Below are 51,335 nucleotides of genomic sequence, written 5' to 3'. Positions count from 1 at the left end.
AACTCGAGCAAATCTCCAAACTCGAGCAAATCTCCAAACTCGAGCAAATCTCCAAACTCGAGCAAATCTCCAAACTCGAGCAAATCTCCAAATTACAGCACAGATAGCGTTATATTTGTCTAATCTGCCAGATTGGCAGAGAGGTTTTGTTGAGTGACTCCTGTTTGCCCTGATCGGAGACGGTTCCGTTCAACGGCGTGACTGATGTGCCTATTGACTGACCGGACATCGTCGATGTCCCCCATCACAAAGACTGTCCACAGATGGGTGTCATAATCGCCGTAGACATTGACTTGAATCTCCTTCTGCTCGAAATACTCCTCAATGCCGTTTGGATCAACCTGCTCAGGGTCGTCGATCGAAACGGTGAGAATGGGATGGTCATCCGACCAGCTAATGACACTGCCGGAATACTTGATTTTCGCCCAGCGTTTCAGCGTACCAAGCGCCGACGAGGTGCAATCTGACTCGAGGAGTTGGTGAGTATATGCACATGCGCTGTCCTCAAGCCACCGAGGGGGATTTGAAAGCGACCGACCAAGATGGGTCCAAGCAAGACTAGCGCAGCTCTTTAGTACGTCGTAAATGACGTTCTGTACCATCGCCATCATGATCCCCGTTGTGGGTGTCATGCGTGTGTTTCATCGGACACTGTACCTAAATCTCATTTGACAAAACAATCTTCGAGTCCACATTAGGGGCTTTAGACCGAGATTCCGCAAGTTGCGTCATCAACAACACCCACACCGCTGCCGGTAACGATGGTGGTGATCAGGGTAAAAAGCCTAAGCCGCCCGAAAACGGGGGATACGGGTTTTTATCCAATGATATATATGTGTAGCTATGCCGGGGAGTTATTCTCCCGTCTCTCACGCTCGACAGTCACAACTCAGTCACTCAGTCCTCGAGGTCGTCAAACGCATCCAACGTCGCTTGGTCCGTGCTCATGCAATCGCCTCTGTTGGTTCAGTGATCGCTGTCTGTTCAATCTCCGGCCCCATCGTCACCGTCTCCACAAGCTCCGAAATCTCCGTGCCCGTGAGTGCCGCTGCGAGTTTCGTCCACTCACATAGACGGTCATTGTTCAGCAACATCCACGTTTCTGGAGGCCAGAACAGGACGCCACCTATCGGATCATCCGGGTCGCCGTAACGTCCTGGTGGGAGTGTTCCCTCCAGGAGTGCGTCGATCGCGACCATGAACTCCATGTCAACGAACTCCGGCGTGACTGGACTCTGTCGCTCTTCGCGAGTCCGGAACGACAGGAGTAGCCTGTAGCCGTCCTCGCCAGCGTGGAGTAGTCCAAGCGCCTCGAGTTTGTCCCGGTGGTTCCGAATCGTCTGTGCGGATACATCAGCGCGTTCTGCTAACTCCTTCTGCGGGAGACGCTTCTCCGCACATAGCAGCGTGTAGACGATCGACGAGACGGACGGAGCCATATCCGGGAGGATTCGCACAGGCCCAAGCGTCGCCAAGCCGTATCGGAGTTCATCGGGACGAATCTCTCGAGTGGCGTCCTCGTTGCCGAGTTTGGAGAGTGCTTGAGCAGCGTCGTAGGGACTTCCCACAAGTCCGTGGAGTAGCGAGACGACCGATTGAGTTGGATGCATCCCTTTCTGCCAGAGGATCCGTGCAGTGACGTCCTCGAAGGCCTCACGTCCACACTCTTCCCGAACAGGAATCTCGATGTTGAACTCAGGTGCGTCTTCGTGGAGTTCAACAGGCCTCTCGAGACGCTGCTTAAGGACTGGCGCGAACCGGTGGACGTCCTTCCCTCGGATGACAAATGAACCGATGAGCGAGCCAACGGGAGTACTTGCATCGATCTCTGGCATGATAGCACGCTGGCGCTTCTCGTCACGATCCTCGTACAGCTGGCGGTAGCCGACGTAATGATCCGCGTACGTCGACTGGATTGCCGCCGAACGCGCAATGGATTCAGCAAGTGGTTCGTAGTGACGGCCAGCGTCGAGTTTTTCTGGCAGATGGATCTCACGGACTAAGTCAACGCCGGCGAGATCCAGGAGATGGACTACTGCACTGGCAAGACCGTGCGACCAGCGCATGATCTTCCCACGGATCGCCGAACGCTGCTCGCTGTTCTCTGCTTTCGTCGTGAGGTCCTCGATCTCCTCACCACGTGCGACAATAGCGTCCCGGAATTCACTCGGATTATCGAGTGCCTCATCAGAGATACCAAGGTTACGAGCGTCCCGAAGGATACCGTCAGGAACTTCCTCAACGATCTCCTCGAGACGGTTAACCGTGAGTGCCTTGTTCAACAACTTCGGGTGGCTCAACGCTAATGCGGTCCCCACCAGGTACTCGTACTCTCCGGTGGCTCGTACAGCAACCACTGCTTCGTCCTTGTCTTCGTCGTAGCTAACCCATCTAATTCGGTCGTTCTTGCCCCAGTCCGCCGGCTCCTTCACCAAGCTAATGCCGTTCTCTGTTGCGCTGGCTGCCGCAGCGGCGTGTTTGGCCCGGCTGTAGTACTCAGTTCGATAAGGTGCCGCCTTCTCACCACAATCTTGAGGCGGCTGGGTGCACACGCCCTGTAGACTACTATTTGGGGTTGATTCAACGCACTCCGTAAGTCGACTCTGTCGGGTGATTACGTCCAGATACTCCTCTCCAACGTGGGTTAGCGTGATCGCTGCCTCTCCATACCACTCAGTCCGGTCAACGAGTCCAAGAGGGACGAGCTTCTGTGACACGTGGTAGCGAACGGTCTCACGTGATACTCGAGTCTCACGGACGAAATCGTCGTATGTGAGGGTCTGGGACGCCTCATCGTTGAGCATCCGGAGGTACTTCACCGGCTTACTGTCTTCGCCGAGTTCGTCCACCGCGGCGGTCACCTTCTCATCTATCTCGGCAGACGATAGCCTATCCCGACGGGAGGGATTGTATTGAGATTCAACGCTGGCCGGGAGTTGGTCGCGGTGGTACTTCCACAAGAACGTCCGGACGATCTGGCTCTCTGCAACCAGCGTCACATCACACGCACTCGCGAGGTCGACGATGAACGAGATAACCTCGTTCCGATAACTCGCCTTCGTCTCATCGGGATCGGTGAAGTCCCCGTCGATCACGACGGCCACAGTCAGCGTCTCATCGGCCTCGCGAAGAATCGGGAGTGCTCCACCACGGATATCTTCTTCTTCAGACGAGAAGCCCGGTCCAAGCGGGGAGTGTCCCGTACCGAGTTGGCGAGTATATTCTGGAAGGTGGAGTTCTGCATTTACGCTGCCGTCTGCTACTTCGATACAGAACGATCGGTAGGCACCTCGAAGTGCCGTGACTCCAATCTCCTTGAGGTAGTCGTTGAACTCCCGTGGCGTCAGTCCCATTGCTACCTCTCGGATCGCCTTGAGAAGTGACGCGTTCACATTGGCTGATTCGAATAGCTCGGTGTGAATACTCGAGACAGTCCACGTGTCTGGCCGAACGATTACGTTGGCATCGACCGGTGGTTGTTCGGATAGCTCAAGGCCGCTGCTATCCGCGCTATGCTTGCTGCCTATCGTGCCCGTGCCGTCCATTTATGGCGTTCATGGCCCATAACGTGGGCAAACCGAAGCGAACACACAGGGAGTAAGAGTCTTCAACCCGGACGTTCTATGTCCAGATAGAAGGCCTATCCCGCGCCTTCGCTTAACCCGCCTTTCGACGCCGAACGGAGCGAGGTCCTGGCAGACTTTCGCGCTCCCGGCGTCGTTCGATTCAACTATCTGCATAGTCTTGGATGCGGGAACTTAATCGTGCCGACGAGGTTGATACTAATCGATCATCTTCTGAAGAAGATCCTCGTATCGCTCACCGCCTCGTTTGAGTGACTTGAGTTCCCGTCGCGTGTCCCGACTGCAGGGAATCCGACTCTTGGTAGCCGTGCTCATCTCTCACTTCGATACATAGATAGCAAGCTACTTAACCATTCTGGTGTTGTATTTAACCACGATGGTTAAAGATCGGCCACGGGGAATCCTTTCAACCGCAGATCGTGACTACCTCGAAAATCCAGATGATCGTTCAGCGCCTGCGCAGCATAAGCGAAAAGAAGCGATTATAGAGCGAACTCGGAACGCAGTAGTTGACCTATCTGTACTAAAGTCACAGTTGCCTCAGGAACTCCGCCAAGAGGTATTTAGTGATGATTATCCTGAGGATGTCCCTCTTGAGGAGCGATATTCGGTATACAATAATCTCACTGATGCACTCACATTCCTATTTCTTGGACTAACAGACAAGAATAGAGGCCCATCAGATGAAGAGGTTGTTGAGCACTTTGTTGAGAGTGCTGTGCGATCAATGTATACTGAGCGAGGGATGATGGTCTCCGATGCCACTGTTACAGTTGATGTTGAGCTGGCAGGCGAACTTCCAACCTACGACGAGCTTGACGACCTAACCCTTAGTGAGGCAGTCAACCAACTCGAGTCTGGTGAATTGGCTCCTGAGGTTCTTATGAAGTATCTCCTGGAAGCGCGTGATGGTGGTCTCGAAGAATTGGATGCAGAATTGTCCGATGATGAACCCGGTATAGAAGTACACCTCTCACAGTTTAGCTCGCTGGAGCAAGAGAGTGATGAAGAATAACAGATATCGCTGTTAGTCCTGACCGCTGACGGGACAACCCTCGAGTGGGATCGGCATCTCGTACTCGTCGATCGCCACGTCAAACTCCTCCGCTGACTTCGTCCAATGGTGGAAGCAAAGGGGGTAGTAGCCATCCCCGACATGGCGTTCGAGCAGCCCCTGAGACTACCATTCCCTACTCTCGTCGTACTTGTCGTTGCCAGGCTTTCCCCGAAAACCCGGTGACAGGCCTCCTCATCCTCCTCGCAAACACAACGAGACAGGTTGTGGTTGTGCGATTCAATGGGCGTTTGTGGCGATCTGGAGGAACGTCACCCCAGATCGCTGGCAATCCGGTAATTGAGTATGGTGATAAAACCATCCCCGGCAGGTTTATATCAGCCTGGTGTGATTACCCGTGTGACTAAATGCAGGGATTCGGTGATGTTTCTGGCCATTTTCGCAGTATGATCCAAGGTCATTGTGATGTTGTCGTTGTAGGAGTCGTGTTCGGTGATCTCATACAAGCCGGACGGTGTGCCAAGAAGACGGTCCGGAAGATATCTAACGTGGATGAAGCGAAGTGGAGCGATCTCACAGATACCCAAAAGCGACGGTTCATAGACTGTATTGCTGGAAACGACGATGTCGAGTTTGGATATGCCAAATTCACCCGGGAACAGATGCAGACGCTCGAGAATCAGTATTTGCTCTATCAAGATGTTTGCTTCCCGCCTGATTGGGATCTTGCACTTACGGGATACGCGTACGGAGAGATATTGTTTGAAAACGGAGCTCACGATGAACACCGAATATCATTTGAATTCGATCACGTCGCTTCACAGAAGCAGTCAGACGATATTGTCAGCCATATCGAAGAGTTCGTTCCGGGATCAAAACCGAAATACAACAGTTCTCACAACAGTCTGGGGATTCAAGCGGCTGATTGCTTTGCTGGGGCCGTCGCAGAAGATCACAAAAGCGATACAAACTGGCTTGATACGATCGACAGAGATCGCGTTGTTGCGTGTAGCGAGACATCACTGGTTCAATTAGAGAACGATCTCTACAACTACGATCGATGATGCCTCTCAGGAGTAAAAATGCCGAACCGTGATTGGCCTCCCACCCGCTTGCCCACTGGATCGCCGGACTTACTATCGAAATTCGAGGACCCAGTAGACGAGATGCTTTTCACATCTCTGCGAGGTCATTGACCTCTCACGGCTTTATCGGTATCAGTATTTACTCTCCCCACCACGATAAATATGACGGTATGACTGAAAGTCTACCAGAATATTATTGAAAATCATGCACACCGATAACTTCCGAGGATATATAATAGTATTAATATTTACTTGAGCCCTCCGGTGTCGCAATCGTTGTCGGTCACTCGGTCCTCGAGGTTGCCTCACCGTCCCCTAATTCTCGATTGGTCATACAGTAGGGACAGCCGTGTACCTCGCCGCCAATGCCGAACACTCGAATAAAGTCTTGAGTGACGAACCCTCCGCACTCTTCACATTCGGGCATAGTTACTCCGCCTCCTTGGCTGGCATCCCAGTCAAGAACCACTTTGCGCGTGTGATGATCCCAGCCTGGGCCTTCTGCTTCGAGAGACTCCGTTCTTCTTGGACGTATTCGACGAGTTCAGTCCGTTCTTCGCGGTCGTTGATGAGCGTGCGCTTTTCGTTGCGCAATCGTTCGACTTCAGTCTCGAGTTCTGCGATACGGTCCTCGTACTCGTTGCACAGTTCTTCCATCTCTTACTCATGGGTTGCCTGAACGTTGCGTAACTCTCGCTCAAGTTCGTCCACTCGTTGCGCAGTGTCGAAGATACGTCGGACGGCTTCGGCGTCTGAGATATCGCTGTCTGCCGATTCTTTGACTTGCTCGAGTTGCGCAAGATGTTCGTCACGTACGGTAGCGTTGACGCGGCCCATGCGCAGCGATTGCGTGCTCATTACCCATGAGTGTGGGTCAGACGCGCGTCAGACGGTTACAGACCGTCTTCGCCCGAACGGATACGTGCTTGTATATCGTGAACCATATCGATCGCTTCATCTCTTCCAGATATTCGGCCCCAGTCGTCTGGTAGGTTGTATTGATAGAAAGCAGCTGCCAGCGTCAAGAGCGCAGCCGTTTGATCATCGGTTTCAATATCGCACTCGGCGTTCCCCGAACTCGAGCCTTGATTTTTGAAGTCTTTGCGGCACCACGGACAGGCACTTCCGTTTACGAGCCGATCGTCAGGGAACCCACCACCACATGCGGGACAAATCCAGTCGCTCATTCGTCGTCACCTTCGCAGACGGCTTCGCGAAGATCCTCGAGTAGCTCGGGAGCGTGTTCCTCGAGGACGTCGACATCTTTCTCTACTTCCTCAAGCCGATTCCGCAAGTACGCACGAGTCTTGTAGCGGTACGAATCAGACCGCTCGCCGGCGATCGCTTCGCGTTCTGCTTCGGTAAGCAGTCCTCGACCTTCGGTCATGGACGCCGCTTTACTGTCCACACTCATACTTTATATGGTAACGTCCAGTGGCTTATGTCTTACTGTATTGAGTATGACTTACTTCTTACGGTAAGTTTAAGTGATTAGGTCTTATTGTATTGAGTAAGGACAGACCGGCCGCTCAGGATGATTATCATGGCTGAGAATCGCCCCGGTGCTTGTGACACCGCGGCGGTCGGCTGTCTTGGACAGAACAACCATGTCGACCTACACGACTGACGTTAAAGACGATTTCGAAGAACAGAGCGAGATTACCGTCAAAGAAGCCGCTGGTGACTGTGAGGTTATCGAAACGAGCGATAAGTGGGAAGGCCCGTTCCCTGAGTACGACAAGTACGGAACCCTCACGGGCTCCTCTTACGTCCGCTGCCAAGACTGCGGCCGAGAGATCCTCTCTGGTCGTAAGGACTTCGCGAGCCACCGAGGCGGATGCGCGTACGGTGACGAATAATGTCCGGGCGAACAGACGAATGGCCAGAAGAGCGGATTCAGGCCCAACTCGAAGAGGTCGCTCGAGCGCGTGCAACGTGCATTTCCGAGGGGGAGTGCGGTGAGCAGTAGGAGGGTCTGACCCTGTAAGCGGGCACTTGTCTGCTTATAGGGCAAAAGCCGAAGGATGGGCTTCTGACCTCGCTCATCCTACCTTTATTATTCAGGATCCGTCATCGAATATCCCGACTCTGAGGAGAAGCGGCAGCTCCAGCGCGACCAGTTTGAAACGCTCGCATCCGAATTAGCGATGTAGCCGGCACGTTCAAACTCAGGCGATTACCTTCGACACCTATCTTTATCCTGCAGTATTGAGCGTTTATCTTGATTTAAGATCGAAGAGCGCGAAGGATTGGTCGGTGAGAGTAGAAAACTGGGCCCATCTCAGCTCGTTCTGGCTCCAGAAACCGGAAGGACGTACCTACTAGGTAATCAATCTGACTTCACTTGCTTCGATGGCTCGACCATCATCTCACGGTTACGGAGTGACTCTGCAAGTGCAAGGTAGACATCACTACAATCATTATCCGCGTTTTTGTAGTGCGGGGTTTTTCCAAGGGTCTCAAAATCACCTACTAGCGTGAGGTGTTTCTTCGCACGGGTCAACGCTACGTTCAATCGACGAGGCCCCTCTTCAGGAAACGTTAGGAATCCGCTTTCTCCCGTATCATTTGACCGGACAAATGATACAATGATAGCTTCTCTCTCACTTCCTTGGAACGAGTCTATAGTATCGATGGTTACGAAGCGAGTGGACTCCTCAATATACTCGTCAAGGATATCTTGAATAGTGTCAATTTGACCTCGGTAAGTTGTGATGATTCCAATACATCCCATTGGAACTCCCTTTTCACGGAGATCTTTCACACGCTTTGCTACAACCTTAGCTTCCCGAGAGTTCTTTTTGCTTACTCCTGCATCTTCTTCTTCTCCGTTCACGTTGATGCCCATCAGAGGTGGTTCATCAGGTACTGTCCACATTCTATTTATTTCATCAGTCTGCAATTCCCCACCGTAGAAAGTCGTAGAGGGGAACTCAGCGATTTCTTCATTCATCCGGTATTGACGCCGGAGCATTGTTCGAACGCCCGAATCGTAGATAGCGAGGAAATGCTCGAACAGCGATACCCGGATCGGGCGTTCTTCAGCCTCGGTACTTTTGTATGGGGGAAGTTGCTTGTGATCGCCTGCGAGGACTATCTTCTCTGAACAGACGTATGGGATCAATGACGATGGAATATTTGCCTGAGTTGCTTCGTCAATGATCGCGATATCGAACTCGTCTTTATCGAAGTCTGCAGCGGCGCTTGCAGTTGTGGCAACGATATTCGCATTCCCTGGCTTTTCCCCCACATAGTGCTTGTCCACAACTTTGTTCTCACATCCAGACCCGGCCCGGGCGATTGAAACATCAAGGTTCCATGTTGGATCTTGTGCCAGTTCGTGAAGGCTCCCAGTTTCTATGCTCTCGAGAGTGGAATCCCCAACGAGAAGATTATCGACGGCTGAATTACTGTGAGCGCAGACGAGAACTCTTCCACCTTCGGCGACGACTTGTCGCGTAATCGCATTCAGTGTACGAGTTTTCCCTGTCCCCGGTGGACCGTGGATACAGTAGACGTGCTTTGCTCGGAGAGCACGTTCAGCAGCTTCAGCTTGGAATTCATTGAGTTTCACACCACCAACAACAGGATCATCACTTCCTGGGTCATAGAATCGCTCACGAGTCGTCTCACCGTCGCTGTCCTCGTCACAGACTGTCAGGTTTTGGACTTTGAGGGAATACTTGGAAGTGAAGTCCAGAGTAGTTTTCCCTAGCAGAATGTTGTTTCGTCTAGAATCCTGTTGACTGGTCTTGATAGCTTCTCTCTCACGGTTAAATGGGACTCGATTGAGTAGGCCTACGATCTGAAAGACTTCTGAATCATCGGTTAGAACATAGTCTGTACTCTTAGAGCCAGTATCAAATGTCGAGAATGCAATCATTCGGTCATCTGTGTCCCAGTATTCGAATTTGGCTCGTATCGCCGAGGCCAATTCACTACCCTGCTGGGATTCACCCAGTGGATCAATCAACACCTCCATCTCAGGATATAGGTCGAACTCATCAACAGGGTCAATAGGCTCAGGATCGTCTTCGTCTTCAGCTGGGATGACGAACTCGTAGACTTCACCGATATCTGGGTGGTCGTGACGGCCTAGCGAGACGGCTTCTGGTATTCCGCCGTGTTTATCTGCGTATTGATAGAACTGCTGTCTCCGGTATGCCTCCTTATTCTCTTCACGGCTTTGACTTTCAAGTGTGTTCACGAAGTCTTCCAGTTCTCTAAACCACTTGTTTTCCTTCTCTTTGGAGTGAGGACTTACTGGGGTCGCTTGAGGAGGACTATCTTCGTCAATGATCGTGGAAGGTTCGATGGCATAACTCGGCGTGGATGGCGGTTCGTAGTTGTCTGACCAGAAGCGAAGACGTTGTCCAATCCGTGTCTTGTAGATGGTTCGTACCGATTCGCGGGCTTTTCCTTGCGACGTTCCCTTTCCTCGCGACGGGTTCCTGTAAACGAGGAAGTCACCCATCAGAGCTTCCTCCAACTCGACGTGCTCCCCAGATAATTCCGCGCTATTGGGTTCATGGAGGGGGATTTTGAGAGGACCTGACGTTTCCTCAGTGAGTTCTTTTATCTTTTCTATGATTTCACTCCCATCGATGTCGTACGATTCGGTGCTGTCTGGTAGCAGGAACTCCAGACGGTTGTAGGCGGTAAGTTGGGAATGTTTGGGTTCGTGTGCCTTGATAGCGTGGTACAGAAGGTCTGTCATTATGGATTATTGTTGTATCTGGTTATAAGACGGTAAATGGGATTGAACCCCTAAAGGTGAGTGGATATCAATCTCGTGGAGGGGAAGGGGTACTGAAGGATGAATAGTTCGTGGTCGCTTAGAGTTTGAGTTGGAATTTCTGGCCGGTCAGTTGGCCGTTCTGTTCTTTGACGGTGACCATGACAGTATTACCAACTGTGCTGTTTGGAACTAGGATCTGGTGATCGTTGCAAACTGCGTACGGTGTTCCATTCTGTTTACCCTCGATTTTGACGCTGAGACATTCACCAAGGAGGTCCGAAGGTGATTCCGTTTCCTCCGCTTTCACTTTGTGCTTAGCTTTGCCACCAGGGACGCTCACCTTCTCAACTTTGTTGAGGTCAATAGCAGGCTGGTCACCTTGCCGGTCATGAACGGTTCCTTTTGAATCTCCGACGGTCCCTGGCATTGACTCGCCAACTTGGAACGCTGAGTCGCTTCGGTGCTCGTAGTTATAGCGATCCCTGCTTGGATTCCAATTCATCTGCAAATATGTGGTGAGAGAGATATTATAACTTTTCCGGCACGGTAGTGTCTAGCCATCCGTTTATCACTTCCTTGGCGGGAGTGCGGTTATCGAGCGCCTGATTCGGTCGCTGTGTATTGTAATAGTAGACGAAGGCGGTGAGCCAGCGCTGAGCGCTGGCTCGCCCCATCCACATCTGATGGAACCGGTCGATTCGCATCACCAGTGTCTGGAACTATTTCTCGATCAAATTTCGTTCGACGTAATCCAGGTGACCGCGTAGATCACGCCGCGCGAGCGCGGTCAGATAACCCATTCCGCCGACAAGGTCGCCCCCGAGAGGTCGTGTTTCTCGGCCAGTCGGCCGAGAAACTCGGCCGCTGGATCCGTTCCTCGTCGAGGGAAAATCCAGATATCCAGCAGGAGTTTCGTTTCGACGTCGATCGCGGCGTACAGCCATGTCGCTCGGTTCCGATTGTTACTGTCGTTTCGTCGACGGCGACCCGCGACGGCTTCGCCGTCGGCGGGTTCGGGGTCTCCTCTGCAACCCGATGCACCCACTGAAACACCGCTTGATGTGACCGAGTGACGCCAAACGTTTCGAGAGCAGCAACCGTCTCACGAAGCGAAAGTCCTGACGCATGAAGCCGTACCGCGAGCGCCCTCAGAGCGCTCGCGGTGCTTTCCTCAGCCCAATAGTCAAGCGGATCGGGTTCGAGCGTAACGGTGAGCGGTTCTTGGTGTGCATGACAGCCAACTCCAAGAACTGCTCGCTCGTTGACTAGACACTACCGGTTACGTGGAGAAGCAGTTGAGCGGAACTACTACGTACACGCTTGCTGAGGATCCGCCGAGTAACGACAACACGGGACTGGACCTTCTAATCCAGCAGCGCGATAGAGTTGATTCTCGAATCGGAGGCTACTCGCTAGCCTCGAATCCCCACCGCTCAAGTTCCTCGACAACGATCTCCGGCCGACGCATCGCTGCGACGTACGCGGCCTCGCGGACGTCCGTCTTCGAGACATCGGCCCTGAGGTGATCGCTAGCCACGTCGACGAGATCGCCCTCAGCGTTTTGGACGGCCTCCCGAAGATAGAACTGAACCATGTCGCGGCTGTCCTTGACGTTCGACCGCGTGTAGACCCACGGAACACCGGAGTCGTCGCGACCGTTCTGCGGCAACGTGGGGGCAACACTGTCCGAGTCGCTGATCGCCTCCAGTTCGTTGCTCGAGCTCACACCGACTGTCTCGAGATCTTCGACGTCATCCTCCTGGTCTTCGTCGTAATCGTCGACCTCTTCATCCGCCTCATTTGGCTCGGGCGCTGCGTCCGCAAAGGGATCGTCGCCAGCGCCTTCCTTCATGCCCCAGCCACCTCGGTTATCGACTCGGCCAGCTGAGAGAGTTTCTCGAGCGTTTCCATCTCGTGATCGCGCTTCCGGTCACGGTGGTGAGCAACGTAGTAGCGAGGCGTGCACTGCTCCTTCCAGCAGCCCTCGAACAGCGACGCCCGGCGCCGGAGCGCGACCGGCGCGGGATAACCACGGTCGCGGATCTCCTCGAGGTACTCCTGCTGGTCTGACGTCCGACCGACGCCGTTCGGGACCGCTGCCAGGACGCCGACCTCGGCCTCGATCTGCTCCTCGAGGCCGTCAACGAGTTCCTCAAGGCCGAGGACGCTTTGCATCCCTTTCCCTGTCGGCTCGATCGGGATGACCAGCGACCGCGTCGCGTTCACCGCGTTGTAGAGATGTGGGCCCGCAGTCGCCGGCGGATCGACGACTAGCGTGTCATACTGCTTCGGGATCCCCGCCTCAAGGAGAACCTGACGCAGCTGGTCGTTTGGGTCGAACTCCTCGTCGAGATCCTGCGCCATCTGCTCCGCACGAGCGAGCAGGTCACCTAGCCGTTCCATCATGTTGTGGCTCGGAACGAGATCGAAGTCATACCGGGTCTCGAGGATGAGTTCCTCAAAGTCTCCCTTCGGCCGGTCGATCAAGTGCCGAGTGAGGTTGTCGGCGCTACCGTCGTTTCGCGGTGCATCGACGCCGAGAAGGTGGGTGAGCGATCCGTATTGCGGGTCGAGGTCAACCATCAGGACGTCCTGGCCGGCGCGTGCGTGCTCGTCGGCTAAGCTCGCGGCGATCGTCGTCTTTCCGACGCCGCCGGCTTCAGAGTACGTTGTGTACGTAAGCATGATTGTTCAGATGGACTAATCAGTTATAGTACCCCGTCAGACGTATCGACTAACCTAATTGGTTAGCCTAATCGACCGATCTAATCAGTTGTCTATCTATCCTGCCTCGCGCCATACCGGAGTTATCTCCCATGGCCTAACCGGATAGCCTAATTAGGTAGCCTAAGCAAGCAGGCTGTAGAGAAATCCATCTAGATAGACTAATTCTTCGTACTCTCGTAGGTAGCGAGCCTTCTCTTGTGCGCTGACGAATTCTGGTTCAAAGCCGGCAGCTTCGAGGGGCCGAGGATACGACCCGAATCGGTCTCGATAAACGCCGAGCGAGATCTTGCTATGTCCTTTGAGATCAGTACTTGTGGGGACGCGACCGAGTTGGTCCTCGAAGAGATGGAGTTCAGCAAGGAGGACAAGATTGCTATACCGATATTGGCCCGCTCGCCAGTCAATGGGTCGATATACCGGCCAACGCGTTCTTTGACGTCTTCTAGGAGGACTGAGATAGCCCTCGAGTTGCTCGAACGGATCCTCAGGTGGTTATTCGCGACTCTCGGCGTTGTTACTCATCGAGACCGTTACCGTTCTCATCCTCTGCCGTATCTTCGCCTTCTGCCGCCCTCGAGGCCCGGCCGGCGGCAGTTGGGCAACCTCGTCGATATCCCAGGCGGTCTCGACGCCGCACCGATCGGCGAGGCGGACACGACGCACCCAAAGTGCTATCGAGCGGGCGTTCTCGCACTGGGTCTCCCACTGATCGCACGCGATCGCCAATTGTTCGCTCGAGTGCGCCTCAAGGTCGCGGTAGTACGCGACGACGCCGACGTCATCGGGATCCACGAACTTGTGCGGGATGTTCGGATTGTCCGCGTAGTGCTGTGCAGCTGTCTCGATCCTGACGTCGATCTTCCCCAGCGCTCGAGTTCCTCGACAATCGACTCGAACGCCTGTCTGTGGCTGACCGAGAGGACACCAGGGTCCGGTTCGCGGTCGTCCGGGTCGGTGCGATCGTAGCCATCGGGTCACGGTAGCTCGTGTGTTTGTGTGTTCATGCAAAATCACCCAGCGTTGTCGTGCTGCCGTCACCCCCGATCGATGATTCTCCTAACAGTTCCCGAAACGTAGCCTCGGCCTCTTCCGCTGGTCGAAATGCTTCCGGAGCCGGGTTGCGACGGTCCTGGGAGTTCCGTGCCAGTCGTCGCCGAGATCGGCGAGGAGACGCTGCGCGTCACGATACTTCAGCGGCCAGTCCTCGAGGACATAGTCGTCGTTCCGCCCGCCGATTACCCAGAAACATGTCGCGCACGTGTTCTTCGAGCCAGGTCGAAACATCAACTCGCCATTGTTGCTGCAGTTGGGACACGTCCAGTAGCGGTCGAAGATACGGATACCTCGGTCGTCGACATAGTCCATGTCGTCGTAGTCCGCGCTCGAGTGCGGGACATGTTCGATCTCGTCACTCCCTATGGAGGGTCGCTATGAGCGTTCTGTCAGACGGGACTGCCGGTTTTAAGTACCATCCGCGTCTACCGGTTAGGCAACACGATAGGAGAAACACACCCACCGCTCATCGGTGTGGTTCGCAGGAAGAATGGGGCGAACCGATGCCCCATGGTTGGACACCTATTCCTGCGACCCGGATCGATATAAAAGTTCGCCTCTCGAGGAGCCGCGGCTCTGTCCTGCGCGGCCTTCTACTACCCCTCGAGAGGTGACTCTGTATTTCGGAGAGGTATTGCGAGGGAACTGATCACAGGAATTCGAAAACAGGATGTCAATTCAACCGGATACAACGACCGCACCGACGAACGAACAACTTGCCGCCGAACTGCAGCAGCTCCGCGAGCGCGTCGATGACCTCGAGGCGACTGTCGAGGAACAACAGAACGTCATCGAGCAGAAGGACGACCGGATCTCCGAGCTCGAGGAGCAGCTGGACGAGGTTGCCGATGAACAGGATCGGAAGCACGCCCGTTTCGACGCTGCGACCGACCTCAACGACGATCGACTGAACGAATTGATGGCTCGCGAACTCGAGAAGGGCGCGCACCTGCCCGCGGGGATCGTTGTCGAGTTCGACCTCCCGATCAAGGAGGGTCGCCTCGAGAAGATTCAGAAGGACAGTGGCGAGTACTACCGCCTACCCGAAAGCGAGGATCCGCTTGCTCGAGGCGGCTCGACGAACCTGGCGCACGCTGATCTCCTCCCGATCCAGCAGCTGGCCCAGATGGACGACGAGATGCTCGATCGGACGGCCAAGACGAAGGGCGACTACCTCGCAGCGAAACTCTGGCAGGCACGCGATAGCGAGATCGACAATCCCTGGAAGAACGGCTGCAAGGGTGTCCGAGCGTACATCGACGCCAGTGAGATGAAACACTGGATCCGCCGTGAACTTGGTCGGGGTGCCGTCGACGATGCCTACGCGAAGAAACTCGTCTCCCGAACGATCGGCGCCATGAAGGATCTTACGAAGGATCGAATCAAGGTTGACAAGACCAAGAGTGGCCGGAGCGGCGTGACTAGCAAGGAACGCCGAGTCAAGATTATGGAAGGAACCGAGATCCCCGGCGAAACCAGCCACGATAGGAATGAGGAAGAGACAGTTGGTGTCCACGAGTGACCCTGTCCCCGATCTAGCAGACTGGGCGTAAGCCCTCAGCCATCAACCGAACCTAACACAATGCACACAGCACGCGGTTGTAAGCAACGTACCGCTACTAGCTCGTATACCGCTCGATCGGTCCGTCGACGGTCTACTCCACGGACCGACTCGGAGGTAATCCCGTGGCCGCCATCTGTCCACGGTCTTCCCGCCGTGTGCTCTCTCGTCGAGGATCGTTCGTTCACTGACTCAACAACCCATCAAACACGCACATGAGCAAATCAACTAGATTGTCACTCTCAGAGGCACGGAACCTCGTGTAGGTTCCTGTTCGCCAACGGGACGATTAAACGATTCCGTGACCGTAAGTAGGGCTGGGCTGGTTCCGCCTGGGACTACGAAGCGACCCGCCGAAAACGCGAGCGTCAACTCGAGGATCAGGCTGGTGTTGATGACCGTGATATCGATCCTGAAGAGATCGATTTCGACGAGGCGTGGGAACAGTTTGCCGATCGCGACGAGCGAGTTAACTACTCGACGCTTCGGATGATCGTCTCAACGGTCGCGAACAACATTGATCGGGCTCTCGAGGTGCTCGATGAATGGGTTCTAGATAAAGGTAACCGCAAGACGGCGGCACACTACAGTTGCGGTAGCGTCGGTAAAACCACCATAGAAACCCTGATACAACGAGATACGCGTCTGTGAGCAGCACACAGTCAGCCGCGTCAGTGCGTACCTCACAAAGCGTGAGTATCTACTATTCCATCTGTAGTGCCACAATAGTTGCTGAAACGCTGTCTCCGACAGAAGCGCATAACTAGACAGTGATCTTACATTCCACTGGTCAAGAGCTAAGACTACATCGTCGGCGTATTCGCCGTCATCGTGGCCGACGTATTCCCGGTCGAATGCGTCGTCCTCTTCGAGTGGTTCGTACGCCCGAAAGCCGTCGGTATAGTCCGTGAACGACTCCTCTTTGCGGTCGGTCAGCAGGAGTCGAATTGTCGATTCGTCGGCGGCTTTCGCCGGGATTACGTACCGCTGTCCGGTTCCTCGATCAGTGATGATGAAGATGGGTGGCTTGTCGCCGCTATACGAACCACGCCCACGCCTAGACAGGCCACGCGAGCGCGACTCTTGGTCGCGCTCGCAGCCTTTCTTCTCGGAAAAGACGTACACTTCGTCAATTTCGACTGGGCCAACGAGATCGAGAGAAGGCGAATCGAGTGCTCTGGCGAAGCGCTCGATGCGCCGCTGAACCGTTTTGTGAGTGACTTCAATTTCGCACTGTAACTGCTGGAGACTCGTGTTAAACCGGAGAAACACGTAGATCGAGAACAATCACCGCCGGAGTGCAATCTTCGAATGAGCGAAGATCGTGCCAGTCTTGTCGTTGAACGTGCGGTCACAATGCTTATAGAGATAGTGTTGAAACTCTCTGTAGCTGCCGTTTCTGACCGTCCGGTCAGAACGACAACGAGGATAAGTCACACCGTCGCGCTAGTGGACCTGCACTAACAGGTCCGCTGCGACCGATTCCGACCCAAACACATCCAGCGGAATCATCCGTGTCGGGCACCGCTGATGCGGTGCCCTTGTCCTCTTCGACTTCACAGTTCCCGCTCAGCAGTATCAACAATCTCCTACGGATGAGCGTAGTACTTAAACTACATCTTCTGGCTTCCCCCTCTGATAGTACTATCTGCTAAGCTCTTGGCTTTTAACTCATCTTTAGTGGCCCGCTGACCCATCAAAAGCTATAAGTAAATACGATGATCTAGCAGCAGCTCGAAATATAAAATGGCTCGACACGACACGGACCTACCTTTTGGGGATGCCTTTTCTCCAGAACAACTTTACACGGATGAAGGGGAACCTCCTGAACTCGCATATATTCTCGAGAAAGCGAAGGAGTACGAAGGTCAGGAAGACGAATTTGACGAGGTAATGCGGAAGAAGTTCTTCCCAGACCATGCTGATACCACGAGGTCGAAGAACGTCCGTCTCGGACTAAAGGAACGAGGATATGGAATCACAGACAACGACTTCTACTTTACTGATCTAGGGGATGAGTTGTATAAACTTCGTGATGATCCTGATGCTCTCTATGATAGGTTCACGCAGCATATCCTCCGTAATCTACATGGTCTCAAAGGTATCGAGATCGTCGAGGATTTGGAAGCACAGGGGAAAAGAACGGTCAACGCGAACGTCAAGGAGGAATTCCGTCGTCAGTATGATTTCCACGTCGATGAGACTTCAAACCACTGGTCTCAGATGAGAGCTTGGATGTCCAAATCTGGTGTTGTAAACAGAGGAACCCATCACTACGATATCGACCGTGTTCGGATTGAGGAACTTATCGGTGTAGACTCTGAGGATATCGTTGAACTGGATGGTTTGGAAGAACATCAGCAGGCCTTCCTGAGAGCACTCACATTGATTGCTCCCAGTGGACAGGTGAAGAGTCGCACAGTGAAACAAATTGCTGAAGAGGCGTATGGCGTCGATATTAAGCAAAGTGGGATTAGTCGGCGGACGCTCGACCCAATTCAAGAAGCGGACTATATTGAGTGGGAACACGTCTCTGGGAAACCAAACCTCATAGAAACAACTGATAAGTTCGATTCTGAAATCCTCAAACCAGTCCTCGACGACCTCTCCGAGAGGACAGGGGTCCCACGCCACGTGATTCGACTATCATTCGAAGAGGTCATGGAAGATCTCGACGCGGATGGGACATATGAGAAAGGTGTGGCCCTGGAAACCTTATCGGTCAAGATAGGGAGGCTGCTTGGTCTGGACTTTGTGGGCTGGCGTGTCCGTGGTCGCAAGACGGGCGGGAGTGAAGTAGACGTGGTGATGGACGAAACCAGAACGACGTTCAATCGTTGGCAAATCCAGTGCAAGAACATCAAGAAGCAGTTGGAATCGAAGTACGTCGCTCGTGAAGTAGGGATTGCTCGGATTCTCCAAACTAACACTATATTAATGATTGCACGAGGTGGTGTGTCCTCTGATGCTCGGCAGTACGCAAACCGTGTCATGCGCCAAGAGAACATCTCCATTATGTTCCTGACTGGTGAGGATATCGAACGGCTGGACGAGGAAGCAGACCACCTTCTAACGGTCCTCAGAAGCGAAGCCCGTCGAATCCACAATATCAAAAAACTCAGCCAGCAAGAAGTCGAATCGGATGAGGAAGGTGAGCTAGTCGAACGAGAGGAACAGGCACTTGAGAAGTTTGAGGATGAACTTGCCGAACTTGAGGAAGAAGACGACGAATCACAAGGCTCGCTCGATGATTTCAACAACGACGATGACGACGAGGAATAGCAGTTAGCTCAGTTCTCTTTAATTGTCAAGAGCAGCTTTCCATCTCGGACGCCCTTGAATAGGATTTCAGCCTCTTTGTTATAGAGGAGATCTCTGTGACCGTCTCTTAGTGCTTCCTCGACTAGAAGCTCGCCAGAGAAGGGAACTGATGCTTCGTATCCGTTACCTTCTTTCTCAGCGGTGATTTCCCCATCTACAGCGAGGTCCCAGGTCTCGAAGCACTTCTCCACTGCCCCTTCGAGCTCTGATGGTAGTTGTTTAGTCATTCTTACTAATTGCGGGGAAGTCACCAAGGTCGCTTTGGTCTTCGCTCATGCTCTTACGGATTTCCTCCTCCGTCAAGAAGCGGAATTGAGACGAGTCAATGTATTTTTGCTCGCGCTCAAATGCGAGCCAGTGACGGCCCTTCTTTTCGGCAGTGAGTCCTGTGAGGTTGCTCCCGCCGAAGATGTCTAGGACGATTGGCTTATCCAGATAACTTCGGTCCCAATCATCGTATGGCGGATTGGGAGTAAGGAAGTCAATGAAGAACTCTGGAATTTGCCGAGGGAATCGGGCAGGATGAGAGTCCACGTCAAACTCTCGGCACATCTGGAGGTAATGGGTATTGCTGGCTGTGTTGGATGCCTCGATTACGTTATCAGGTGTAGTGTCTCCCATCCCAAGAATCCTGCATAGCTCCCCTGCGGACAGATCTTCGATGCTCTCTCCATCAGTAATCCACGAAATGAATTCCTCTGCACTCACTTCATCCAGACGATCAAGGATCGGTCCAGCCTCGTGACCCTCGATGAAGTTATCTGGGATGGAGCCATCGTTATCGTTCGCAAAGGACTCTGAATCAATATTCCAGCCAGAGCCTCGCTCTCCGTCGTTGAACTCCCCTGTCTCGATTAATTCTTTTTGTGAATCAGAGTACTCCTGGAGAACCCTTTGGTTGCTCACTTCGGGGTGAGGATGCTCTCCTTCCTCGACAGCCGAGTCTTTGTTGATTTCGGGAGTAAGCCACCAGATATGAGTAACGGCATCTGTCACACGGATTTTACGAACATTGACCCACTCGATAGGACTCGGTAATTTTGCAGGGTTATACCAATAGAAGTCCTGAGCAAGGCGCATCTGTCCCTCGTCTTCATCCACGAGCCGATTCAAAAGCTCGAACTGATACGTGGAACGCTCAGGGTACCCTCGTTTGAAAGCACCCCCGATCTCAACCACGAAGCTTCCATGTGGTTGAAGCACTCGACGGATTTCAGGGATGAAGGACATGAACCAGTCATTATATCCTTGCTGGTCCTCGTTCCCGTACTCTTTCTGGTGCTGAAGCGCAAACGGAGGAGAAGTAACAATTAGATCAATACTATTATCGGGCAGTTCCTCCAGAAGCTCTCGACTATCTCCTTGATAGGCTGCTCCGAGTTCTGTATTGTATTCCGCCTCAGAACTCAACAGTTTGGTAACGGCAGTATCCTCGCTCATCAGTCTATCACGGTCTGGCTCGCTTGTTGTAAGTGACATGGCTTAGTTCTTGGTTCTTCGTTTTTCCAGCGTCAGTACACCAACAATATTCCCGTATCTGCTACCATCCTACGCAACGTAGTATGGGTACAAAATGTTTGGGTTTTGAGCTGATCTGTCAAGGGATTTAACGCCCCGTGGAGAGTACGCTCAGGTAATAGTGCCACGCAGACGAGACGAGAATACTGGACAGTATGATGAGGTTTACTCTGACGACGAGATTATTGACCTACTCAGAGGTACGCGCATGGCGACAATCGAAGTGGCTGACGAGTTAGATTGCCACAGGACGACAGCTCACTCTAAACTTTCAGAACTAGAAAAGGATGGTAAAATAACTTGTTCCCCCGTTGGAAATACATTCTTATGGGAAGTAGATTCTGAAAAGTAATTTATCATGGGTGTTATATACTGTCGGTGAAAATAGCAGTTATGGCGCAATCTAGGGAAGAGCGAGTGGGCTCTGCACAGGAAGCCGCGATCGAGTTGAAAGATGCGCAATCCCCCGAAGAAGTAGAAGAGATTCTGGAATCTGATTTTTTTAGTGAAGAGGATTGGAAGGCGTTAGGCCGAATGGAGAATAATTATGGAGTGGTAGAGAATCAAGCTGGTGCACCTGTTCCCGCATTAGTAGAAGTAATAATAAACTCGTACGATGCAGTTCTAATGAAAAGGTTCCATGAACATGTAGGAACAACAGATCCAGACCCACATTCGCAAGACCTGCCTAACTTTGATAATCAAAAAGATGCTCGGGGAGACCTCTTAAAGCCAGATGAGGAACATGTGGAACTACGGGCAGATGGATTCAAACCAAATAATAAGGATTTAGTCAATTTTACGGTAGTAGATAATGGATGTGGACAGCCACCATCCCGATTTGAGGACACTTTCTTAGGACTGCTAGAACCTGGGAAATACAAGCAAGATTATCCGTTTCTGCAGGGGCAATATGGTATGGGATCAACTGGTGTGTTGCAATTTTGTGGAGGGAAGAGCTTCAAATTTATCTGTTCTGCTGCTGCTTCAGAGACCGGCAAGTGGAGCTGGTCGCTAATTAAGCAGAACCGTAAGAAAGGGCGGTACGAGTACTTGACTATCGATGGGGACATCCCGACGTTTGAGGGAACTATCGATAGTAGATCACATGGTACATTAGTGAAGGTCTATGATTATCAACTCAATGTAGGTAAGACAACGATTGCTGGTGATAAGCGATTCCAAAAGCGGCTTGAGCGATATTTAGTTGATCCACCAGTACCACTTAAACTGCATGACACTCGATACAGTGATGGATTTTCAGAGAGAGAGACTGGTGGTCTCCGAAGCCGAATAGAGAAGTATGATGACTTACTAGAAGAAGAATATTCTATCCAGTATAATTTTGAGAATGAAAGATTAGATGTGCGGAGTATCGAGGTATTCACATTCAAGGATGATGATGAGATAGATCAGTTATTAGAAGAAAACGAAATCACAGTTCGAAACAAGAATCGATTCGTCGGTGGACCTGACCATAGAGATATGGCAGTCCTCTACACGGTGAATGGCCAAACTCATGGGAATGAAGGAGCGACGTTTATTACGAATCGCTGTAATAAGCCACGAGTTGGAAAGGATACACTCATTATTATTGACTTTTCTGACCTTGCAGGGACCGATATGGTTGATTTGTTCCAACCAACTAGAGATAGAATAAAGAACTCTGCTATTGGCAATACCCTCCGTAAAGGTGTAAAAGATGCTCTTGAGAATGATGACTGGTTAATTGCTGAGGAAGACCGTCGGCGACAGAAGCTAGCGAATGAGGAGTCTGATGAAATTCTTGATGAGTCCCTTCAAAGTATCCTTGAGGAAGACCCCGATCTTCAACGCTTCTTCGAAAGCGGTGATAAGTCAACGACTGATGTGCCATCTGATGATCTCTCATCGTATAGCCCCCCGAAAATCCCAGATACTTTCAATATTATTGAAACATATGATCCTGACGGAGCCCATGAATTCTATAACTCCGATGAAGATGGGACATATGAATTAGAATTACCAGTAAACAGAACGCGACAGGTTAGATTCTATCTGAATGCACCAAATGATTATCTAACAGAGGACGGAAAGGGAGAATTGAGAGTCAATCCGACGACAGATGTTGTGCAATGGTCAAATTTGAATAAAGGGATATTGACTATCGGGTTGACTGCTCCAGAAGGAAATGTACCTGGTGATGTCCTAACAGGAATTTTTAATGTAACAAGACCTGGTGATTCTCCTTTATCTCAGCGCGTCCAGATAGAGTTTGCAGACGAAGCGGAAACAACCTCAACTAACAATAAAAAGAAGACTGAACCTCAAGGATCTGCAGGGCTAAGTCTCCCAAATATCAATAGGGTAGAAGAAAATGACTGGGATAAACATGGATTCGATGAACATGATGTGGTTGAGTTAGCCATCGCAGGGGACAGTGTGAGTGATATGGATATTTACGTTAATATGCATTCTGCGCCTGTACGACGTTTCTTACAAAACCGCAATTTACGAGAATCTGGGAAAGAATTCGTTCAAGAACGATATGTTATTGCTGTAGCATTATATAGTGTTTCTATGTATATCGAATTCAATGAACAATACGATGAAGAGAGTCTCTTAGAGTTTGCCTCGCCAGAAGAACTGGTTGCGTCCTCAATGAGAGGGATGGGGCAGGTATTACTCCACTCGATTGCGCCTAAGCAACTCCTCTCTGAATATTAGGACGCTCATCCGTAGCAGATTGTTGATTTCAGAGTGTAGCTTGGACAGCGTGTTTGAGTGCGTCTCGTCCCGGTTTTCGATACAACTCTCGGCGTAGTTGGAACGCTCTGAGAGACTGCGTCAACTCGTCCTTAGAGATTCCTTGATGGGGCGAGAGCCAGCGTCACACCTGCGACGCGTGGCTCTCGCAGGTGTTGACGTGGACCTTGTCATCGGCGTATTCGCCGTCACCGTGAACGACGTATTCCCGGTCGAATTCGTTGTCTTCTTCGAGCGGTTCGTACGCTCGAAAGCCGTCAGTATAGACGGTTCGACTCCTGCTGGCAGACCGCCAGCAGGAGTCGAATCGTCGATTCGTCTGCGGCTTTCGCTGGGATCACGTACCGCTGTCCGGTGCCACGATCGGCGATGATGAAGACGGGTGGCTTGTCACCGCTATACGAACCACGCCCGTGCGTGGACAGACCACGTGAGCGCGACTCCCAGTCGCGTTCGCGGCCTTTCTTCCCGGCAGAGACGTACACTTGGTCGATTTCGACTGGCCCAACGAGTTCGAGTGAAGGCGCATCAAGCTCTCTGACGAAGCGCTCGATGCGCCGGTTGATCGACTTGTGTGTTACCCGATTTCTCACTGGAGTTAGCGCAGACTCGTGTTAAACCGGAGAAACGCGTAGATTGAGAACAACCACCGACGGAGTGCAATCTTCGAATGAGCGAAGATCGTGCCAGTCTTGTCGTTGAACGTGTGGTCGCAATTCTTACAGAGATATCGCTGAAATTCTCTGTAGCTGCCGTTTCTGACCGTTCAGTCAGAACGGTAACGGGGACAGGAAACACCGTCACGTCAGCGAACCTGCTGCAACAGGCCCGCTGCAACCGATTCCGATCCAAACACATCGATCGGAATCATTCGTGTCGGGCACCGCTAACGCGGTGCCCTTGTCCTCTTCGACTCCACAGCTTTCGCTCAGCAGTATCAACAATCTCCTACGCAAGAGCGTCCCATATAACTCATCTCGCCGTCAGAGAACCCTTTGCGCTGAGATTCGACACAGAAACAGTATAGCATAGTTGTAAAGAGACTCTTCCCACGGTTCACAGTAACTAGGGAACAGGAATGACTACTGAATGCCCGTTTACAGAAAGTCACCCTTTGATCCGGGGGAGCTCCAGACCTTCGCAGTTTGGATTGCTACAAATCAGACGTTCGATGACATATCGAACTCCACCACCGCCATCACCTTCAGTGGAGTCGCCAACCCATTTCCGACTGGTTCCCGTAGACGACGACATGGCTGACGACCCCGACGACGGCGTTCGCGTCTGGCTGGTTGAGCGGACGTACTCCGACGACGAGCAAAACCTCATCATCCTCACCTACGCGACCCCCGACGGCGAACAGTACTTCCGCAAAGAACGGGCACTCACCTCCTTCACCGACGTTCGGGACACCACCGCCGCCGTCGACGCCAACCCGGACAATCTCGGCACAGTCGACGACGCCGACCTCCAAGAACAGTACGCCGCAGAGGCACAGCGAATGCAGGACATCCACGACCCCGACGACGTGATCTGACCACCCGCCCGAGGCAGCAGCATCGGGCAGACGTGTTATGTCCGCACGCCGCCTATCGACGGGTATGCGCGAACTCGTCTTCGCCCTCGAGTACGAGCCCGGGTGCAACAGGGTGGCGGACGCCCTCGCCGACCATCCGGACGCCCGGATCCGCTCGCTGTCGCTGCACGCCACCGCCGAGCACCTTTGGCGGGTCGACCACGCCACCGGCACCCCGGACGCGCTCGACGCCATCGAGGACGCGTTCCTCACCAGCGACTACTACGCCGACTGTCTCGCGACCGAGGACTGCGGTGCTACCCAGACCACGCGCATCCTCGACCGCGCAGACGACACGCTCGTCCTCTACTCCGACTGGACGCGCACCCCGGACTGTGCGTCCGTCCCCCACATCGCCCGCGACCACCTCGGCGACGGCGTGCTGTTCGAGACCCGCCACGAGGGCCGTCACTACACGTGGCGCATCATCCACTCCGGCGAGGGCGACGTGGGTGCGTTCTTCGACGACCTCGAGGCGGCCGTCGGGGAGTGCGCCCAGACAGAGATGCTCCGAACCGCAGACACCGTGACGACGGCAAACAACGGCAGTGAGAACACGGGTGGGCTGTCGCCCGAGCAGGAGGCCGCCCTCCGAGCCGCCGTCGAACACGGCTACTACGAGTCACCGCGCAAGGTTGACGTCGGTGACCTCGCCGACCACCTCGACGTGCCCCGCTCGACGCTCACCTATCGACTCCGGCGGGCCGAGGAACACTTGGCGAAGCAGCACGTCGCCGGCGAAACAGTGCCAGACGAGCCGTCGGCATCGCTCTGACACCTCCGACTTGGAATATTCCAACTAAGGCTTATCGAACTGAGGCCCCTACGTCAGGGTGATGACTGATGAATCAAACGCGGCCGGGCGGGCGAGCGGGGACGGTCAGCGACAAGAGCTGACTGCCCGCCTCGCCGTCCCCGAGATGGACTGCCCATCCTGTGCCCAGAAGGTCGACAAGAGCCTTCAGCGCGTCGACGGCGTTCTCGACGCCACGCTCCAGCCGACCACCGGCACGGCCAACGTCACGTACGACCCCGACCGTATCAGCGAAGCCGGCGTAGTTGAGGCGATCGAGGCCGCCGGCTACGAGGTCGTCGGTGGCTCGGACACCGACGGTGACGATGAGCGACCCGAGGCGGATGACGGCGTGGACATCGCGCCGCCGTCGGAGGTCTGGACGAGTCCTCGCGCGAAGAAGACGTGGCTTGGCGCGGCGTTCGTCACCCTCGGACTCCTCTTCGAATTCCTCCTCACGAGTCAGAACGTCGCGGTGGCGAGCGTCCTCGACTACCCGCTCCACGTAGCGGATGTGCTGTTCCTCGGCGCAGTCGCCGCCAGCGGCATCCCCGTCGTCCGCGGCGGCTACTACTCCGCGAAGAACCGGAGTCTGGACATCGACCTGCTGATGGGGACGGCGATCATCGCCGCGACCGGCATCGGCTACTTCGTCGAGGCCGCGACGCTGGCCGTCCTGTTCAGCATCGCCGAATTACTGGAAGACTACGCGATGGACAGAGCGCGGGACTCTCTGCGCGAGTTGATGGAGCTGTCGCCCGACGAGGCCATCGTCAAGCGCGACGGTGAGGAAGTGACGGTGCCCGCTGACGAGGTGGAGGTGGGCGAGACCGTGGTTGTTCGCCCCGGTGACAAGATCCCGCTCGACGGCACGGTCGTTGAGGGCGAGAGTGCGGTCGACCAGTCGCCGATCACCGGCGAGAGCGTCCCCGTCGACAAGACCGCTGGCGACGAGGTGTACGCCGGTGCCATCAACGAGGAGGGCTACCTCGAGGTGGAGGTCACGTCGACGGCGGGCGACTCGACGCTCTCGCGGATCATCGAGATGGTGCAGGGGGCACAGGCGAACAAGACCGAGACCGAGCAGTTCGTCGACCGGTTCTCGGGGTACTACACGCCGCTCGTGGTCGTGCTGGCGATCCTGACCGCCGCCATCCCGCCGCTGCTCATTGCCGATCCCGTGTCGGTGGACGTGGCCGGGTACGGGGTCAGCTTCGCTGGCGACTGGCAGACGTGGTTCATCCGCGGACTCACCCTACTGGTGATCGCCTGCCCCTGCGCGTTCGTCATCTCGACGCCCGTCTCGGTAGTGTCAGGCATCACCAGCGCCGCAAAGAACGGCGTCCTCATCAAGGGCGGCAACTACCTCGAGGCGATGGGCGAGGTCGACGCCGTCGCCATCGACAAGACGGGCACGCTCACGAAGGGCGAACTCGCCGTCACCGACGTCGTCCCGGTCGGCGACGCCGACGAGGCGACGCTGCTCCGTCACGCCGCCGGACTGGAGCGACGCAGCGAGCATCCCATCGCCGCGGCGATTCTCGCCCACGCCGACGAAACAGGCGTCGGCGATGTGCCCGAACCCGAGGGCTTCGAGAGCCTGACGGGCAAGGGCATCCGCGGGGAGATCGACGGCGAGACGTACTACGCGGGCAAGCCCGCGCTCTTCGAGGAGATGGGCTTCGACCTCTCGCGGGCACGCCGCGAGACAGACGGTGGCGTCGTGGCAGAGGAGACGGACGAGTCCGACGACGAGGCGTTCGCCGATGACGCGCTCGCCGCGCTGGAGCAGGAAGGCAAGACGGTCGTGATCGTCGGAACGGAATCGAAACTGCTGGGTGCCATCGCCATCGCCGACGAGGTGCGTCCCGCCTCGAAGCGGGCCGTCGAGCGCCTGCACGAGTTGGGCGTCGAACGCGTCGTGATGCTGACTGGCGACAACGAGGGTACCGCGCGGGCCATCGCCGAGGAAGTCGGCGTCGACGAGTACCGCGCCGAACTCCTGCCCGACGAGAAGGTCGATGCGGTTGAGGAACTACAGGCCGAGTACGGCGAGGTGGCGATGGTAGGCGACGGCATCAACGACGCGCCCGCACTCGCCACCGCGGAGGTCGGCATCGCGATGGGCGCGGCCGGCACGGACACCGCGCTCGAAACCGCGGACATCGCGCTGATGGGCGACGACGTCGGGAAGCTGCCGTACCTCTACGAACTGTCGCACACGGCCAACGGCGTCATCCGGCAGAATATCTGGGCGAGCCTCGGCGTGAAGTTCCTACTTGCGCTGGGCGTGCCGCTGGGGCTGGTAAGCGTCGCGCTCGCAGTCGTGGTCGGCGACATGGGGATGAGTCTCGGCGTCACGGGCAACGCGATGCGGCTGTCGCGGATCGAGCCTGACCGACTCGACTGAACCGCATTCTCCCGATTCTCGGCTTTGGCGCAGTTTTCGCCCGTACATCCGCGCCCTCTACTGTTCGTGGACGGCAGCAGTCTCATTTCCGGCAGAGAGGAGGGCGAGAATGTCAACATCTCGTCGTTTACACCGGAAGAGCAAGCGAAGGAACTCCGAGATCAACTGAACGAGGCACTAAACGACTGACGAGGACAGTCTCAACAAGGAGTTCAGAGCTTCTTCTCGGTAACGTCCTTTGAGGAGACGAAGCGGCGGACGAGTTCGCCCAACTCCCACGTGCGGTGGACGTCGGCGAGGTTGTGCTCCAAGACCGGCAAGAGGTCACCCTCACGGTAGTGGGCCGCCGCGCTGCCCGAGTCTTCGAAGGGGTCGTACGGCCTGTCGCGGTACCACGCGTGTCCCTCAGCGTCCGCCAGCACGTCGCCGAGGCTCTCGTTCCGGTCGCACAGGAGGTCGTACGCACCCGTCAGCGAGTTCGCGTCGGCGGAAGCACCGTACGCCGTGGTGGTCGTGTTCAGCCGCTTCTTGACCGGATCCCAGAGATCGGCGAACAGGAGGCCGTCGAACGGCCAGTCCACCCCCTGCCGAATGCAGCGGGTGCGGACGAAGGGAAGGTCGAACCCGCCCTTCCACGACTCGGCGTTGTACGCGACGAGACGGTCGTAGTCGCGCTCGAACCGCTCGAATACCACCCGTCGCATTCCCTTGAGGAGAGCAGCCTCGTCGTCGGCGACGGTCACGGATACCGGAGCACCGCAGGCCTCCGCCAACCGCCTCTCGAACGCTTCCGCATCAGCGGTGTGCGGGCCGGCGTTGACGAGGAGCGTCGCGTGCCCGCCCGGGAACCAGAATCCACTGACGGTGATCTCCTCCGACCAGCCGAAGCCGGTCGTCTCGATGTCCCACGCAACGTGGCCGCGGTCTGACTTCTCGTGCATCTCTGCATAGAACGCGGTCGCCGAGAAGGATAGGCAACGGAGGGCTGTTTCCGGATTCCGCGTTCGGTCAGGAGACGAGTTGGTACGTCCGGGCTCGCCCCTCGCCTTCGGCAGTGACGAGGTTGTAGCGGCGCATCTTCCGGAGGTAGTTACGCACCATCCGCCGCGACTTCGCTTCGGCGACCTCCTCTCGATAGGCCTCGTACAGTGCGTCCGGCGCAATCTCCTCCTGTTCCTCGATGATGTCGTAGAGGGTGCGCTGATCGTCGGTGAGCTTCTCGAGGTTCTTCCGCCGAATTTCCGCCTTTGCCTTCGGGGCCGCCGCCTCGATCGCGTCGGTGGTCAGTCGGTCGAGACCTCGGCGGTCGGCCTCTTGCGCGGCGGCACGGAGAGTGGCGATGGCGATACGTGCGTCCCCGCCGGCTGCGTCGGCAATCCATCGGAGCTGGTCGTCAGTAATGGCGTCCTCGTGGAGACCCCACCGGACGCGATCCTCGAGGATGCCGACCAGCTCGCGGGTGCCGTAGCGGTCGAAGTGGATGCGGGTCGCGGTCTTGAACCGACTAGCGACCCGTCCCTCCAGCACCGAGAACAGTTCCTCCTCTGCGTTGGCGATGAGGACGACGGAGAGGCCCCTCACACGGTGGAGGTCGTACAGCACCTCCTTCTCGGTCAACTGGTCGACCTCGTCGAGGATGGCGACGTAGGGGTCGTCGAGCCCGTCGCGCAGCCGATCGACCAGCTCATCGCGTGGCGTCGACTGGCGGTGGACATCGATGGCGCGGTCGATTCCCTCCAGTAGGCGGTAGAGCGTCTTGAAGCGGGTATAGTCCTGCCAGCAGTTGACGTACTGGGTGTGGAGGTCGACGACCTCGCTGCGGAGGCGGTCGACGGCGTGGCGGGCAATGCAGGTCTTCCCGGTGCCGCTGGGGCCGTGGAGGAGAATCGGTTCGGCGTGTTGGCCGTCGAGTACGGGGCGGAGGGTACTGGTGAGCGCGTCGATTTCGCCGTCCCTGTGTCTCACGTCGCCGGGCACGAACTCGGGCTGGAGCGGGCGTGCGTCCGCGATCATTTGCCGGCACGCGTCTCGGCGCGGGCACTTAGTTGGAAGGGTGGTGTTTCCGGGTTTTATCGCAGGCGTGCGTCATCTGTCCCCTCATTTGCTCTCCTCCGAGTCGCCGGCACCGCCGAAGTCCCGCTTCAGATACTCGTAGGAGTCGCGGTTGCGCTTCCGGTCGTGCAGGTCGCCTTCCTCTTCTCGCTCGCGCACCCACTCCTTGAGTTCCTCCTCGTACTCGGGGACGCGTCGCCGATACATCTGGAGGAGATTGAAGTCGTCCACCGCACCCATCTGCTTCAACTTGCGATGAAGGCGAGCGCCAAGCGGCGTCAGCACGTACTTGTGCGTCACGCCCCGCTCGCCGCGGACGCTCTCGGGCTCGATCAAGTCCAACTCCTCAGCCTGCGCCAAGTACTTCGACACGGTGTCGTGGCTGATGCCAAGCGACTCCTCGAGGTAGCCGTAGCGCACGCCGTCCATATTGACCGTCCCAAGCAATTCAACCGCCCCACGCTTGTTGAGGAAGGCGAGAAGGTCGCTGTGCTCCCTATCGTCGACCCCACCGGCATCGCCGGCGTCGTCCTCGTCCGTCATCTGACCTAACACAGATACTGAGTTCCCATATAGGATTGAGCTGGCTCTGTATCTGAGCTAGCTCAATACCAGAGTAAGCTCAGATGCACGGGCACGCTCGGTTACTGTGCCAATTCCCATACCGAGATCGCCAAGAACGGGAGCCAACTCAACACCTCTCACTCTACCACTCTGGAATTCCAACCTCGGAAACGCGGCAACAGCCCTCCGACATTTACGCAGTAACTGAGCAAACGACTACTCGACGATGAACGGGGACGAGGTGGACACGCGGGCGGATGCGGTGGAGTGCCTCGCCGAGCAGGCCACCGACCTGTGCCACCTCCACGAACACGTCACCCGCGTCATCGCCAACCTCGACATCCCGACCGAGGCCTTCTCGGACTACGACAACCCCGACGACGCCCGCTTCCCGCTCGAGGGCATCGTCAAACTGTTCCTCTACAAGGAGGCTCGCGGATTCGGCCAACAGGAGACCGCCCGTCGGCTCTCCGGTGCCGCCTACGTCTTCGTCAGGTTCGACCTCCCGCGGGCACCCACGCAAGGTGGCATCAGCTGGATGTGGAGGAACCGATTCGACCACTGCGAGCGGGGACTGATCAAGGAGGCCGCCGACCGCATCCGCGAGGTCTGCGAAGAACACGACGTCGTCGACCGGCACGAACCAGCCCTCGAACCCGAGGACATCCAAGACACGGGCATCGAGGAGGAGCAGATCATGCAGGCCGTCCAGCGGGCGACCGACCTCGGCTTTGAGGAGTTCAAAGACCCCCGTGCCGCGAACGCGAAGTACGCACTGCAGGCGTACTTCGAGCGACAGGGCTACCTCAACATGGTGAAGGCGGGAGCGACCACGAAGCGCCGCCGGTTCGCCCGCCTCAGCGACCGCAGCGAAGTCCCGCACGGCTCCAGCCACAACCGGACAATGAAGAAAGTCGCCGACCCCGACCCGCAGACCGACCTGTGGGACTTCGCCGACGGCACCCGCCGCGACGAGTGGAGGGAGATCCGAGATGCGGTGCTGCCCGCCTTCCACGCCGGCGTCGAGAACATCCTCGATGAGATCGCGGGCCGCGACCGCACCGGGATCCGCGAGCCGGTGAACGCCGCGTTCGACATCACGACGTGGCCGTACTGGCCGTCGCCGTTCCGCGACGAGGAGAACGTCGAGTGGTGGGAGGAACCCGTCGAGATCACGTACAGCGGCGGCTCGACGCGGGAGGTCTACCCGCGAGAGGACTACCCGGAAATGGTCAGCGGCGTCAAGGAGAGTCACGAGCGGGCGTTCAAGTTCGCCACGCTCACCATCGTCGCCGAGGGCACGCCGATCGTCCTCGCCATCGAGCCGGTTCGTGACCGGCGCGGCTGGGAGTCGGATGACCTCGACACGCGGACGCGCGGCGAGCTGGTCGACCGCCTGTTGGAGCAGGCCGAACAGCACGTGGACATCAACAAGGTGTTCGCCGACCGCGAGTTCGACAGCTACGAGGTCAGGCACCGCATCGACCAGCACGACGCGTTCTACGTGATCGGGAAGCGGAAGCAGGCGGAGGCGGACAGGGTGGCCATCGAGAAGACCGTCAAGCACGAGGCGGCGGACGCGAGTGTCGAGCAGGGGTGGCTGACGTACGAGGGCGAGCGACAGCCGGTGACGTTCATCTATGTGCCGAAGGACACGGCGAAGGACGAGGAGGAGTACATCGAGGGTGACTACGCAATCTTCACGGTGAACGCCCATGTCGGGCCAGACAGGGGCATCGGGCTGGCCGAGCAGTATCGGAAGCGGTGGACGATTGAGAACGAGTACAAGACGATCAAGAAGCACTTCCTGCCGACGTCGGCGTCGTCGGACTACCGGAATCGGTTCCTGTACTTCGTGATCGGCGTCACCCTGTACAACGTGTGGCGGTTGGCGAACTTCCTGCTGCGGGACGAGGTGGACGTGGACTTAGGAGAGGATCCGCCGATATTGGCGGGGGAGATCGTGGAGCTGGTGGGGTTCTGCCTGTTCGATCCGGGCGGGTAGGCTTCCGCCGTTCTTCCGGGTTCGCTTCCAAGTTGGTGAGCGGCAGCACTCTCCTTCTCGTCGTGTTTTCGCCCTGATTCGACGGTCGTTGGCGGGCTGGCCGGCGTCGAATCGGTAAGCCAGCGGGCTCGCGGAATGGGTAGCGGCTGATGCTCGCCGCCGGGATTCTTTTCGTGGGTGTTGATTTGTATATCAATTCAAACGGTCAGGGTCTGGAGCTCAGGATGCATAGAAAATATAGCACTGTGAGGTTTATTAGATGATTTTCTGCGGGTACAGCGCTCGAGACCTCCGAAAATGGAGAGTATAGCAGCTTCGGAACTCACTTGTCTAAAGACCAGTTTAACCAAGGGACTTTACTCGGGTCGATACTGTACCCCACATACGAATGTCTACTCCCAGCGAGAGGCGGGCTCACTCCCAGGGGAAGACCATCCAAGACGCAATCGAACGCTACCTCACCTACAAAATCCAAGCGGAAGGGTCACGGACGACGATGCGCTCGCCGCTGATGGGGTTCGCCGAGTTCTGTCGGGATGAACTCGGCCTCAAGGACATTAGAGATCTCGAGCCGGCAGACGTCCGTCGATACAGCGAGGATCTATACGACCGAACCAAGATCGACGAGGAGATCTCGGCGTCGACGGCACAGACGTACTTCGCGTACGTCCGTGCTTTCCTGTCTTGGTGTGTTCGAGACCAACTCCTCGAGACGAATCCAGCGGACACGACCGAGGCGATGGATCCACTCCCCGAAGACGATGGGAAACGGAAAACGCAGTACTGGTCAGATGATGATCGCGAGCAGCTCATTAACTACACCACGAAGCGCATCGACATGGCGCTCGAGGGAACGATCCGGGTCGATCGAGAGACCGCGTTCCGCGACAGGGCGATCGTAGTCATGCTCGATGGAACGGGGGCGCGTGGGGCAGAACTATTCTCGGATTCAAAGGACGAGAAACGTGATGGCCTCCGCTGGGCAGATGTCGACTTCGAAGAGCGGTCGATCGAGGTCTACGGGAAGTCACGAGACTATGAAACCGCACCGTTCCCCGAGAGCGTTCACGATGTCCTCGAGCGATGGCGCGGACTCCTTGATCCACCGACTGACGAGTGGCCTGTTTTCCCGACCGGCCACTATCAGTCGAAACGGCAGGAACTCGTCGAATCGATCGGAGAGAAGACGGTTTCTGCGGCACTCGAGGACCGGGGTGACGCAGGGAAAACCGAGGTTCTTGACCGACTACACCGTGAGCATGAGGTCCCACCGCCGTCGATCTCCAAAGAGGGAGTTCGGCGGTTGATGAAACGCCTCACGAAAGAGGCCGGTATCGAGCTGGACGGCGATTACGACTATCTCACACTCCACGGCGCACGACGGGCGCTCGGTCGCGACCTGTACGCCAGTGGCTTGTCCGAAAAGGCGCAAGAAGCGCTCCGCCACCAATCGATCGAGACAACACACGAAGCGTATTCGGATACCAAGATGAGGGACGTCTCCGACAGTATCGACGAAGTCCGCGACTGATCTGGCCTGCGAGTTTCTCGGTCCACTTTCGTCTTCGTCCATTGGTAGAAAGGGGATAGCCTCCTTGATGGGGTCGGGGTCGAATGCGAGACGGTCGCGGGACCTGCGCCGGTCATCCTCGGCGAAATGAGAGCTGGCAAAACGAATCTCGCGTGTCTGCTGTTACAGTTGCGTGACCGATGGGTCGACGGCAATCTCAAAGTGGCCTCGAACAGTCGCACGCTCACGCGTAACGCCAACTGGGTTCGTGACGATGGCTCCGTTGAAGACGGCTGGATTCTCCCCCCCCCCCCTACCCGCTGCTTGAGGAGTGGGTGACGCAGGACGGGAACCCGGTCGAAAACGCGCAACAGCCGAAAGCGTTCGTCGGTGACGAGTTCTCGACGAACGCCTCGGGGACCGGCGAGGACGGCCAGAAAGTGCGGAAACTGATGGGGCCGCTGGTGTTTAAGATCCGCAAGTACAACGGCTGTTTCATCTATATCGGCCACGACGAGAGTTCGATCCATCCTCTGCTCTGGCGGGTCGGCACGATCATCAAGAAGCCCGACCGGAACAACAAGGGGAAATTGATACAGGAAGAACAGCCACTTGAACAGCTATAACGAATTACGCCGACCAGTTGAGTTTGTCAGCGAGAAGTTCAAACACCTCACGACGGGTACTCGGAGACATCTTTTTCTTCTGGATGCGGTACGTGGCTTTCTCGCTGTCAAGCGTGATCGTGAGGTCTTTCACGTCATCATACCTGTCCTGCTCATTAACTTCTGAGAGAATATCGCCGACTGACACATCATCATCACCATCGTATCCGAGATCAACGGGATACACAAGACTCCACTCGTCGCCTTGCTGACCGATGATGACTTGGAAGTTCGAGCGGGAATAATCCCGTTTTTTCTCTGCATCATTGTGAGCGGGGTCGGACTCAACGTTGCCACTTTTATTACGCGTGAAGCGAAGCTTCGCATCTTCTCCAATGAACTCATTAAGCGTCGTGAGAAGAGCGAGGTCTCTCTTTGTGGTGCGGATGTCCGCTCCGCGGATGTGAATCCGTGAGACGGAAGTTGATTCATTGAACTCGCTTAGGAATCTCTCAACGAGATCGCGGTTCGACTGCTGGCTATCATCGCCAGTCGTCTCGATTAGCCCAGTTTGGAGGTCGATACGCAGTACTGCGCGATAGAGTGTGTTGATCTTCTCGTAGTCACCCGTTCGGATGTCAAAATCACTTCGAGTTTTCCCCGGTTTCCAGTACTCGACGTACATATACCGCCCATTCTCGAATTCAACGAGTCGAGGCCGATAGGCTTCATCGAGGTCGTTGATGAGTGCGGCAGGAATATCATCTGCTGCTTCGGTGTAGGCTGGATCGAGTTCATTCTCCGTTTCACAGAACTCGATGAACTTCTCACGCGCCACTGCAGGTGAATCCACCTGATCCGCGATTTCGCCTAAGATGCCGCCTATTTCGGAGACCTGAAACGCACGCGTAGTATGGTCCGTGTAATTGAAGAACGAATCGTAATAGTACGCCTTCCGAAGGGTTAGGGATTCAGCGACAACTGGGGCACCCGTTTTAGCCCCCTCAATGGTCTTGAGCATTCCGCTCCAGTCCGTGAGGACACGTTCTTTCGCTCCCGTGATGATGTCTTGACGAAGCTCGTCGGCATCTCCAGGCGTGTTTTTGAGATACCTCAGAATCTCGTCACGGCCTGTGTTCTCATCGATATCGATATCTGACTGTTGAAGACCGTAGCGAATATCACGCGTGGGAAGCGCGTTGATCAGCCGCTCATCCGATGCCTCATCATATCCTGAGTTCGTTGTGGAACTCATTGCAACTGATACGATGGCTGGTAAAGGAATGAAACTGCGTATAAACACTCAAGAAGGAGTGTATACTCATACGGTAAGTAAGGTTTAGTGAGACAACCTCAATAGAGGTTGTATGAGCCAAGGGCCGATGTCACTGGAAAAGGTCGATGAACCACTCCAAGAGATAATGGGATGGGGCCAGTATCATGCCACAGCGTATCGAGTCCTGGTCGCTGAGGGGCCACTAGAAGCTCAGGAGATTGTTGTCCGTACGTCAATTCCTCACGGGCGGATCTATGACGTGCTTAATGAACTCCATCAAGAGGGCGTAATTGACAAGCAAGAACGAAACCCCGCGATATACAAAACGAAAAATCCTGGCCGACTTATCGAAGAAAAGCAAAATGATTTCAATGAAATTGTAGAGAATACTAAAGAGACTCTGGTTACTGCGGACGAATTAAACTCCGGAGGAGAACAATCGACACCCGCTTGGGTATTAGGTGGTCAAGTTGGAACTGTAGGCGAGATTAGAGACCAGTTGGCTAACGTTCAGGAAAGCCTTCTAATCGTTGACTCAGACCCACGGTGGTATGATATTAGCGATTTTCGGCAACTACAACGCTACGCAGGTAGCGATATTGATCTCAACATTATTTTATGGACTGCCAGGCAAAACAAAATAGAAGAATTCTCAGAACATGGTCTTCCTGTCCACAAACACGACAATATGTCCCGCAAATCGTTTTATGTAGTTGATAAAAAGAAAGTGATAATGAAAATGGAGGAGTCAGATACAGGAATGATTTTCACGGACAGAACGATGGCAAGTGTTTTTATTAGGGAGTTCAAAGAACTTCGCGATAACGCAACGGAAGTGACTCCTAATGCATAAGAAGATGCTCCCGCTCGCGCTGATGTATGCCTGTGAGCAGGAGCCAATAGAAGGCCGAACTCGATTGCAAAAGATGGTCTTCTTGATGCAACAGCGGTTCAAGGAGCAAGGAAAGGACCCTATCCTATCAGATAGTTTTAATTTTATTCCTTATGATTATGGCCCCTTCTCCAAGGATCTCTATGCGGAACTTGATAGCATGTCTGAGAAATCGATGATAAAGGACTCTGTCGAAGAGATTGGTAATGATAATGTGAAGTATGATTATTCTATCCAAAATCAAGGAATAGAATTCGTTGAAAACCAAATAGGGAAAGAAGAAGCAGAGACAATCCTTCAGATGGCAGAGGAAATCAAAGAGGAGTATAATGATGTCGTGCTTTCCGATCTAATTGAGGATGTCTATGCAGAATATCCGGAATATGCCAAAAACAGCATTTACTAAATATCTTTAAAATTATTAGACACTACGTTCCTCTCGAATCGGTACCGCCGTCGCTTCGAATCTCTCGCTGCTCGAGCACGCGGCGAACGTCGGCATCAGTCGCTTGATGGGCCGGATGGGCGATGGGCGTCCGACTCTCGATGTCATAAAGTTCGCTGGTCGGAACGAACGTCGTCATCGTTCACCCTCCGGCCGACCGTTCGTCATCGCCTCATAGGCATCCTTGATCCGCCGGAACTCTGCCGTACTCCCGCTGTTATCTGGATGGGCTACCTTGGCCTTCTCACGGAACGTATTGCGGATTTCGGATTCGCTCGCGTTCGGGGCGACACCGAGAATTTCGTGAGGCGGCACCTCTGCAGCGATTGGTTCTTCATCAGCTGGTGGTAGCCAAACATGGGGCACAAGAGACCGACCTGTATTCTGTGCCATCGATTACATCGTGCTGACTGGTCAAAGTGCAAAGGAAGGGCTGTGGTGAATCGCCATACGGCGTTGGGTTTGTCCAGCTCATAGACTATTTGATGTTGTAGACAGCACACATCAGAACGATTTCACGGAACTCTCAATAGATGGAACAATACGCCCCGATATCCAGAAACACTCTCACCGACACCGATATGAGGATTTGCTATCCATTCAATGTATGATCGATCACGTGGTAGAATATTGGAATGATGCTCTTACACTTCTTCTTGCTAGTGTCACCATCCTCATCGGTTACTATCAAGTCCAGCACTACCGAGCACAACGAGCTAGTCTTAGCTTTTGTAGTGTAGATAAAGCCGAATATGATCGATTAAATACTTCGATTACCCGGTACGAAATGAAGATTAGAATAGAAAACACTGGCAGAGAGCCAACGACGATATCAGACGGAACACTCGAGGTAAGCGGAGAGGAACTCGAGCTGGAACGATTCGAAGGTTCGATAAAAGTACCGCTTGTTGGCAATGGGTCGCCAAACCTACCTTCGAAAGTTGAGAGTGAAGTACGTGTTCCGGGAAACGATGTTCTCAACCTCAAGTACCGTGCGTCTGGCTCTCGACGTAAAGATTATTCTGAACCGGTTCAGGGAGTGATGAGGATCAGAACAGTTGGTGGTGAGTTGGTTGAAGAGTCAGTCATGTTTTACCCGCGCAATCAGTAGCATTTCGAGGTCAAGCCCCTGGGCTACCAACTTGACCTCGACACCATGCATTAGGTCGCCGTAAGCAGAGCACGTGAGCATTTCATATGGAACTCAGGACTTGGCGTAGCAGACCCATCCCGTGTTCGCCTATCCACTCAAAAAGTCCAAAATAGCTTGCTACTGGTGTGGCGAGTAGGAGTGCTAGCGATGTGAACGTGAGTCTAATACAGATATTGAACACTCCGAATTTGGGGTCGTTCTTCTCCTTGTTCTTGCCTGTCGTACGCACGTAGTCGAGAAGCAATTGCTCTCGCTGGTCGCCCACGTCGTCGTAGTCAGAGTAGTTGTAGAAGTCCCAGATGTCCTTTCCCGGTCGTTCATAGTCACGAGAACGAATTGCGTGTAACCCGAGACCGGCGGACACCAGCGCCGGAACCAGAACCACAACAAGAACCAGCGGGTGGAGCCCCTGATTGAATAGCGCCCCGAACGAAATGAGGAGGGCATCAACGGTGACTACGATGCCTATTTTGTTCTCTACTGTGTCACGGCGAGCTTCCTCGTCGTCATATCGCCGTCGAGCTTCCTCCAATGTTAGTTCGAGTGTCGGGAAGTCTGAAGGGGCAATAACGTCCCGTTCATCCGACTGTTCTTCTTCAGATTGCTCGCTAGAGCCGTCCGCTTCAGTATCAGTCTCTTCGACGGCGGCTTCTGTCCCATCAGCGGCGGCCCTGTCGTCGGTCATCTATCTGAGACACTTTCCGCATCGACTACATCGTTTCGTAATACTGTCATTTTCTCCGTTCGCTCGGATTCGAAACTCCGCATCGTCTCGGCAATCTGAACAGAGTGGCATCAATCAGTCAATCCTTTTACCACATCGTATGCATCGATTCGGCTCTGGGTCCTGTCTGAGGGCAGCCGTCGTCGTATTCGCCTCTTCCAAGCAATCCCTGCACAGAGCCATTTACAACTGTTTCCCACACCGACTACATCGCTTGCTGTCGCTCTTTCTACTCGTTTTGCCGTCTTGGAGCGAGACCGTCTCGGCCTCATCGAGACACTTCGAGCAGAGCGCCATTGTTAGAGCGGATTCCCACACCGGCTACATTTTGTCGTCTTGTCGAACTCTACCGTCGTGAGTTCCGCTTCGCCTTGGCACTTTGAACAGAGTGCCATCAGAACTCCCTCCCGCACCGACTGCACGTTTGCTTACCTTTCTGGTCCGTTGACGACTCCGCTTCACTTCGGCATTTAGGACATAACGCCATAGACCGTCGTTGTTTCTAACCTCGTTTAAATGTTCGCAAGGTGGAGTGAACGTACTTCCGCATTTCACCTGTTGCCATGACTTGCATTTCTATGTGGAACGCAAATCAGTGCACCCACTGGTTGGGCGGCTCATCCCGCTCAACGATGAGACGTGAGTTATCGCCCGGGATGGTGCGGAAGACATCTTCGGTGTCATCAATCGCGGTTGCTAGGTCTCCCCGTCGCGGGCCGATGATTGCATCTGGACGAAGCCGCTTGATGGTGTCCCATATCGGGAGGTCTGAGCCCCAGCAACGTCGAGCGCGAGTTCGCACGCACGGGTCGCGCCGCATGACGGCGTATAGCAGTCTGCAATACCACATCGTACGGGATTTCAATGGCTTCCTTACCGTGCCTGTCAAAGCGCGCCGGTCCCCACGGCGGGCTGTCCCACGGAAAATGAGTGACGCGGGCGAATCCGTGGTCCTTGGGATGGACAGAGATGATTCTGTCCTCGTCGAGATAGTCGGATACGCGTCCCATGAGCCCATCTTTCTGCATCTGTCCGATTCATTCGCGCCCCGAACGTTCTTGAGCAGTCGGGCGACGGACACTCATAGGTACTATCGGAATCTACTCCTCGAGAAACCGGTCCGCCAGTCGTTACTTGAAGCGCTTGCTGTGGAGATGAGTCCAATAACAAGACGCTGAGAAAATCAGGAACGTTATCTGGCCGAACGATGGCGTTCCGACGAGACCAATCAGGACCGGTCGTGCCATTGCCCAGATCATCACTGGCCCAAACAGCCGAGCAAACCCGCCGGGAAGGAATCGAAGTAGGTTCCAGACCGCCTGGAAGTGTCCTTTCGCGGCCTCTCGAGCCGGGTCGTTCTCCCTATTCGCCGTCATCGTCCCCCTCCTCTCGAGGATCGTTGATCAGTTCCCAGAGTGCAGTGTTGTCGTGCAATTTCTTCGCGTAGCCGGCCACTCCATACATCTTGAGCCGCTCATGGACCTTGTAGCGGGGAATCTCCGTTTGATCGACGATGTAGCCTTGCGTGCAGCGCCCCTCTGCGAGCATATCGAGGATCGTATTGTCGATTTCGTCGAGTTCCATGTCTTCTAGGTCAGTAGCTCCCATCATATTATCCTACGGATTTGCCCACTATGATAGTTAAGATCCATAGTACGAACTTGTTCGCATGCTTTAGCAAGAATCGTAAGATTAATAATCGTAAGAATTGTAGGAAGATACGTACATGACAATAGATGATAGCGGAGACGACGAGACCGAAGAGGTAACGAGCACGCAGCGGAAGGCACGCCGAGGGTTCCAGAACACTCGAGAGATCATGCACTCGGCCCCCGTTCGGCGAGCGGTTGTGACCGTCGTCGTAGCAAATCTCACCGTTGGGACCGCAATGGCACAGGCCAGCGAGGCCGCGGGAATGATGTGTCAGAGCGGCCTCGGTGAACTCATCGGCCTCGGCCTCGGTGCTGCGGTCGTTCTACTGCTCCTGCTCGCCGCGTTCCGCGGGACGATGGCCTTCAAGGACCTCGGCCAAGGCCGGTCGGAGAAGAAACGTGAAGGCCGCGAGAAGATGATGGGCGCGGGGATCACTGCGGTCGGGGCGTTCTTCCCTGCCATCTTCGGGATGGCACTCGACCGCGTTGGGATCGGTGCATTCTCGTGTATCGAATGGAGCGGAATCATCGGTATGACCGTGACAGTTGCTCCGTTCTGACGGGACGATTCAGATGAGACTATTTGATGTTTTCACGCATGTCACACCGTCGAGCGGCAAGTATCGTTTTGATCCTGCTCGTGATGTCGGCGATCGCACCTTCGGGTGCGGTCGCACAAAACGAGTCAGAAAACGTCACACTCGGCGACTCGCGATATACAAACGAGTCGTTTGGCAACACGGGCGACACGCTCGGAAACGAATCCGCGGGGAACCTCTCAGAAGGCAACAGCAGCGACGACGACGGTGGTCTACTGGGCGGAACGTTCAATCCCTTTTCGTGGATGAACGGAGTGCTCGAGTGGGCGCTAAACATGGGAACTGGTGCCGTGACTGCTGGGTTGACCCATCTCAATTCGGCGATCTCAAATGTCCCAGCGCCGGGATCCCACGACAATCCGAGTTCATGGACGAACCCGCAAAACGGCTGGTGGCCGGGGATCTACGAAATGACGCTGTGGACGACCGGCCTCGGCGTCGTCTTCGTCGGCGGCGCCGCAACGATGGCGTTCCGGCACAACGATCCGTACCTGCGGCGCCAGAAGCTACGACAAGCCGGCGTCGCACTCGTGATGATTATCCTGACGTGGCAAGTCGCGCCGTTTGCCCTGCATTTCGGCGCGCAGGCATCGGCTGCGTTTACCCCGCCCGCGGACCACCTCCTTTCGACGCCGAACGGCCTCGGAAAACTCCTCTCGGGCGGGATACTGGCGCTAATCCTCCTCTACGGATATATTGGGATCGTCGTCGTCGGACTGTTCGCGATCGTCGCGCAGTTTGTCTTGCTGCATATGTGCGTCGCGTTCTGGCCGGTCGCATGGGGCTGCAAAGCCTTCGGGGACGGCACAATCGCGAACCTCGGAAACTTCAATATCTGGCTGTTCGGCCTACTCATCGGCGTGAATATCGTCCAAGCGATGTTCTTACGCCTCTTGTATCTGCTCCCGTGGGAGGCAGGACTCGCAGGGCCTGTCTTCGCTCTGCTCGGGACGATCGTCGGGATTGGCTTCGTCGCGGTCTATCTTCCGTGGAGTGCGCTCAAGACGGCCGACCAAGCCGCGAGTGTCGGCCTCGGAATGTCGTCCATGAACCGGCACAAGGGCAAGAAGCACGCGCGAGCAGCAAGCGAGCGCGTCGGAGAGGTCAAAGCCAAGGTCGAGAAATGGCGCGGCGCGAATACGGACACGAACACCAAAACGACTGCCTCTGCGTCTGGAGCACCACCGTCGACCGACTCAACAGGAGTGTCGTCGCCCTCGAGCGTCAGCCGAAAGCGGAGTATCGGCCAAATGGGCTCGGCGAACCAGGACAGCACGGGCCGCTATTCTTCAACCGACCGATCTCGGGAGTCGTTTGAACAGAACCGCGGCTTCCAGTAATTCGTTTTCTCCGTTTCTTACGACGAAACCAAAAACATATCTTCCTCTATATCGTAGGGAAATCTGTGCTATGACTGGTGAAACTGATGAGAGAGACCCGTCACAACTCGCTTTACCGTACGTTGAGAGTGGGCTGAAGATCGGCGACTATCGTGCTCGAGACGTTGCGTATGGCACTCCGGGATTCTTAGCTCTCGGCGGCGCTATCGGCTCACTCACTGTGGGACTGAACGAACCGGTGCTCCCGCTCACAGCCATCGGGCTCCCGCTGTCAGTGATTGGCCCGGCGTTTGCGATGAACGCGGGTGAAACGACGACTGGACTCGATAAGATGCGCGCGCCTATCCGCAACTTCCGGCAGAAGCGCCAGCATCCGATCCCCCAAGAGGACGCGGCCGACGACCTCGTGCATGGCGTTCGGGAGATTCGGCGAGACGGCGCGGCTATCATGAACGACGGCCGGATGGTTGGACTTCTCCGACTCGAGTCCCGGAACTCCGACACAGAGACACAGAGCGAGCTGCAGACGGTTCTCTCGGCGCTCTCGACGCGGATCGATGAGACACTCGAGCACGGCTTTCGCTACTACAGCACTACTACCGAGTTCGATCCCTCGGAAGTGGTCGGCAAGTACCGGGATGCAGCGTTCTCTGAGCGGCTCGCAGGCGACGACTGGGCCGAAGCCAGAGAACTCCTACACGACGTCTCGGATTGGTACGAGGGACGCGAGGCGCCGCGCTGGGACGCGAAACAGTGGCGTCATTACGTCGTCGTCTCGGTTGGTAGCGAGGACGTCGATACGACCGGTCTCGATATGTCGGCGTCCGTCCTAGACGGTATCAAAGAAGTGTTCGGCTCGGGTTCCGACGCTGGCGTAGATGAGGAAGAATGGTACAGTCGGATGTCTGCGGCGCTTGAGAGCCGCCTCGAGCGTGTTTCAACAGTCTTTGGCGCTGTCCCTGGCGTGGAGGTCGAACGTGTTGGACCTGCCGAGAACGCGCTCCTCCACTCGCGCTATTGGAGCGGCATTGAACACAATTTCGAGAACGTCAAAGACATCCGCCAGGGGCGGCTTGAAGAGATTCTATCTGCTCCGAGTTACGACGTCACCGACGAGTATGTCCGTGTCGGCGAGCAGTACTGTAAGACGTTCTGGGTAAGCGAGTGGCCGGTCAGTCCTGATCCGGGATTCCTCCGTGGTCTCACCACAATGAACGGCGTTGATGTCGATATCACGCTCCGAGCACGTGCACGCGACAAAGAGGACACGGAGTACGAACTCAAACACGAAATCGCAAACATAGACGCGGATATTGAGGAACTCGAGGAAAACACAGACATCGAGTCGATTGTTGTTGGCGATGATATGGAATCCTACGTTCAGGCATACAAAGTCCTCCATAACACGTCCGTTCGGCCGTGGGACCTCAACGGCTACATCACCGTTCGTGCTGGTACTCGCGAGGCGCTTGAGCGGGCAGAGACGACGATCGCGAACGGCGTGGGGTCGGACGATATTGATCTCGACATCGAAAAGCGTCGGGCGCTCGAGGACAGCTGCGAGGACGTCCGTGATGTTGCGGAGTCTACTCCCGCGAGCCTCACGTTACTCTCGCCGGACACACGGCAGCGTGATCTCTACGTCTCCGGGAGTCCGACTGCTCCGGACAAGTACGACGAGGTCTCTCATCGCGACCGCTACACGATGGTCCTCGGTGGGACTATCGGTGCCGCGTTCCCCGGGCTCGCGGCCGAGATTCGACACGAGGACGGCGTTGAGTGGGGCCGCAAGTTACAGGATGGGAGCGAGGTCTCTGCCAACCCGTTCGGCGTCGGAGGCCCCGGACACGCGCTCTTTATCGGCGACTCCGGGTCCGGGAAGACGTTCAGTACTCTCCAGAAGATTATTCGCTGGTACCTGGCAGACGACGACCGTACGGTTGTGCTGTGCGATACCTTCGGCGACTTCGAGGGCATTACTGAACTCCTGAACGGCACACACGTCGTCCTCGGTGGCAAGGACTCGATCAACCCGCTCCACCTCTCAAAGACTCCTGAGCGGCTTCGGGACTCCGGAGTTGACGCGTTCGGTATGAAGATAGACGGCGTCAATGCGTTCATCAGTGGCGTCCTTCGCGAACAGGGCGTTGACGCCGGCGAGTACACGACGCTGATCAAGGAGTCGGCATATGAGACTTACCGGAAGGCAGGGATCAAGCCGGACGACTACTCGACGCACGGCCTCGAGAGTCCGACGATGAGCGACTATATCGATACCCTCAGAGAGATCGCGAACAATCCAGAGGGGCCGGCGCTGTCCGAGTCCTCGATGGAGGTTGACGAGATCGAGAGTAACGCCGCGACCCTACTCCGCAAACTCTCAGGGTTCCAAGACGGCCGCGAGTACGCCGAACTCGCCGGAAAAGGCAGTGCCGAGATCACGGCCGGCAGCGTGAACTATCTGGATTTGCAGCAGATGGAAAACGAGGGCGCCGTCGGCAAGTCCGTCATGCTCCAGCTGATGCTCGATCGCGTTTACGAGGCCGTCCAGAATGCGCCCGGCGAGACGCTGTTCCTAATCGACGAAGCTCACTATCTGCTCCACTCCGAGGAGACTGTCGAATGGCTGCAGCGGGCGGCCCGTCACTGGAGACACTACAACGCGGGAGTCTGGTATGCGAGTCAGTCGCCGAGTGAGTTCGTCTCTGGCCCGGACGATGAGGACGGCCACAAAGACACGATCCGTAAGCAGGCGACGACAATCCAATTCACTCAGACCGACATCGAAAAAGAGACTGCTGACCTCTTTGACCTGAACGATCAACAGTACGAGTTCATCAGGAAGCGTGCGACTCGAGGTGACTCGGGACAGGGCTTTTCAGAGGCACTAATCGACTTTAACTCGGTAGAGGGATGGCTCCGCACTCGAATCCGAGCGTCGGACTTCGAGACAGCGCTACTTACCTATGACCCGGACGATCCGATCGACCTCGAGGAGCACATTCGCGCCGAGTATGGGGAGGTGACGGCGTAATGTCGCTCCTTTCTCGGCTGTTCGGTGACAATGCCTCCGATCCGAATCCATCGAACTACTCCTCGACGAAGCTCTCTAGAGACTACACACAGACCGCTGACGAGACGCCTGGCGTTCTCCTGCAGATACAGCCACACGCCGAGAATCAGGGCATGGTCGACGCTGCGGGACTCTTACAATCAGTCCACGACGTGACGACCAACTTCCGCGGCAAGAACACAAGCGACCATCACTCGTTCGAACTCTGGTTCGACGGGGAGCGCATTCGGTTCTTCATGCACGCGGCGACCGAGGGAGCGGCCGACAAGTTCCGCCGGCGCGTCGGGAATAACTACGCCAACAGTGCCGTTTTCGAGGCCGGTGGAGAAGGCTTCCCACCGCTCGAGGCCGAGAATTACGTCGCCGGGGCGCGTCTGAGCCTTGCACGACACTACTACTATCCGATTCACCATTTCAGGGACGGCGAGGGCTTCGAGCGCGATCCCTACGGCGAGATCACCAGCGAAATGCTCTCAACGGAAGACTCCACCGTCATTGTGCAAGTCGCGTTCCGCCCGGAACCGGCGAATTGGGCCGACGGCGGATTGCGTGGAGAGTCCGTTGACGACGTCGCCGAGAGCCTTCGCGATGGACACGTGAAGGGATGGATCAATCCCCGCGTTCGCGAGGCCTCGAGCAAAGAGAAACAGTCGGCGAAGATCGTCGAGCAACAGCGCGGGCAACAGGCCTTTAGCACGAATATCCGCGTGCTCGCCGCCTCTCCGAACCAGACCGAGGCAGAGGCTCGAGCGAGGGGCGTCGCCGGGATGTTCGTCAAGTACTACAACGCGACGACGGAGCAGGGATTTACCGCTGAGTCGGTCAAGAACGCCCGCAAGCTGATTGACGACGTCCACTCGAGGGCGTGGGACGATCGAGATATGATCTTGACCGTCGACGAACTGGCGAGTGCCGCTCACATCCCGAACGAGGAGATCGAGACGCCACGGATTGATTGGAAGCACACGCAAGAGGGCGCACGTGTCCCCGCAGATTCTAACCGGAGTGATCAGCGATGAAGCTGTTTGGATCGAGTGGCAGCGACGACAGTGACGAAAGCGAGGACGTCCCGGACGACGAGACGACCGTCACGGGAGAGACCTACGATATCACGACGGCCGGCCGCGAGTGGATCGGCGGCGTCGAGGCCGTCACCGAGACCGAAGCGGAGGGCGTCGTTGCCGGCCCTGACGTCCGGAAGATTCTCGAGGAAGGCCACAGCAACCCGCGCAAGGATCTGTGGGTCGGCTACACTGAGGATCCACAAGAAGGGTTCCGCGAGGCCGGGATTCCGTTCGACTCGCTCTTTCAACACCTCTGGGTGGCCGGAGTGAGTGGTGCAGGCAAGACGACCGAACTCCTGAATTGGATGATCCAACTCGCGTACTCCGGGCACGGGTTCGTCTACTTCGATCCCAAGGGCAAGGACTCGAGAGAGTTACTCCGCAAACTCCCTGAGGATAGGCTCGACGACGTCGTTTGGATTGAGCCAGGGACCGAGCGAGACCGGGAGATTGGGTTGAACTTGCTCGAAGTGCCGGCCACAGACAGCGAGGTCGAACTCGAGACGGCGATCGAGAACCGACTCGAGAACCTGAAAGCAGCGCTGGCAGCGAAGGGGGAACTCCACGCGACGATGGAATCAGTCACGGAGTCGATGGGGCGAGCAATGATGAAGGCGAACGCAGACCCCGACGCGCCTGACTACGGCGTTATCGACTTCTACTTCATCTTACTGAACGCGGAGCGTCGGGAGGAGTTCGTCGAGGAGTGTCCAGACCCATACATCCGCGAGTTCCTCGAGCAGATCGCCGAAATGGACGACGAGCAACTCCGACCGCTACTGAAGCGAGTGAAAGCGTGGGTCGAGAATGGCGTCGTTCGGCGGATTATTGCCCGGCGAGAGTCGACGATCGACTGGCGCGACCTAATCGACGAGGACCGGATTGTTATCGTCCGTACGCCCGTTGAGAGTACTGACGTCAAGCGGCTGACCACGCTCGCCGTGATGCGAGGGATTTGGTCGGCCGTGCAGAACCGCTCCTATGAGACGATGGGCGACCCAGATCCGTACTTCGTGTTCGCGGACGAGTTCGACGATATCGCTAGTGAGCAACTGGACATCAAGTCCATGCTCGCTCGAGCGCGGTCCATGCGACTCTCCGTAACCGCGGCGGTGCAGTATCCCTCCCAACTCTCGGAAGAGGTACTGAAACCAATCAAGAACAACGCCGATAACCTCGTGACGTTCGTCGCCAACGACGCTGATGACGCGAGGATCCTCACGGACCGATTCAAAGGCTATGGCCCGGAGGACTTGATTGAGACGGAGAAGTACAAGGTCTGGACCCGACTCCCAACGGTCGATGGAGAGTACTCGAGGCCGCTGAAACTCTCCACGTTCGCCCCGTACCCGCCGCTACGGGGGAAGGACGCCGTCGAGGACATCATCGAGGATAGCCTCGAGCAGTATGGCGACGAGCCATTGACTGACGAGCAGATTCAACGTGAACTCCCATACGGTGGGCTAGCGGAGTCAGGCGTCGACCTCCTTACTAACGAGAGCACGCAGGAGGACGTCGCAAAGGCCGTCCATGACGCCGCACTCCGGTCGGACAGGGACGACCTCTCGATCCCACTCGAGGAGTGCGAGGACGCGATCAGGGACGTGCTCCCGGCACACGACGAGACCCGGACAGACAGCCGAGAACGTCTCTGGCGGAACGTCCTCCAACCAATCCCGGACTCCATGCTCTCCGAGAGCGAACGCGAGGGCACGCTGTGGCTGACTGTTGGCGACGAGACGGTCTCATCCATCCAGGACGTCGGCGACGACGAGAGCGCCGGCGGTGGCCTGCATTCGCTCGTCTTGAGGGACGTGTATCCTGCACTCAACGACCTCGGTCTCAACGTGACGATCGCCGAGCAAGGCGAGGGCGACAAGTCCCTTCCCGACGGTGTCGCCGATCCCACTCCGCTGCTCGAGGTCGACAGTGACGCCGATCCCGTCGCAATCGCCGAGGCACTCGAGGAGTTCAAGGAGAGCCATCCGACCGTTGACGCGCTCACCGGCGGGCGGGAGGCCGTCCTCGAGGCCGAGAAAAGTACAGGGTCGACGAAACAGGGCCAGACTGTTCGGAACCTCGCGAGTGCGTTCAGCGAGGGCAAGAAGAGTCTGTTCCTCTGCCGGGACGACGTCGCTGATAACATCTGGCGGACCCTCGCCGAAGAGCCACGAGGCGCCCGTGAGAGACACGATGTTTCCGGCGAAACCCGGTTCTACAACCTTCGACCCTTGGGAATCGACGGGGAAAGAGTGTATCGCGACGGCGCTCGAGAGGACGTCTGGGTCCGAGACGAGTCGACCGGCGAGATCATCCTCCGAGACAGTGCCGGAGAAGAGCACGCTCGGTTCCCTGATGCCGAGTCCGTATTCGAAGACGTCAACCGCTATCCGGCTGCCGGCGACGAGGCCACCGACGACATGCGGACAATCAAGACACCGATCATCCCGGAGGTCGAGTTCAACGGCGAGGTTCCCGTACCTGGAGAGGACTGGTTCATCGTCCTTGTCCCCACGACCGGCGAGGACGAGACCCTCGCTGTCGACGACCTCGAGGTCTACATTGATGGGATGTCCGTGCCGCTCTCGTCACTCGGGGTTAACGACGATCGCGACGTCCAGGACGACAGTGATCCGGAGCCGACCAACAAGGCCGACGACGACCAGGACGACGGCGGGACGCTCGATAAGTTGGTCGGCCAGCTCGACTAACGGTCTCTTTTCAATCGTCTCTCCGGTCTGCTAAACGAGTTGGACTACTCTTCGATGAATGGCCCGCCTTCTCTACTTGTCCTCCGGTATATCTACCGATCGGTAATCAACGCCGTTACTCATGTGTACAGCGTGTCATAGAAGGCTTCTCGTCCCCGTCGAAGTGATAGATACAGGCGAAGTAGGTAACAGAATTTCGATTTATTTCACTAATAAATATTAGAAATAATGCAGTAAATAAGTTAGTAAGGTTGGTCAGGTTGGCCGTCGGGCGTGTGGAAAACCTCCTTCTCAGGATTATCCTCGGCAAGTATCCACTCACCATTGGCCACAAGTGACGTGAACTCATCAATATCATACTTATACACCATTCCAGGCGATGGTCCCACGAGAGTCACTTCTTGGTTTGAGATTTGGATTTCATAGAACATCGGTTCGTCACTGGATTGTGGGCCCAGTACACCGTTCCATTCCTCTATTTCCTCCAGCTCAGGTGTGTTAACCATACCGCTTTTTTCTGGTTGGTTCTTTAAAGTCTTATCTGGTTCTACTGACCTTCTTCTGTATGCCATTCTTTTCGTTCCACTTCGACTAAAATATCCATTCACTATGCAGGATCTATCCAACAGCCTATTCGACGATCTTTTGGTGAAAATAACCCCTTGAGGACAGTTCTATGACACGCTCCATGTTTAGCCTTTTCAGTCACTTTTCGTTCGCTTCGACCTGCCGCTTCTCCAGTTCCTTAGCGACCTCCTCGCTGATAATCGTTCGTAGCTCGTCGTCAAGAGCGGTCCGAACGACGTCTTTCAGTTGACTCACTTCGTCCTCGAGGCTGTCGATCCGATCGTTCAGTCCCTCAATCGTCTGAGGGCGGTCCTCCCGTCCCTCCACCTTGTCGATCCTCTCCAGGAGGTCGGCGCCGGCGTCGGTCAGCTCCCAGACGATCGCGTCTTTGCCACCGTGGCTAACGTCCCTCCGACCGACCTCAACGATTAGGCCCTCCTCCTCGAGCCACCGGAAATGATATCGCGTGCTACCCTCCGGAATCGCGGCCTCAGTCGAGCGCTTGACTGTCGCCGTATCACCCTCGCCGCCAACGGCACGGATCGCCTCGAGGATCGATCGGCGAGTATCGCCCAGCCGGTCGTGGACATCCTCGATCGAGTCCGGTCTCTCGCTTTGCTTAGATTCATTCATAGTAACGATAACGAACCAGAGGACAATAGAATTATCGTCTTTTATCGTTCCAAGCGAATACATAGAGCGGATTGGACCAACCACCGGGAGGATAGGCCGGCTGGCCAGGGAAAGAGAGACTTATCAACTACTCGAGCTAGAGTCCCAAGTCAACAGAACGGGTTTCTCGAGAAGGGCGTTGCTCTGTTTTGTGTCAATAGATGATAACGTTAGTGTACTTGGTTGTCGAGTGGGGACAACCACAATACATCGCTCGAGCAAATCTCCAAACTCGAGCAAATCTCCAAACTCGAGCAAATCTCCAAACTCGAGCAAATCTCCAAACTCGAGCAAATCTCCAAACT

The 51,335-nt window shown here is 55.7% G+C and carries 45 protein-coding genes and 4 pseudogenes; 20 read left to right on the top strand and 29 right to left on the bottom strand.

From position 1 onward, the window contains the following. Positions 1-119: 119 nt before the first annotated feature. Positions 120-632, bottom strand: a complete 513-nt coding sequence (locus EH209_RS23270) for a hypothetical protein (protein ID WP_126665180.1) — start codon at positions 630-632, stop codon at positions 120-122. Between the two features lie 312 nt (positions 633-944). Further along, entirely contained in the window at positions 945-3,353 is a 2,409-nt protein-coding gene (locus tag EH209_RS24880) for an HTH domain-containing protein (protein WP_249038892.1), read from the bottom strand. A 607-nt stretch (positions 3,354-3,960) separates the two neighbouring features. Here EH209_RS24880 and EH209_RS23260 point away from each other — a divergent pair. Together EH209_RS23260 and EH209_RS23255 are read left to right on the top strand one after the other, a co-directional pair. Further along, positions 3,961-4,599: a hypothetical protein gene (locus tag EH209_RS23260; protein WP_126665179.1), complete on the top strand. Its 639-nt coding sequence runs from the start codon at positions 3,961-3,963 to the stop codon at positions 4,597-4,599. A 407-nt stretch (positions 4,600-5,006) separates the two neighbouring features. Beyond that, complete coding sequence (locus tag EH209_RS23255) at positions 5,007-5,663, top strand: DUF3800 domain-containing protein (protein WP_126665178.1); 657 nt, start codon at positions 5,007-5,009, stop codon at positions 5,661-5,663. Positions 5,664-5,967: 304 nt separating this feature from the next. Here EH209_RS23255 and EH209_RS25315 read toward each other — a convergent pair whose 3' ends face one another. From EH209_RS25315 to EH209_RS23235, 5 genes are read right to left on the bottom strand one after another with little or no spacing between them, the layout of a single operon-like run. Continuing rightward, positions 5,968-6,111, bottom strand: a complete 144-nt coding sequence (locus EH209_RS25315; RefSeq protein ID WP_449271926.1) for a DUF7563 family protein — start codon at positions 6,109-6,111, stop codon at positions 5,968-5,970. Positions 6,112-6,113: 2 nt separating this feature from the next. Next, on the bottom strand, positions 6,114-6,341 hold the full coding sequence (locus tag EH209_RS23250) for a hypothetical protein (RefSeq protein WP_126665177.1): 228 nt from the start codon (positions 6,339-6,341) through the stop codon (positions 6,114-6,116). Positions 6,342-6,344: 3 nt separating this feature from the next. After that, a complete protein-coding gene (locus EH209_RS23245) occupies positions 6,345-6,542 on the bottom strand; it encodes a hypothetical protein (RefSeq protein ID WP_126665176.1) in 198 nt (65 codons plus the stop codon). Positions 6,543-6,577: 35 nt separating this feature from the next. Further along, the gene (locus EH209_RS23240; RefSeq protein ID WP_126665175.1) at positions 6,578-6,871 is read right to left on the bottom strand and encodes a hypothetical protein; all 294 of its coding nucleotides are present in this window, start codon (positions 6,869-6,871) and stop codon (positions 6,578-6,580) included. After that, a complete protein-coding gene (locus EH209_RS23235; protein WP_249038891.1) occupies positions 6,868-7,098 on the bottom strand; it encodes a hypothetical protein in 231 nt (76 codons plus the stop codon). The genes EH209_RS23240 and EH209_RS23235 overlap by 4 nt, the downstream gene beginning before the upstream one ends. Positions 7,099-7,291: 193 nt before the next feature. Between EH209_RS23235 and EH209_RS23230 the strand changes: the two genes are divergently transcribed. Beyond that, positions 7,292-7,543 (top strand): hypothetical protein, encoded by a 252-nt coding sequence (locus tag EH209_RS23230; RefSeq protein ID WP_211338425.1) that lies wholly within the window; start codon positions 7,292-7,294, stop codon positions 7,541-7,543. Between the two features lie 470 nt (positions 7,544-8,013). On the opposite strand, the gene EH209_RS23225 is transcribed toward EH209_RS23230, so the two are convergent. From EH209_RS23225 to EH209_RS23195, 8 genes and pseudogenes are all read right to left on the bottom strand, one after another. After that, the gene (locus EH209_RS23225; RefSeq protein ID WP_126665174.1) at positions 8,014-10,401 is read right to left on the bottom strand and encodes a DEAD/DEAH box helicase; all 2,388 of its coding nucleotides are present in this window, start codon (positions 10,399-10,401) and stop codon (positions 8,014-8,016) included. Between the two features lie 118 nt (positions 10,402-10,519). Beyond that, positions 10,520-10,924, bottom strand: a complete 405-nt coding sequence (locus tag EH209_RS23220; RefSeq protein ID WP_126665173.1) for a hypothetical protein — start codon at positions 10,922-10,924, stop codon at positions 10,520-10,522. Positions 10,925-10,949: 25 nt separating this feature from the next. Continuing rightward, a pseudogene (locus EH209_RS23215) lies at positions 10,950-11,637 on the bottom strand (IS6 family transposase); the annotation flags it as partial. Positions 11,638-11,827: 190 nt separating this feature from the next. Beyond that, positions 11,828-12,274 (bottom strand): hypothetical protein, encoded by a 447-nt coding sequence (locus EH209_RS23210; protein WP_126665172.1) that lies wholly within the window; start codon positions 12,272-12,274, stop codon positions 11,828-11,830. After that, positions 12,271-13,107 carry a ParA family protein gene (locus EH209_RS23205; protein ID WP_126665171.1) on the bottom strand — a complete coding sequence of 279 codons (837 nt, stop codon included), beginning with the start codon at positions 13,105-13,107 and terminating at the stop codon, positions 12,271-12,273. Before EH209_RS23205 ends, EH209_RS23210 begins: the two co-directional genes overlap by 4 nt. 162 nt (positions 13,108-13,269) lie before the next feature. After that, positions 13,270-13,554, bottom strand: a complete 285-nt coding sequence (locus EH209_RS25230) for a homing endonuclease associated repeat-containing protein (RefSeq protein WP_394343717.1) — start codon at positions 13,552-13,554, stop codon at positions 13,270-13,272. A gap of 87 nt (positions 13,555-13,641) precedes the next feature. Then, on the bottom strand, positions 13,642-13,941 hold the full coding sequence (locus tag EH209_RS23200) for a hypothetical protein (RefSeq protein ID WP_126665170.1): 300 nt from the start codon (positions 13,939-13,941) through the stop codon (positions 13,642-13,644). Between the two features lie 264 nt (positions 13,942-14,205). Continuing rightward, positions 14,206-14,514, bottom strand: coding sequence for a hypothetical protein (locus EH209_RS23195; RefSeq protein WP_126665169.1), 309 nt, complete (start codon positions 14,512-14,514; stop codon positions 14,206-14,208). A gap of 358 nt (positions 14,515-14,872) precedes the next feature. Between EH209_RS23195 and EH209_RS23190 the strand changes: the two genes are divergently transcribed. After that, complete coding sequence (locus tag EH209_RS23190; RefSeq protein WP_126665168.1) at positions 14,873-15,724, top strand: hypothetical protein; 852 nt, start codon at positions 14,873-14,875, stop codon at positions 15,722-15,724. Between the two features lie 840 nt (positions 15,725-16,564). Here the strand turns inward: EH209_RS23190 and EH209_RS23180 are convergent. Further along, positions 16,565-17,275: pseudogene (locus EH209_RS23180) on the bottom strand (IS1595 family transposase); the annotation flags it as partial. 234 nt (positions 17,276-17,509) lie between these two features. Here EH209_RS23180 and EH209_RS24460 point away from each other — a divergent pair. Next, positions 17,510-19,045, top strand: coding sequence for a restriction endonuclease (locus tag EH209_RS24460; RefSeq protein WP_211338424.1), 1,536 nt, complete (start codon positions 17,510-17,512; stop codon positions 19,043-19,045). Positions 19,046-19,053: 8 nt separating this feature from the next. On the opposite strand, the gene EH209_RS23170 is transcribed toward EH209_RS24460, so the two are convergent. Beyond that, a complete protein-coding gene (locus EH209_RS23170) occupies positions 19,054-19,311 on the bottom strand; it encodes a hypothetical protein (protein WP_126665167.1) in 258 nt (85 codons plus the stop codon). Further along, a complete protein-coding gene (locus EH209_RS23165) occupies positions 19,304-20,524 on the bottom strand; it encodes a DNA-methyltransferase (protein ID WP_126665166.1) in 1,221 nt (406 codons plus the stop codon). Before EH209_RS23165 ends, EH209_RS23170 begins: the two co-directional genes overlap by 8 nt. 456 nt (positions 20,525-20,980) lie before the next feature. Between EH209_RS23165 and EH209_RS23155 the strand changes: the two genes are divergently transcribed. Beyond that, positions 20,981-23,308 (top strand): hypothetical protein, encoded by a 2,328-nt coding sequence (locus tag EH209_RS23155; RefSeq protein WP_211338423.1) that lies wholly within the window; start codon positions 20,981-20,983, stop codon positions 23,306-23,308. A gap of 28 nt (positions 23,309-23,336) precedes the next feature. On the opposite strand, the pseudogene EH209_RS23150 reads toward EH209_RS23155, so the two are convergent. Then, positions 23,337-24,218 (bottom strand): annotated as a pseudogene (locus EH209_RS23150) (IS1595 family transposase). Positions 24,219-24,599: 381 nt separating this feature from the next. Here EH209_RS23150 and EH209_RS23145 point away from each other — a divergent pair. From EH209_RS23145 to EH209_RS23135, 3 genes are all read left to right on the top strand, one after another. After that, positions 24,600-24,884, top strand: a complete 285-nt coding sequence (locus tag EH209_RS23145; RefSeq protein WP_126665164.1) for a hypothetical protein — start codon at positions 24,600-24,602, stop codon at positions 24,882-24,884. Between the two features lie 64 nt (positions 24,885-24,948). Further along, entirely contained in the window at positions 24,949-25,698 is a 750-nt protein-coding gene (locus tag EH209_RS23140; protein ID WP_126665163.1) for a helix-turn-helix domain-containing protein, read from the top strand. A 61-nt stretch (positions 25,699-25,759) separates the two neighbouring features. Then, complete coding sequence (locus EH209_RS23135; protein ID WP_211338422.1) at positions 25,760-28,126, top strand: heavy metal translocating P-type ATPase; 2,367 nt, start codon at positions 25,760-25,762, stop codon at positions 28,124-28,126. A gap of 212 nt (positions 28,127-28,338) precedes the next feature. Here the strand turns inward: EH209_RS23135 and EH209_RS23130 are convergent, their stop codons facing one another. The 3 genes from EH209_RS23130 to EH209_RS23120 form a co-directional block, all read right to left on the bottom strand. Next, positions 28,339-29,067: a hypothetical protein gene (locus EH209_RS23130; RefSeq protein WP_126665162.1), complete on the bottom strand. Its 729-nt coding sequence runs from the start codon at positions 29,065-29,067 to the stop codon at positions 28,339-28,341. 67 nt (positions 29,068-29,134) lie between these two features. Then, positions 29,135-30,139, bottom strand: coding sequence for a Cdc6/Cdc18 family protein (locus EH209_RS23125; protein WP_126665161.1), 1,005 nt, complete (start codon positions 30,137-30,139; stop codon positions 29,135-29,137). Positions 30,140-30,223: 84 nt separating this feature from the next. Beyond that, positions 30,224-30,721 carry a hypothetical protein gene (locus EH209_RS23120; protein ID WP_126665160.1) on the bottom strand — a complete coding sequence of 166 codons (498 nt, stop codon included), beginning with the start codon at positions 30,719-30,721 and terminating at the stop codon, positions 30,224-30,226. 247 nt (positions 30,722-30,968) lie between these two features. On the opposite strand from EH209_RS23120, the gene EH209_RS23115 reads away from it, so the two are divergent. From EH209_RS23115 to EH209_RS23105, 3 genes and pseudogenes are all read left to right on the top strand, one after another. Further along, positions 30,969-32,747 carry a transposase gene (locus tag EH209_RS23115; RefSeq protein WP_126665159.1) on the top strand — a complete coding sequence of 593 codons (1,779 nt, stop codon included), beginning with the start codon at positions 30,969-30,971 and terminating at the stop codon, positions 32,745-32,747. A 388-nt stretch (positions 32,748-33,135) separates the two neighbouring features. Continuing rightward, positions 33,136-34,278 (top strand): tyrosine-type recombinase/integrase, encoded by a 1,143-nt coding sequence (locus EH209_RS23110; RefSeq protein ID WP_126665158.1) that lies wholly within the window; start codon positions 33,136-33,138, stop codon positions 34,276-34,278. An 87-nt stretch (positions 34,279-34,365) separates the two neighbouring features. Next, positions 34,366-34,865: pseudogene (locus EH209_RS23105) on the top strand (hypothetical protein); the annotation flags it as partial. A gap of 22 nt (positions 34,866-34,887) precedes the next feature. Here EH209_RS23105 and EH209_RS23100 read toward each other — a convergent pair. Further along, positions 34,888-36,117 carry a hypothetical protein gene (locus EH209_RS23100; protein WP_126665157.1) on the bottom strand — a complete coding sequence of 410 codons (1,230 nt, stop codon included), beginning with the start codon at positions 36,115-36,117 and terminating at the stop codon, positions 34,888-34,890. Positions 36,118-36,229: 112 nt separating this feature from the next. Between EH209_RS23100 and EH209_RS23095 the strand changes: the two genes are divergently transcribed. Further along, positions 36,230-36,991, top strand: a complete 762-nt coding sequence (locus EH209_RS23095) for a TrmB family transcriptional regulator (protein WP_126665156.1) — start codon at positions 36,230-36,232, stop codon at positions 36,989-36,991. Beyond that, the gene (locus tag EH209_RS23090) at positions 36,984-37,436 is read left to right on the top strand and encodes a type II toxin-antitoxin system antitoxin SocA domain-containing protein (protein WP_126665155.1); all 453 of its coding nucleotides are present in this window, start codon (positions 36,984-36,986) and stop codon (positions 37,434-37,436) included. The genes EH209_RS23095 and EH209_RS23090 overlap by 8 nt, the downstream gene beginning before the upstream one ends. Positions 37,437-37,458: 22 nt before the next feature. On the opposite strand, the gene EH209_RS24320 is transcribed toward EH209_RS23090, so the two are convergent. Beyond that, positions 37,459-37,614, bottom strand: coding sequence for a hypothetical protein (locus EH209_RS24320; protein WP_164722116.1), 156 nt, complete (start codon positions 37,612-37,614; stop codon positions 37,459-37,461). Continuing rightward, a complete protein-coding gene (locus EH209_RS23085) occupies positions 37,611-37,868 on the bottom strand; it encodes a J domain-containing protein (RefSeq protein ID WP_126665154.1) in 258 nt (85 codons plus the stop codon). The genes EH209_RS24320 and EH209_RS23085 overlap by 4 nt, the downstream gene beginning before the upstream one ends. Positions 37,869-38,082: 214 nt before the next feature. Here EH209_RS23085 and EH209_RS23080 point away from each other — a divergent pair, with 214 nt between their 5' ends. After that, complete coding sequence (locus EH209_RS23080) at positions 38,083-38,586, top strand: hypothetical protein (RefSeq protein WP_126665153.1); 504 nt, start codon at positions 38,083-38,085, stop codon at positions 38,584-38,586. A gap of 82 nt (positions 38,587-38,668) precedes the next feature. On the opposite strand, the gene EH209_RS23075 is transcribed toward EH209_RS23080, so the two are convergent. Together EH209_RS23075 and EH209_RS23070 are read right to left on the bottom strand one after the other, a co-directional pair. Beyond that, positions 38,669-39,313 (bottom strand): hypothetical protein, encoded by a 645-nt coding sequence (locus EH209_RS23075; protein WP_126665152.1) that lies wholly within the window; start codon positions 39,311-39,313, stop codon positions 38,669-38,671. A gap of 1,401 nt (positions 39,314-40,714) precedes the next feature. After that, a complete protein-coding gene (locus EH209_RS23070) occupies positions 40,715-40,960 on the bottom strand; it encodes an ArsR family transcriptional regulator (RefSeq protein WP_126665151.1) in 246 nt (81 codons plus the stop codon). 118 nt (positions 40,961-41,078) lie between these two features. Here EH209_RS23070 and EH209_RS23065 point away from each other — a divergent pair, with 118 nt between their 5' ends. The 5 genes from EH209_RS23065 (at position 41,079) to EH209_RS23045 (ending at position 49,791) form a co-directional block, all read left to right on the top strand. Next, positions 41,079-41,564 (top strand): hypothetical protein, encoded by a 486-nt coding sequence (locus EH209_RS23065; RefSeq protein WP_126665150.1) that lies wholly within the window; start codon positions 41,079-41,081, stop codon positions 41,562-41,564. Positions 41,565-41,590: 26 nt separating this feature from the next. Next, positions 41,591-42,943 (top strand): hypothetical protein, encoded by a 1,353-nt coding sequence (locus EH209_RS23060; protein ID WP_126665149.1) that lies wholly within the window; start codon positions 41,591-41,593, stop codon positions 42,941-42,943. 70 nt (positions 42,944-43,013) lie between these two features. Further along, the gene (locus EH209_RS23055) at positions 43,014-45,977 is read left to right on the top strand and encodes a VirB4 family type IV secretion system protein (protein WP_126665148.1); all 2,964 of its coding nucleotides are present in this window, start codon (positions 43,014-43,016) and stop codon (positions 45,975-45,977) included. Continuing rightward, positions 45,977-47,035, top strand: coding sequence for a hypothetical protein (locus EH209_RS23050; protein ID WP_126665147.1), 1,059 nt, complete (start codon positions 45,977-45,979; stop codon positions 47,033-47,035). The genes EH209_RS23055 and EH209_RS23050 overlap by 1 nt, the downstream gene beginning before the upstream one ends. Next, the gene (locus EH209_RS23045; protein ID WP_126665146.1) at positions 47,032-49,791 is read left to right on the top strand and encodes a type IV secretory system conjugative DNA transfer family protein; all 2,760 of its coding nucleotides are present in this window, start codon (positions 47,032-47,034) and stop codon (positions 49,789-49,791) included. Before EH209_RS23050 ends, EH209_RS23045 begins: the two co-directional genes overlap by 4 nt. A gap of 242 nt (positions 49,792-50,033) precedes the next feature. Here the strand turns inward: EH209_RS23045 and EH209_RS23040 are convergent, their stop codons facing one another. Beyond that, the gene (locus EH209_RS23040) at positions 50,034-50,363 is read right to left on the bottom strand and encodes a hypothetical protein (RefSeq protein ID WP_164722115.1); all 330 of its coding nucleotides are present in this window, start codon (positions 50,361-50,363) and stop codon (positions 50,034-50,036) included. A gap of 133 nt (positions 50,364-50,496) precedes the next feature. Continuing rightward, on the bottom strand, positions 50,497-51,075 hold the full coding sequence (locus EH209_RS23035) for a hypothetical protein (RefSeq protein ID WP_126665144.1): 579 nt from the start codon (positions 51,073-51,075) through the stop codon (positions 50,497-50,499). Positions 51,076-51,335 lie beyond the last annotated feature (260 nt).

The organism is Haloterrigena salifodinae, assembly GCF_003977755.1.
Taxonomy (GTDB): Archaea; Halobacteriota; Halobacteria; order Halobacteriales; family Natrialbaceae; genus Haloterrigena; species Haloterrigena salifodinae.
This window is presented reverse-complemented; position numbering and strand designations above follow the sequence as displayed.

Excerpts from the sequence above, each read along its gene's own strand:
- EH209_RS23270 (WP_126665180.1), bottom strand. The coding sequence starts at position 632 with ATGACACCCACAACGGGGATCATGATGGCGATGGTACAGAACGTCATT.
- EH209_RS24880 (WP_249038892.1), bottom strand. The coding sequence starts at position 3,353 with ATGGGACTGACGCCACGGGAGTTCAACGACTACCTCAAGGAGATTGGA.
- EH209_RS23260 (WP_126665179.1), top strand. The coding sequence starts at position 3,961 with ATGGTTAAAGATCGGCCACGGGGAATCCTTTCAACCGCAGATCGTGAC.
- EH209_RS23255 (WP_126665178.1), top strand. The coding sequence starts at position 5,007 with ATGCAGGGATTCGGTGATGTTTCTGGCCATTTTCGCAGTATGATCCAA.
- EH209_RS25315 (WP_449271926.1), bottom strand. The coding sequence starts at position 6,111 with ATGCCCGAATGTGAAGAGTGCGGAGGGTTCGTCACTCAAGACTTTATT.
- EH209_RS23250 (WP_126665177.1), bottom strand. The coding sequence starts at position 6,341 with ATGGAAGAACTGTGCAACGAGTACGAGGACCGTATCGCAGAACTCGAG.
- EH209_RS23245 (WP_126665176.1), bottom strand. The coding sequence starts at position 6,542 with ATGAGCACGCAATCGCTGCGCATGGGCCGCGTCAACGCTACCGTACGT.
- EH209_RS23240 (WP_126665175.1), bottom strand. The coding sequence starts at position 6,871 with ATGAGCGACTGGATTTGTCCCGCATGTGGTGGTGGGTTCCCTGACGAT.
- EH209_RS23235 (WP_249038891.1), bottom strand. The coding sequence starts at position 7,098 with ATGAGTGTGGACAGTAAAGCGGCGTCCATGACCGAAGGTCGAGGACTG.
- EH209_RS23230 (WP_211338425.1), top strand. The coding sequence starts at position 7,292 with ATGTCGACCTACACGACTGACGTTAAAGACGATTTCGAAGAACAGAGC.
- EH209_RS23225 (WP_126665174.1), bottom strand. The coding sequence starts at position 10,401 with ATGACAGACCTTCTGTACCACGCTATCAAGGCACACGAACCCAAACAT.
- EH209_RS23220 (WP_126665173.1), bottom strand. The coding sequence starts at position 10,924 with ATGAATTGGAATCCAAGCAGGGATCGCTATAACTACGAGCACCGAAGC.
- EH209_RS23210 (WP_126665172.1), bottom strand. The coding sequence starts at position 12,274 with ATGAAGGAAGGCGCTGGCGACGATCCCTTTGCGGACGCAGCGCCCGAG.
- EH209_RS23205 (WP_126665171.1), bottom strand. The coding sequence starts at position 13,107 with ATGCTTACGTACACAACGTACTCTGAAGCCGGCGGCGTCGGAAAGACG.
- EH209_RS23195 (WP_126665169.1), bottom strand. The coding sequence starts at position 14,514 with ATGGACTATGTCGACGACCGAGGTATCCGTATCTTCGACCGCTACTGG.
- EH209_RS23190 (WP_126665168.1), top strand. The coding sequence starts at position 14,873 with ATGTCAATTCAACCGGATACAACGACCGCACCGACGAACGAACAACTT.
- EH209_RS24460 (WP_211338424.1), top strand. The coding sequence starts at position 17,510 with ATGGCTCGACACGACACGGACCTACCTTTTGGGGATGCCTTTTCTCCA.
- EH209_RS23170 (WP_126665167.1), bottom strand. The coding sequence starts at position 19,311 with ATGACTAAACAACTACCATCAGAGCTCGAAGGGGCAGTGGAGAAGTGC.
- EH209_RS23165 (WP_126665166.1), bottom strand. The coding sequence starts at position 20,524 with ATGAGCGAGGATACTGCCGTTACCAAACTGTTGAGTTCTGAGGCGGAA.
- EH209_RS23145 (WP_126665164.1), top strand. The coding sequence starts at position 24,600 with ATGGCTGACGACCCCGACGACGGCGTTCGCGTCTGGCTGGTTGAGCGG.
- EH209_RS23140 (WP_126665163.1), top strand. The coding sequence starts at position 24,949 with ATGCGCGAACTCGTCTTCGCCCTCGAGTACGAGCCCGGGTGCAACAGG.
- EH209_RS23135 (WP_211338422.1), top strand. The coding sequence starts at position 25,760 with ATGACTGATGAATCAAACGCGGCCGGGCGGGCGAGCGGGGACGGTCAG.
- EH209_RS23130 (WP_126665162.1), bottom strand. The coding sequence starts at position 29,067 with ATGCACGAGAAGTCAGACCGCGGCCACGTTGCGTGGGACATCGAGACG.
- EH209_RS23125 (WP_126665161.1), bottom strand. The coding sequence starts at position 30,139 with ATGATCGCGGACGCACGCCCGCTCCAGCCCGAGTTCGTGCCCGGCGAC.
- EH209_RS23120 (WP_126665160.1), bottom strand. The coding sequence starts at position 30,721 with ATGACGGACGAGGACGACGCCGGCGATGCCGGTGGGGTCGACGATAGG.
- EH209_RS23115 (WP_126665159.1), top strand. The coding sequence starts at position 30,969 with ATGAACGGGGACGAGGTGGACACGCGGGCGGATGCGGTGGAGTGCCTC.
- EH209_RS23110 (WP_126665158.1), top strand. The coding sequence starts at position 33,136 with ATGTCTACTCCCAGCGAGAGGCGGGCTCACTCCCAGGGGAAGACCATC.
- EH209_RS23100 (WP_126665157.1), bottom strand. The coding sequence starts at position 36,117 with ATGAGTTCCACAACGAACTCAGGATATGATGAGGCATCGGATGAGCGG.
- EH209_RS23095 (WP_126665156.1), top strand. The coding sequence starts at position 36,230 with ATGAGCCAAGGGCCGATGTCACTGGAAAAGGTCGATGAACCACTCCAA.
- EH209_RS23090 (WP_126665155.1), top strand. The coding sequence starts at position 36,984 with ATGCATAAGAAGATGCTCCCGCTCGCGCTGATGTATGCCTGTGAGCAG.
- EH209_RS24320 (WP_164722116.1), bottom strand. The coding sequence starts at position 37,614 with ATGACGACGTTCGTTCCGACCAGCGAACTTTATGACATCGAGAGTCGG.
- EH209_RS23085 (WP_126665154.1), bottom strand. The coding sequence starts at position 37,868 with ATGGCACAGAATACAGGTCGGTCTCTTGTGCCCCATGTTTGGCTACCA.
- EH209_RS23080 (WP_126665153.1), top strand. The coding sequence starts at position 38,083 with ATGATCGATCACGTGGTAGAATATTGGAATGATGCTCTTACACTTCTT.
- EH209_RS23075 (WP_126665152.1), bottom strand. The coding sequence starts at position 39,313 with ATGACCGACGACAGGGCCGCCGCTGATGGGACAGAAGCCGCCGTCGAA.
- EH209_RS23070 (WP_126665151.1), bottom strand. The coding sequence starts at position 40,960 with ATGGGAGCTACTGACCTAGAAGACATGGAACTCGACGAAATCGACAAT.
- EH209_RS23065 (WP_126665150.1), top strand. The coding sequence starts at position 41,079 with ATGACAATAGATGATAGCGGAGACGACGAGACCGAAGAGGTAACGAGC.
- EH209_RS23060 (WP_126665149.1), top strand. The coding sequence starts at position 41,591 with ATGTTTTCACGCATGTCACACCGTCGAGCGGCAAGTATCGTTTTGATC.
- EH209_RS23055 (WP_126665148.1), top strand. The coding sequence starts at position 43,014 with ATGACTGGTGAAACTGATGAGAGAGACCCGTCACAACTCGCTTTACCG.
- EH209_RS23050 (WP_126665147.1), top strand. The coding sequence starts at position 45,977 with ATGTCGCTCCTTTCTCGGCTGTTCGGTGACAATGCCTCCGATCCGAAT.
- EH209_RS23045 (WP_126665146.1), top strand. The coding sequence starts at position 47,032 with ATGAAGCTGTTTGGATCGAGTGGCAGCGACGACAGTGACGAAAGCGAG.
- EH209_RS23040 (WP_164722115.1), bottom strand. The coding sequence starts at position 50,363 with ATGGCATACAGAAGAAGGTCAGTAGAACCAGATAAGACTTTAAAGAAC.